The sequence below is a fragment of the Ruegeria sp. CE12 genome, from assembly GCF_056537525.1.
In genome coordinates, this window is the sequence record NZ_JBQFRS010000003.1 from 1 (window position 1) to 57,671 (window position 57,671).

The window sequence follows — 57,671 nt, forward strand, 5'->3', positions numbered from 1 at the left end:
GCAAAATCAACTATCTTACCACCCAACTCAACGTGCAAGTCATACAACGGCGTGCGGTTCAAACCAGGCATCTCATAAACCTCTCTTTTAGCGAGACTGGTCACGAACGACCATGACGGTGCAATGCGCGTTGCGCACGACACGGGCGAGGTTCGGACCAATCTCATAGTTCGGGAAATCGCCTTTGGTCGATGCCATGACGATCAGATCGAAGCCGTCCTTATGGGCGAGCTTCAGGATTTCGCGGTAAACACTGCCCTCTTCGACATGCACCGGTACGTCGGAGGCATTGTTCTGGTCCAGAATGGCCTGAACCGCCTGGCGCACATGATCTTTGGCGCCTGCGCCATAGTTGGCGGGCAGGTTTGGCAGCTGGATGATCTCGGGGATAACGGACACCACATGCAGCTCGGCGCCGTAAAACTTCGCTTGTTCCAATGCGACCGGCAGGGCTTGCTTCCAGGAACGGTCCTCGGTGTGGTCAATGGGCAAAAGAATCTTGTTGGCCATCACGTCTCTCCTCGAGAAATGGAATTCGGTTTCAGGAAGCCGGGGGGCCAGATCAGTCCCCCGGCAGTTTCAATTCCGTCGATTACTCGGCTGCGGTACCGCCCGGCTCTTCGGACTGTCCGTTGCTGGCAAAGAACTCTTTCGTCAGTTTGAAAACGACAGGGCTCAGCAGAACCAGAGCAATCAGGTTCGGAAGCGCCATCATCGCGTTCAGCGTATCCGCCAGCAGCCAGATAAAGCCCAGATCCGCGGTTGCGCCGAAATAGATCATGACGATCCACAGTACTCGGTACGGCATCAGGGATTTGACACCCAGCAGGAACTCAACACATTTCTCGCCGTAGAACGACCAGCCCAGGATAGTGGTGAAGGCAAAGATCGACAGAGCGATCGCGATCAGATAGCCACCGATACCCGGCAGGGACAGTTCGAACGCCGCCGAGGTCAGCGCTGCACCGGACTCACCCGATGTCCAGGCACCCGACGAGATGATCGCCAGGCCAGTGATCGAGCAGACGATGATGGTGTCGATGAACGTACCCAGCATCGCGATCAGGCCCTGGTTGACCGGACCTTTGGTCTCAGCCGCAGCGTGAGCGATCGGAGCAGAGCCCAGACCGGCTTCGTTCGAGAAGACACCGCGCGCCACACCAAAGCGGATTGCGGCCCACACAGCTGCGCCTGCAAAACCACCTTCGGCAGCGGATGGAGTGAATGCGTGAGTGAAGACCAGCGACAGCGCGTTGCCGATTTCGCCGATGTTGATCAGCAGCACCAGCAGACCTGCGATGATGTAAGCAACCGCCATGAACGGAACCAGCTTACCGGCAACCGCACCGATACGGGTGATGCCACCCAGGATGACGGCTGCGGTGAGAACCATAAGCACGACGCCAGTGACCGAAGTGTTCAGGCCAAAGTTTGATTCCAGAACCTGTGCCACACCGTTTGCCTGCACACCGTTGCCAATGCCGAAGGCCGCAATTGCGCCAAACAACGCGAACGCAACGCCCAACCAGGCCCATTTCGCACCCAGACCGTTCTTGATGTAATACATCGGGCCACCGACAAAGTTGCCCAGCTCATCCTGCTCGCGATACTTCACGGCACAGACGGCTTCGGCATATTTGGTGGCCATGCCCACCAGGGCGGTCATCCACATCCAGAACAAAGCGCCCGGACCGCCCAGGAAGACAGCAGTGGCCACACCGGCAATGTTACCCGTACCGATGGTCGCCGACAGCGAAGTCATCAGCGCATTGAATGGGCTGATTTGCCCTTCACCCTGACCTTCGCGGCCTTTGAACAGCAGGCTGAAGCCCGTGCCAATGCGCATGATCGGCATGAATTTCAGGCCGACCTGCAAGAAGAAGCCAGCGCCCAGGATAAGCACCAGCATTGGCACCCCCCATACGACGCCATTTATGGCCCCTACGATTGAATTTAACGCTTCCATGGTATCCCTCCCATTTGCGTTAGGTTATGCCCCGTTTGCGAGAGCCCGCTGACGGGCCTGCTTGAGAGCGGCAAAATCTTCGTCCGCATGGAACGACGAACGGGTCAGCGGGGTCGCCGACACGTGCAAGAAGCCCTTGGAACGTGCGATCTGTTCCAGTTGGGCAAACTCCTCCGGTGTCCAAAAACGATCAATCGGGTGATGCTTCGGGGTGGGCTGCAGGTACTGACCCACCGTCAGGAAATCGACATTGGCAGCACGCAGGTCATCCATGACCTGACGCACATCATTCAGGCTTTCGCCCAATCCGACCATCAGGCCGGATTTCGTGAAAATCTCAGGGTTGGCGCGTTTTGCGTCGTCCAGCAATCTTAGCGAGGTGTAGTATCGCGCACCGGGGCGAACGGTCGGATAGAGATGTGGGACGGTTTCCAGATTGTGATTGAACACATCCGGAGCAGCATCGAAAACCACACCCGCCGCATCGCCTTTGCCCAAGAAGTCAGGTGTCAGAACCTCAACCGTTGTGCCCGGGTTCTGATGACGCACGGCGCGGATCGTCTGCGCCATATGTTCTGCGCCGCCGTCGGCCAAATCATCGCGATCAACCGAAGTGATCACCACGTGACGCAAACCCAGTTTCTTAACAGCAGCCGCTACACGCCCCGGCTCGAATACATCCAATGCATCTGGCCGACCGGTTGCCACGTTGCAAAAAGAACAGCCCCGAGTGCAGACCTCGCCCATGATCATCATGGTGGCGTGGCGCTTGGACCAGCATTCCCCGATATTCGGACAGGCCGCCTCTTCGCAGACGGTTGCCAGATTGTGTTCGCGCATCAGGCGGCGGGTTTCGTAGTACTCAGGCCCTTCGACCTTTTTCTTTCTGATCCATTTCGGTTTGCGTGGGATGACACTGTCAGCCTTTTTGGCTTTTTCAGGGTGACGTGGACGAAGCTGAATGGTCATCTGGCTATCCTCAGTTCACGCGTGAATGGCGCGGCCCATGGCATCAAGGCAGGCTTCTTTGACCGCCTCACCCATCGCAGGATGCGCGTGGCAGGTTGCAGCAACCTCGGCGACAGTTGCACCTTTGGTCATGGTAAGGACCAGTTCGGCAATCAGGTCGCCGCCGTGGGCGCCACAGATATGGGCTCCCAGAATTTTGCCATCAGGGCCTGAAAGCACCTTAACGGCACCGTCTGTTTCTCCGGTCGAGCGCGCGCGGGAATTGGCCATGAAGGCGAATTTACCAACCGAATACTCCGCTCCCGCTTCCTTCAGAGCTTCTTCGGTCAAACCAACCGAAGCGACCTCGGGGTCGGTATAAACCACGCCCGGAACGGTGTTGTAATCGACATGGCCAGCCTCACCTGCCAGCATCTCAACACAAGCTACCCCATCTTCCTCGGCTTTGTGCGCCAGCATTGGGCCGGGCACGCAATCGCCGATGGCGTAGATACCGGGGATTGAGGTTTGGAATGTGCCATCAACCTCAATGAAACCACGCGGGTTCACAGATACGCCCAGATCTTCCAGCCCAAGCCCACGTGTTACCGGTCGGCGGCCGACTGCGATGAGAACCTTGTCGGCCTCGATCACTTCTTCCTTGTCCTTGCCAACACGATCCACCGTCAGCGACAAACCCTCATCGGTTTTATCGACCGACTTCAAAGCGCGACCCAACTGGAACTTCAGTCCACGCTTGGAAAGCGCGCGCTGCGCCAGCTTGGCGATCTCGCCATCGATACCCGGCAGGACACGGTCCAAATATTCGACAACGGTGACTTTCGCCCCCAGGCGCGCCCAGACCTGACCCAGTTCCAGACCGATCACGCCTGCCCCGATCACGACCAGATGTTCTGGCACATTTTCCAGCGCAATCGCACCGGTCGAGCTTAGGATGTCCTGTTCATCAATCTCGATCCCGTTTAGCGGAGTAGGCTCCGAGCCTGTGGCGATCAGAATGTTCTTGGCCTCGTAAACCTCATCGCCGATCTTGACCTGACCTGCCTTTGGAATGCTGGCCCAACCTTCGATCAGGTCGACACCATTCTTATTGAACAGAAATGCAATTCCCTTGGTCAGATCGCCCACGATCTTGTCCTTGCGCCCCATCATCGCGCCCAGATCGATGCTGGCCCCCTCAACCTCAATACCGTGAGAGGAGAGATGAGAAAGTTCGGCATATTTGGCCGAGGAGGTCAGCAACGCTTTGGAGGGAATACACCCCACATTCAGACATGTACCGCCGAGCGAACCGCGCCCTTCAACACAGGCCACTTTCATACCCAGTTGGGCCGCGCGGATCGCAGCGACATAACCGCCGGGACCGCCCCCGATAATGATGAGGTCGTAGGTATTCATTGGTCTTCTCTCAGTAGATCGGGTGGTTGGCACACAGGGCGTGGACTTTGGTACGGGTCTCTTTTTCAACCGCCTCGTCACCCTCGGGTGACTGTGCCAGAGCATCCAGCACGTCACCGATCAGATGACCGATCTGTTTGAATTCTTCGGGGCCAAACCCGCGGCTGCAGCCTGCCGCTGTTCCCAACCGGATACCGCTGGTGACGGTGGGCTTTTCCGGATCACCGGGTACGCTGTTCTTGTTGCACGTAAATCCGGCGCGTTCCAAAGCCGCTTCTGCGGCATTGCCTTTGACGCCAATCGGGCGCAGATCAACCAGCATCAGGTGATTGTCTGTACCACCGGATACGATGTCACATCCACGGGACATCATCACATTGGCCAATGCATCGGCACTGTCGATGACCCGTTGCATGTAGTCTTTGAACTCAGGCTGCAGAGCTTCTCCAAATGCAACCGCCTTGCCCGCGATCACATGCATCAGGGGCCCACCCTGAAGACCAGGAAAAACAGCTGAATCGATCTTTTTCGCCAGCGCCTCATCATTGGTCAGGATGATGCCACCGCGCGGTCCACGTAGGGTTTTGTGCGTGGTTGAGGTGACTACATGTGCATGACCGATCGGCGAGGGATGCAAACCTGTCGCGACCAAACCCGCAATATGAGCCATGTCCGCCAGCAACCATGCACCAACTTCGTCCGCAATTTCGCGGAAGCGGGCAAAGTCGATCTTGCGCGAATAGGCCGATGCCCCCGCAATGATCAGCTTGGGCTTTTCAGCGCGCGCAAGCTCGGCGACTTGTTCATAGTCAATCAGACCGGCTTCGGTCAGGCCATACTGGACCGGACGAAACCACTTACCGGATTGCGCTGGCTTCGCACCATGAGTCAGGTGCCCTCCTGCGTCCAGCGACATGCCAAGGATCGTGTCGCCCGGGCTGAGCAGCGCCAGCTTGACCGCGCCATTTGCCTGAGCACCAGAATGCGACTGGACATTGGCGAAGCTGCAACCAAACAGTTTCTTGAGCCGATCAATGGCTTCGGCCTCAACCTCATCTACGTATTCGCATCCGCCATAGTAACGGCGACCCGGATAGCCTTCGGCATATTTGTTCGTCAGAACCGAGCCCTGAGCATCAATGACAGCCTGCGAAACAATGTTCTCAGACGCAATCAATTCGATCTGTTCGGCCTGACGCGTGGCTTCCCGCGAGATCGATGCCGCGATGATCGGATCTGCCTCTGTAAGCGACGTTTTGAACATGGTGTCCTCCTCCAATACCGAATCCTCAGTACGAAATTTTGTTTCCTATAGTGGAAATGATTCCCTTAAGGCAACATATTTCTCCTATTTGTGAAGTTGTGTGCGCATGGGGAAATTAGTAAACTGCGATAAAGTGGAGGAATTTTCTGATGGGTGAAGGTGGCCGTAGCGAGGTTTCCGGGCACGAAGAACTGGATGACGGCGCCGCACTTGGCCGTTCGATCCGCGATGCACGGCGCGCGAAAGGTTGGACGCTGGAGGAAGCGGGGCGGGTAGCTGGTATCGGCCGGTCAACGCTCTCGAAGATCGAGAACAACCAGACACGCCCGAGCTTTGACATCGTGCGACGACTGACGCAGGCGTTGGATATGAACACGCCGCAGTTGTTTCTGCAGTCTGGCCAGACCGGCATTGCGGGGCGACGCGACTTCACACCCAAAGGACAAGGCGAAGTTCGCGAGACATCAACTTATCTGCATGAACTTTTGTGTTCGGAACTCACAAGCAAGCGAATGCTGCCCTACGTCGCGACTATTACGGCTCGTGATATCTCAGAATTCGAAACCTGGATCCGGCACGCCGGTGAAGAATTCATGTATGTACTGAGCGGTGAACTGACCTTTATCTCGGAACACTACCGTCCGCTGCCAATGAAGGCCGGGGATTCCTTGTACTACGATAGCGGTATGGGCCACGGCTGCATCTCGACAAGTGAAGAAGACGCGCAGGTTCTTTGGGTATCGCTAGAGTGACGATCGGCACACCAAACAGCTTGGACTGTCCATTTGCCAATACTGTCCATAGGGGCCTCCCAATGCCGCCCATCACGTCGACCTGTTAGCTACGGGCGATAAGCAGGATGCTACCGGAGCGACTGCACGCCAGGCATTGGTAGATGCGTAAATCAAAGCGTAACTAAAGTGCTACCATCGAAAATTTGCTGACAGAATGTACTTTCCCACTACCACGAAATGAGCCAATGTCCTGCTCGGCCAAACCCCCGTATGTGGTTGTTGTGCTAGTGGAAATTTTTGGGATTGTTCGAGAACGAAATGGTAAACTTCAGCATCGCAAACGGGAATTCCACGACGTTCGTCGACACCACCCCCGATGGTGGACTGGTTATCGATTTTGCCACCCTCGACAACAGCTTTAGCATTCAGGTCAACGGCGTAGACCTGTTTGTTGGCGGACCTCCCGGAGCGCCGAACGAACTTCAGTTTCAGACGCCAGGCACCGCAGGTCAGACGGTCCGGTTTGCTGACGGTGACAGGTATGAGGTCAATACACCTGCCGTCTGGCAGCTTGGGAATACAAACGGCAATCCCGTTGTCCGCCTCGAGATAAATCCCGACGGGACCATCGCACTGTACGGCGTGAAAGCGAACAATGGGCCGCTCGTGCCGTTGGAGTTATTCAATGGGTTGACGGTAAACACCGCTGCAATCGCAGCGGCCTGGAACGACAGCGGTTCAAATACCATTGTTTTGGACCAATCAGTGACCGGTCCGACAAACGCTGCCGGCGAGTTTGTGGACGTGCTTTGTTTTGCATCGGGGACACTGATCGAGACATTGCGCGGCCCGGTGCGGGTTGAGGACATGAAAGTTTCGGATGAGGTTTTGACCTATGATCATGGCTATAAGCCGATCAGATGGGTCGGGTCTCGTCACCTGAGTGATGCTGAACTTGACGCTCAGCCGCGACTTAAGCCGATTATGATCCGCGCTGACGCTTTGGGGGTGGGATATCCCAAACAAGACCTGATCATCTCGCCGCAACATCGCGTTCTTGTGTCTTCAACCGTCGCCATGCGCATGTTCGATCGAAAAGATGTCCTGATCCCGGCAAACAAGCTTCTTTCGCTTGAGGGCGTAGAGGTGGTGGAAGACATGCCGGGCGGCGTCACGTATTTCCACTTTCTGTTTGATACACATGAAATCGTCTGGTCCAACGGCACGCCAACGGAAAGCCTCTTTACCGGTCCCGAAGCTCTTAAATCGGTCTCGGAAGAGGCCCAGCAAGAGATCAAAGATCTGTTTCCAGACTGCTGTGACCCACAGTTCGAGGCCCTTTCCGCGCGTTATATACCCAAAAAGGGCAAGCTCATGCGTAAGCTAGTTGAGCGGCATCAGGCCAACCAAAAACCTCTTTTCAGCGGATCAGCGGCTGCGAGTTCCACTGCTTGATTTCGGTTCTTCCCGCCTACGACCTGATACCTCCTCGAAAGCTCTGCTTGGTGAGCTGCTCATTTTATGCGGTCCTCCAGATACAAGTTGCTTTGGAAGCAACGATTTGACCGCAAGCATCATGCGTCGCGCGTGAAACGGCATACGGCTTTGACTTGAACCACCGCATTATCTGACACATCCGCGTTCTCGAGCCCAAGTATCTGACGCTCGTGAAGCTTCCGAACATGTTCAGAGTTTGAAGTTCTGCACATGCTCGGGCATCGCCACCTCAGGCAAATTTCGATCATCTGGAATTGGTGTCCCTACTTCTGTTCGAACAGGGATGACACCCGCCCATATCGGCAATGCGTAGTCTGGTTCCTCGTCGCTTGGACCACCTGTGCGGATCTTGGCGCTACCTTCGCTGATTTGCATCCCAAGAACCGTGGTCGCCTTGAGATCCTGAGCATGGTCCGGGCGCAAATTTTCGTAACGACCCGGGAAAAGGCCATCGACAAAGCGCGCCAGTTTACGCAGTTTTTCTTCCGGATCCTCGACCTTTACAGCAGTTCCGAACAAGGTGACCGACCGCGAGTTCACTGAATGATGCATGCCGGATCGCGCCAAAACAAAGCCATCCAGAATAGCGACGCTGAGACAAACATCCGTATCCCGCGAATGGCGTAGCGCGCGACTGGCGGAAGATCCATGCCAATAGACATGATTGCCCTCACGCCATTGAAGCGTCGGTGTCACGACGGGTTTACCATCAATCACGTATCCTACTGTGCACATGGGTTGCGCATCAAGAATGGTGTTGATGGTTTCTCGGTCGAAATGCCCGCGCTGATGCGACCGGCGCAGACGTGACCGTTCGGTGATGGTGAGCATATCTGTCATATCGATAATCCACTGTAAGTCTTGCGACTCCCGGTTTGCAGCTATATTGGCAATCTGTGAATGGCCAATTCTGTGAAAAAATATCAGTCCAATTTAGACAGCGAACTCTTTGCGCTTTCGCTTGACCCGGATGAGAAAACAGCCCTGCAAATGCAATTGCTTGAGGGATTGCGCAGTATCATCGTGTCTTCACCGAAGTACGCAGGGGCACGGCTGCCCGCCAGCCGTATGCTTTCGGCAGAATTGTCAGTCTCGCGAACAACAGTTCAGGCGGCTTACGATCAACTGATCAGCGAGGGATATCTGATCACGCACCAGGGAAGTGGCACCTTTATTGCTGAGAATGTGAGCCACCTTGCTCCACCACGCCCCCGGGCCAAGATCAGCCAATACAAAGTTGACAGCTGGTTGCCATTTCAGACTGGCTTACCCGACACCTCGCTGATGCCACATGCCCTATGGGCGAGACACCTTGATCGTGCCTGGCGCAGACCAGATCCAGAGTTGCTGGCGCGCGCCGATCCCCTTGGCTGGTATCCCTTACGCGCGGCCATTTCTGATCACCTGGCCACATGGCGTAATCTGAACTGCAATCCAGAGCAAATCATCATCACCTCCGGCGCATGGGAGTCTCTTGAACTGATCTGCCGAACCCTGATCGGAGAGGGAAATACCGTAACCGTCGAAGACCCCTGTTGGCACAAGACCCGTGACGTGCTGAGCTTAACGGGGCTGAAAGAGCATTCTGCTCGCATAGATCACGACGGGCTCAATCCGGCCAAAATCTCGCACAATTCTGCAGCAGTGATCGTCACACCTTCCAGGCATTACCCAACAGGTAGAAGTCTTCCGATGCCACGCCGCATCTCATTATTGGATTGGGCCGACCGGGTCGGAGGATTGATCATTGAAGACGACTATGACAGCGAATTTCGTTACCAGGGATATCCATTGCCATCCCTATCCGGTCTCGATGGACTGCAACACACTCTGTATCTAGGGAGTTTTTCAAAGCTCATCAGTACTGCTCTACGGATCGGATACATGGTTGTGCCGAAACGCCTTGTAGACAAAGCGCGCGCCTATCTTGAGCAGGTTGGACCTCGCGCTTCGCTTATCCCGCAACCTGCGTTGGCCACGTTCATGCAGAGCGGCGACTTTGCCATTCATCTGCGGCGAATGCGCCGTATCTATGCACAGCGCCAATCCCACTTGATTTCGGAACTCAGGGCAGTCGATGATCTGCTCGAAGTTCATCCGGATGTCGCCGGCATGCATTTGTGCTTACCGCTGAAGCCCGGTTTAGCCGCCAGAACCACCGATCAGGACATCAGCCGCTTGGCTCGCCAGCAGGGACTATCGGTGGGTGCGCTGTCCGCTCATTGCGTCTTACCCACAAAGCAACAGGCGCTGTTGCTGGGATACGCGGCATTCGACAATGAGGTTCTGACCAAAGCGGCCAGCAAGTTATGTCACGTTTTGCGCAGTTAACTCGGCCGCTCGAAAGCCGATGTTCATCGGCAACAAACTGTTTTCAAGAGCCGCCGGGTTCTGTTTCAATCAACGGCGGCTCCGGGCAACTCGTCAGTCGGTCACTGATCGGCCATTACTTGGTGCTTTTTGCCTCCGCCTTTCAGACTGATCGTGTTTCCGACCGGTCATAGCAAACAACGCAGGCGTTAGTCGCGGATGCACAAAGGCGAAACCATGCTGCTGCAGTCGCATGGGCACTACGCGCTGTCCGCTCAACATGGTCTCGCGCCCCATTTCACCAAGCCCACACGAGATAAGCCATCCAGGGAACCTCAGCAGGGCTGGCCGTTGTAGAGCCCGGGAAAGCGACTGTGTGAAATCAACGTTCCGGACTGGTTCCGGCGCCGTCGCATTGATGACGCCATCAATATCCTGTCGCGCAAGCGAGAACGCGATCACACGGATCATGTCATCAAGCGCAATCCAGGGCATCCACTGCTGACCGGTTCCAAGAACACCACCGCCGCAGAACTCGAATGGTGTCAGAAGTCGAGCCAGCATTCCGCCATCGACACCCAAAACCAACCCGATGCGCAAAACAACTACACGCACCCCGCTCTGCGCGATCTTGTCAGCTGCTTGTTCCCAAGCCTGACACACATCGTGCACGAAGGCCGGTTCGGCTCCGGATGTTTCAGTCAGCGTTTCGTCACCCCGCAATCCATACCAACCGATTGCAGAACCGTTGATCAGGCACTCGGGTTTTTGCTGAAGACGCTGAATTAGGATGCGCAACCCTTCTGTGGCAGCAACCCGGGATTCAACTATGCGAGCGCGCTTTTTGGCGGTCCAAAACCAGTTTGCAACAGGCTCTCCGGCAAGGTTGACGATCGCATCAAACCGTTCCGTGTCGTGGATCTGGTCGAGGCTGGTGATTATTCGCACAGGGTGGGATAGCGTAGCAGCTGTTTCGATATTCCGAGTAAGCACAGTCACATAATGCCCACCAGCAACAAGTGCCTGCACCAATCGCCGTCCGATAAAACCCGTCCCCCCGGTGATCAACACACGCTGCCTGGGGGGCATATCTGTCACCAGACCAGCCGGATCGCCGCGATCCAAATGATCACAGCGCACAGCAGCAACAAGATCACGAGCGCTGAACAAACCAACACCAATTGCCGAGAGAGACGCCATGACGCTCCACCATCCATAGCTGACCGGGACAAGTGCTGTGGGCAAGAAAGCCCAGGACCAAAGATAAGGAGCTGCCAACGCCAGAATAGCTCCGTAGTTCAGCGCCAGAAGCGTATGATTGATGCGTTCGCTACCGGGCAGTCTGCGCGTCAGATCTTCTTCGACAAAATCCCAAAGCGTGATGAAAACTTCCAATACCAGGATCGCAGATAGCACGATGGTGAAGACCCCGTGCGGCTCAAACCAGCCGAAACACAGAAATATGACGGCGTAAAACAGGTTGCGAACGCCATGTAGGCGAAGTTCGGTTTTTTGCGAAGCACGCCAGGCAAGGCGTTCCGTTCCTTCGTGATGAACAAGTGTGTCGAAAGCACCCATAAATACCTGAATTGAAATGAGTGTCCAAAGGATTGGGTTATCCATAACGTACCTCCTGTATGTCGTGAAAGACCGCATCCTGCTGAATCAAATTGCCAAGAAAGCGGCTCTGCAATTTCAGGGAAAAAAGAAAGCGCGATTGCCCCAGATCGATATGCGCGATGGTCAGCGCTCCTGGTTGCAGCCAAGCCGGCAACCTGAGTTTTCTACGGCCCAACTGCAGAAAAAAGTGGTCACTTTTGAAATAGATGCCCGCACGATCGGCACTTACACGCAGAGCCATTCCGATCCCTGCACCGATATACTCTTCAATGCCGGTAGGGCCCGCGAAGCGCTTTGAACTGCGGATAACCTGCGGAAAGCCTGCAGCCCGACCATACTGGCGCACCCAGAATTGACCTTTACCTAGGCAATCCTCGGTTACGGTTACTACCGCGGGTTGGTTCAGGCAGGACGTATCGTAAGGCAATGGCCCCCCGAGCAGCCGGGTAATTTGGGCTATCAGGCGACCCACCATGTTCATGCGCATGGCAGCTACTTTGCCCTGATAAACAACACTTGCCCCATTTCGCAGGCGATAGCCAAACCGCTTTCGAACCTCATCGGGAAGCGCGCGCCAAGCGCTCTTGCCAACAAGATCTCTGAACCGGTTGTCCCTAAGAATTTGATGGTGAGGCGAAAAGTTAATCTGCTTCATTCTACTTCCTACTGTTTAGTCTGTTATTTCTGCATAAAGAGAAATCATGTTCCAAAAAATTTTAGACTACTTGCTGTTGATCTTGAGCAGCGACAAAACCTTGTCCCCCATTTTCATCAGCAAAGAGAGTTTTGACTTGGGTACATTGAGCATCTGCTCCGACCAGCGATCGGCTGTGTTCAGGAAATCCTGCATCTCCTGCATCCGACTGAAAACGGCCGGATGCAAATCCGGTTCCGTGGCGGCCTGAGCGACACAAACGTTAATTGCGCGCATGGCCGGATCAATCTCGCGCTCTTTTCGCCCCTTTGCGATCAGCAGAGCCATCTCCCAAACATCGGTTTCGGCGGCGAAGTGCTCTCTGCGATCACCGGGAACCGGAATTCGGTGGATCAACCGCCAGCCAACGAGTTCTTTCAGCGAATTCGAAACATTTGACCGAGCAATTCCCAATTTCTCGGATATCTGCTCGGCATTAAGCGGAGTTTCACTGAGAAACAACAGCGCGTGGATCTGGGCCACAGATCTGTTGACCCCCCATTGGCTGCCCATATCACCCCAATACAGAATGAACTTAGACTTGGAAGAGGAGTCAGATATGTCGTCTATTTCTGTCATGACAGAAATAAATGATATTCCCTAGAGAATGTCAAGCCGATGCCACGAGGCGCAATGCCAATCGACATAACGGCATTTTTCTAAGGGCTTCCGATAACACCCACGCTCGCGGTATCGGGTCCAGCTACAGCTAAGACAATGGGCCGATGTGCGGGAGGAACCGCAGCTCAAGGCTACCGCCGTTTCGGGACGGCACTCCCGCCCTTGGCCGCTTTTACAGCAGCTCGAGCGCGGTTTTTCTTGCTGTTGGGCTTTCCTTTGGGGGGAGGAGGACCTTTAGCACCGTTTTTGCGAGATTTGGAATGCGCGTCTTTGCCAGCCTTGGCCTCAGCCTTTGGCTGACTCTTAGGGCTCGCCGCCGCTGGCTTTCGTTTTTTCAAGGGCGCTTGCGCTATCTTTTCCGCGTCTTTCGCCCTGGGCTTTTGATCTTCTGATTTGCGGGGTTTGCGATCCTCGGATTTCGGCTTGCTGCGCCGAAGTTCCGGCGCTGCGTCCCGTTCCGCTGGGTGGCCATCCATTTTTCGCCGACGCGGTTTGCCGGTGGGCGCGCGATCAAATTTCGGGCGTTTGAACGCTGGAAGATCTGGTGCGGCGTCCAGACGAACAATGTCTTTTGACCCCTCTATCTTCATATCTGGGCCTATGGCCGTCAGAAAACCCTCAACGGCAGCTTCACGGATTTCGACATAAGACAAGTCATCCGCGATACGTATCGCGCCGATATCGTCTTTTGTAATCTTGCCCGCCTTGCAGACCATCGGCAGCAAATGACGTGGGGATGCGCTTTGATTTCGCCCCTCCGACAGCGAGAACCATACGCTTGGGCCAAACTCTGCCCGAGGTTTTGGCTTTTCAATCTGTACAGCACCCAGTTCTTCCGGGGCAGAATACCGCTTCTTGTACTGGCGCAGATAGGCTGCTGCGATTTGCTGAGGTGTGAATTTTTCAACCAGTTGGTCGACCGTCGCGCTCTCACTCTCAGTAATGTCGGTCTGCCAATCTTCGGCCGACAGCATACGCACTTGATCGCGTTCGTTTACATCATCGGCAGAAGGCGCAGATACCCAATCGGCGCTTAGCTTGGCGAACTTCAAAATGCGCTCCGCCTTCTTTCGGGAAGACGGAACGACAACCAAAGCACTGACACCTTTTCTCCCTGCCCGACCTGTGCGGCCGGAACGGTGCAAAAGGGTTTCGTGACTGTTAGGCAGTTCAGCATGCACCACCAGATCGAGATTGGGCAAATCAATGCCTCGAGCAGCGACATCGGTTGCAACACATACCCGGGCACGCCCATCACGCATCGCCTGCAATGCATTGGATCGTTCACTTTGAGTGAGTTCACCTGATAGCGCTACGACCGAAAAACCACGGTTCGACAGTCGCGTCGTCAAACGCGAGACCATCGCACGGGTGTTACAAAACACGATTGCGTTGGGCGCTTCGTAATAGCGAAGGACATTGATGATCGCGTTTTCACCATCGCGTGCGGCCACCATCATGGCGCGGTAGTCGATATCGGCATGCTGGGTCCGCTCGCTTACCGTCGAGACACGCTCCGCATCGCGCTGATAGCTTTGGGCAAGCTTGGCGATCGCGCCGGGAACCGTGGCAGAAAACAACAGTGTCTGACGGTCTGAAGGGGTTTCATCCAGTATGAATTCCAGATCCTCGCGAAAGCCCAGGTCCAGCATTTCATCAGCTTCGTCCAAAACCACCGCACGCACTTGGGTCAGATCAATGGATCCTCGCATGATATGATCGCGCAACCGTCCCGGAGTAGCGACGACAATATGCGAACCGCGTGCCAAAGCACGACGTTCATCGCGCATATCCATGCCACCCACGCAAGACGCCAGAAACGCGCCCGCATCGGCATAAAGCCACCCAAGCTCACGCTTCACCTGCATCGCCAGTTCCCGGGTCGGTGCGATAACCAGAGCCAATGGCGCACCGGAAGCACCGAATGTGTCATCGTCTCCCAGCAAGGTGGGGGCTATCGCCAATCCAAAGCCGATGGTTTTCCCCGACCCCGTTTGCGCAGACACCAACAGATCCCGGCCTTCCAGTTCTGGCTGAGTGACCGCTTGCTGAACTGGTGTCAAAGCCTCATAGCCCTTACGGGCAAGCGCGTCTGCGATGGTTTTTTTCACGGCTGAGATTCTCTGTGTAAGGCAGGCTGTGCGACTGAGCAGCATTGCAAGCAGCGCATCATCCGAGATTAAAGACCGCCCTCTATCGGGTAGAATTCGGTTTGTATAGCCACTGTATCCTACTTGTTGCGGAAAACGGCGCGTTTTGTGCAAATAGTCCCCGCCGCAACGCTATCAAAGCGGCCAGCCTCAGGGTGATTGGCAAGAAGCAGCACCTACAGCGCCTCACATCTCAGGCGTTACGGAACCGCAATCGGCATTTTAATTGTCAATTTGAACTGCGTTCTTAGATGGTGGCACAGGTTCAGAAACAGAGAATAAAGTCCGAGCGAACCTCTCCGGCCTCGGTCGTGTTACCATGATGCGCATGGTGAAACTGGTGCGCGCGTCCTTCAGCTTCGGTTTCAGGTGTCGGGTGCAACGGGCCAACATAGCCGAACTGGGAGGTAACATCCGCGCGGATTACTCTGGATTGGTCACTTTTCAATGCGCCACCTTTTTTGAGGATCGGCGCGCAGCCCTTTCTAGGTATTCCGGCACAGCGATCTTCTCCAATATATTGGCGTCATCGCCGAAGCCAGTCACTGCCTTAAGCCGATAAACTTAGTCATAGATTTCTATGGGTGCTTGCGCCCCGTCACAATCGATCTCCGCGATCTATGTCTGACCAAGATTTTTGAGGATCGGACAGTCGGGGCGGTGGTCGCCAGCACATTCGTCGATGAGATGAGACAGCGTGTCATGCATCGCTTTCAGATCGGCAATCTTATCGTCTATCTCTTTGAGATTCTGTTTGGCGATTTCTTTCACGTCAGCGCTGGCGCGTTCTTTGTCCTCGTACAGCGCCAGTAACGAACGACAATCCTCAATGGTGAAGCCCAAAGAACGGGCTCGTCCGATGAAGGCCAGTTTGTGCAGTTCCTTTTCATCGAAATGGCGATACCCATTCAAACTGCGCTTTGGCTTGATGAAACCGATATCCTCGTAATAGCGGATCGTTTTAGCCGGCAGACCCGAACGTTCTGCTACATCTCCAATATTCATAGCAGTTCTCCTGTACTATTCAGCAGGCACTGAACGCAGCGTCCGTTTGGCATTTTCCGCTGCCTGATCCTGCACAACCTTGTTTGATTTAACCCAACGCAACCGTAGCGCGTTGGTCAGAACGAATACGCTGGACAACGCCATGGCACCTGCGGCCAATACCGGCGAGAGCAACGGGCCGCCAAACGGGTACAGTACCCCCGCCGCAACCGGTATGAGTAGTGTGTTGTAACTGAACGCCCAGAACAGGTTCTGGCGGATGTTGCGCATAGTTCGCTGGCTGATATTGAAGGCGTTGACCACGCCGGTCAGATCGCCTGACATCAAAACGACATCGGCTGCTTCGATCGCGATGTCCGTGCCTGTGCCGATTGCAATACCCACATCAGCCGCCGCCAAAGCAGGTGCATCATTAATGCCGTCACCTACAAAGGCCAGTTTTCCACCATTCAAACGCAAATCTTCCAACGCGGACACTTTACCCTCGGGCAAAACCTCGGCCACAACATGATCAATACCCAGTTGCGCCGCGATAGATTTGGCAGTAGCGGTATTGTCACCGGTAATCATCGCAACTTTCAGCCCCAGTTCGTGCAAAGCTTCAATTGCGGCAGGCGTGGTGGTTTTGATCGGGTCAGCCACAGCGATAACGGCCGCGATGACCCCATCTATGGCGGCATAAAGTGGAGTCTTTCCGTTGACTGCCAGTTCAGCGCCCTGATCAGACAACGCGCCTATTTCAACGCCTTCGCGGACCATCAGTCGGTCAGCCCCGATCAGGATTGTATGGCCTTCAACTTCAGCACGCACGCCGTAGCCAGTGATCGAAGTGAAGTCTTCAGGCTGCGGAAGATTCAACCCTCGGGTTTCAGCCGCGCGCGCGATAGCCGTGGCGATAGGATGTTCAGATGTGACCTCAACTGCAGCAACAAGGCGCAGAACCTGATCTTCGGTCATTTCTTCGGCCACTATCAGGTCGGTCAGTTCCGGACGCCCTTTGGTCAGGGTGCCGGTCTTGTCCACCGCCACAACGGTTGTTTCCTGCAGCATTTGCAAGGCGTCGCCCTTACGGAACAGCACACCCATCTCGGCCGCGCGTCCGGTGCCAACCATGATCGAGGTTGGAGTAGCCAACCCCATGGCGCAAGGGCATGCTATGATCAGCACCGCAACCCCGGCCACTAGCGCCAGGCTGAGCGCGGGATCGGGACCGAACAACAGCCAAACCAGAACCGTCATCACGGCCACAGTGATCACTACCGGCACAAACCATAGCGTGATGCGGTCGACCAGGCCTTGAATCGGCAGTTTGGCCCCCTGGGCTTGTTCGACCATCTGGATTATCTGGGCCAACATAGTGTCGGCACCGATCTTTTCGGCCTGGTAAGTCAACGCACCAGTGCCATTTACGGTTCCCCCAACCACAGTAGCGCCTTCGGTTTTTTCGACTGGAACCGGCTCACCAGTAATCATGCTTTCATCGACATATGACGCCCCAGTCACTACGGCACCATCCACCGCGATCTTTTCGCCCGGTCGAACGTGAACAAGATCCCCTACAGCGATCTGCTCAATCGGGAGCTCAACAACCGATCCGTCGCGTTCAACCCGCGCTGTTTTTGCCTGTAAACCAACCAGTTTGCGAATTGCTTCACCAGTTCTGCCCTTAGCGCGAGCCTCAAGGAAACGCCCCAGCAAAATCAGAACCACGATCACCGCGGCAGCCTCGTAGTAGACGTTTGCAGTTCCCGCAGGCAGGATACCGGGCGCAAAGGTCGAGATAAGCGAGAAGCCATAAGCCGCCGAGGTGCCCAGCGCCACCAGAGAGTTCATGTCCGGCGCGCCTTTGAACAAGGACGGGAAACCCTTGGTATAGAACTGCAAACCTGGCCCCAAAAGAACGATCGTGGTCAGAAGGAACTGCATATAATAGCTGTTTTGGATGCCGATCGTACTCGCTACCAGGTGGTGCATGCCCGGAATAACATGCGAACCCATTTCAAGGATGAACACCGGCAAAGCGAGCAAGGCAGCAAAGCCCGTTCGCCGGGCCAGCTGGAGGATCTCTGCTGCTTTGCGGTCTTGTGGTTCGGTTTGCGAAGCGGATCGCAGGGTTGCCGGATAACCTGCAGTTGCGGCAAGCGCCGCGATGGCTTCGGGCGTGGTGACACCCTCAGCATAGCGCACTGTGGCACTTTCGGTGGCCAGATTGACTGACGCAGACAACACGCCATCATCAGCTTCCAAGGCTCGTTCAACGCGCCCTACGCACGATGCACAGGACATGTTTTGAATATCCAGCGTGACCTCATTGGTCAGGGCCGGGTATCCGGCGCTGCTTAGCGCATCTGCAATCGCCGCTTTATCAGCTGGATCGCGAAAATCGACCTGAACACTTTCGCTGGCAAGATTAACCGAAGCGGCATCAACACCTGGAATAGCTTTCAGCGCGCGCTCAACCCGCCCTACGCAGGACGCACAGCTCATCCCCTGAACCTGAAACCGCGCATGTGAATTTTCAGTCATTTTGTCACCACAAGTACTCTGCTGACGTGCAACATAAGGGTTCCAGCAAGTGGAAGGTCAAGGGATGTGGGTGACTTTCTTTCCAACGAATTTTGGTGATCCATTCGTCATAAGCTGACCTTCCTGTGCTGGAACACTTAGCCACAACAACGAAACAGATGTACGAACCTCTTTGACGACCCTGAGTATCCTGAGGACGCGAAGCTATGGTCGCATGATAAGTTGAGGCGCGCGTAATCCCGCCCCATTGGCTCTATCTTAAGTCTCTAACAAACTCGATGAGACGGGTCATTTCACCTTCGGCGCTCGCCACACGAACACCGATCAACATGGCTGCCGCGATTTGACCTGTGCGTAATCTCATCACATCAGTTTCCGTCCGTTTGTTCTGCCTCAGTGCGCTGCTCTTGCAGTTTACGCTCCCGATCCGGCCAACTGTCCTTGATAAATGCAAGGATGTTCCAGATGTCCTGATCCGACAGGGTGTCCCCGAAACCTGGCATGCCACTTTTGACGTCGGTGACACCCATCTGTTTCAAAGTCTGTTCCCCACCAAGCTTTGTATAGTCGAACAACAGCTTGTCGCCGTGATGCCATGTGTGGCCTGTTCGGTCATGTGGGGGCGCCCGCAAAACGCCATCTGGATCAGGTGTCTGCCAATCCGGCTGACCCTCCAGATTCGCCCCATGGCATGACGCGCAGTTTTCGGCGTACAAATCTGCACCGCGTGCCGTATCCGGGGACGAGCTGTTCTGTGCACGCCCGCTAAGACCCCAGCCTGTGACAGTGACAATGATCACTACCGCAGCCAGTGACACCCATTTCGCAACGCTTTTATTCATCACACCACGCTCAACCAAGTCTTCATACCAGCGGCCTGATGCGACAGCATGTGGCAATGAAACAGCCAATCCCCCGGGTTATCCGCAACGAACGCGATTTCCCGTGTTTCGATCCGGTCGACCAGGATTGTGTCCCTCAGCGGCCCAAGACTCCCGTCCGCCAGAACTTCCTGAAAGTGCGTCCCATGCAGGTGCATGGCGTGGGGAAAGACGGTGTCGTTTTTGATCTGTATCCGAACGACGTCACCACGAGAGACAGAGGCCAACGGGTTCTCTGGCAAACCAGCAATACCGTTGAAAGTCCAGATCTGACCCTGCCGAACCAATTCATCGCTACTCATGATCTGGCCTTTGTACGAGCCTTGGCGCAGCCCACCCATTGCTCCTCCTTCCATTACCAAAGGAACGGTCAGAGCGTCCGAAACATCCTTGAGCACAGAAACGGGATTGGGTGGCAGAGCCTCTATCGCGCCGCGGGCGACAGTTGTACCGCGCCTCGAAACCGGAAGCTCAGCAATGACAAATGCTTCATCACGTTCGTGAAGAATGATTTGAACGGCTTCACCCACGTCAGATGTGACATCTACAACTAGATCCACTCGTTGCGCAGGCCCGAAAACAAGGGTTTCAAAATCCTCTGGCTGCGTTACTGGCATGCCGTCATAAGCGATCAGTTTTCCGTTTGCGCCACGAACTGAGACATACATGATCCGATCAGTCGCGACATTGACCAAGCGAAGCCGCAATCGCTGGTTCGTTAAAACTTCGGTTATGGGCGATACATGCGCGTGAACGTAATTCCCCATTCGACCTGCATGCGTCCAATCATGTATTGAGCCAAAATCATCGACAATTTGGGCATCCTGCCCCAACCGCCAGTCATCCAGCAGAACCGTAATGTCATGATCCTTGTCCGGCGGGTTCGTTTCATCAACGATGAACGCGCCGTAAAGGCCCCGGGCGACTTGTTCCGTCGACTGGTTATGTGAGTGATACCAAAAGGTTCCCGCGTCCTTGAGCGGCAATTCATACTGAAATTTATTGCCCATTTGCACCACCTCCTGTGTGAGACCCGGCACCCCATCCATGTTGTTTGGAACCCGCAATCCATGCCAATGAATAGCCGTTGGTTGGGGGAGCGAGTTCAGGAGCGTCCGGCGAACCGTTTCGCCCTGACGGGCACGAATTTCGGGGCCCGGAACACCGCCGTCATATCCCCAAATCTCGGTTTCCGGATAGCTGTAGGGCGCTATACGCGCCAACCCTGAACGCGCCTCAATTGTTTTAGGAGGCGTAGCCGCCCTCCCGATACCAGGCACCGCGAACAGTGCCGATGTCCCGGCAACGAATTGCCTGCGATTGAGCGTCATGATGACTTCCTTCCCAAGAATACTTGATCTCTCACTGGATTATCCGCCGTCGTGCACATCCAGCAGATAGATCGCCATCGCCTTGCGGTCATCCTCTGTCAGAAAGCTGGTGCCATAGTTTACGACCTCTCCCATTGCGCCTCCGAACACATCGCCATCAGGCATGACACCTGTGCGCAACGCATAGGCCAAATCATCAACTGTCCAGCCGCGCTGTTGCAGCGTCTCAAAGTCGATGGCTGGCGCCTTGTCACCGCCCGGCAGAGAGTCACTTCCCTTGAAGTGTTCGGTGTCTGATTTTCTCGCGCCAACCAAGTTCCTCCCGGTGTGGCAGGCCGCACAATGCGTGGCGCCTTCGACCAGTAAACGGCCCCGGTTCCAAACATCATCATTACCCGGCATAGGATCGGTGCGGGGCGGTTCCAGAAAAGCTGCGCGCCACAGTTTCAGGCCCCAACGCTGATTGAAGGGGAACGCCATATCCTGCTCTTTTGACGGTTCCGCGACCGGTGGAACCGTTTGCCAGGCAGCCCAGAGATCGGCGATGTCCTGATCCGTAAAGTTGGCATAGAACGGATAAGGAAAAGCCGGGTAGTAGGGTTGTCCGTCGGGCGACACACCCTGTCGTACGGCACGGGCAAACTCCTCGACAGTCCAACCACCGATCCCGTGATCAGGATCGGTGGTCAGATTCGGTGAATAGAGCGTGCCGAACGGTGTATCTAACTCTACCCCGCCGGCCAGCGGCGCACCCCCTTTGGCAAAATCTGTGTGGCAGGCGATACAGCCACTTGCCCTTGCCAGATATGCCCCACGGTTAACGTCACCCTCGATGTGAAAAGACTGTAGGGGCCGGCCAATCGGCCAAGCAATTATTGCAACAAGTCCCGCTGACGCCATGACGGCAGCAGCAAGGCCCAATCGGACTAGTGGACTCATGACGCATTCCTATTCCGACCGAAATCGCGTGTGGCATGCCGAGCAGGTCTGGCTCAGCATCATGAACACGCCATCTGCTGGCATTTCAGAAAGTTGTGCCTGTTCCGGGCCCCCGCCCATCATGTCGGCATCCATCATAGAACTATCACCCATCATGGTTGCATTGCCCATCATACCGGAACCTTGGTCCGATCCGGACGCCATCAACCCATTGTCCGCCGCAAGCATGAGCCCTTCAGAGTAGGTTTCCAACTGTCTGGCCAATTCTGCAAAGGAACCCCAGTCCTGCCAGATTTCCGGTTTCGCCTCCGAGGGTTTGCCATCAGTTCCCTCTGGAAACAGCTTAGTCATGCTCTCACCGGCATGGAGCCCTATTTTCTTCGCTTCGCTTCGCACCGTTTGCGCGTTGTACGGCGTTTTCCCCTGCATCATCGGCGTGAGGACTTTCATACTGTCCTTCATCGCGGACATACCGTCCATGCGCTCTTTGACGATGCCGGTTGCACCACCATGAGCCAGAGCGGCTGCGGCAAACAGAGAAACCAGGGCGACGCCTGTGGTCATTTTTAGAATGTTCATTGCTTTGTCCTTATCGTCTGCTTCGACGCGCTCGTGCTGAGGGCAATTCGACTGGTCAGATCAGGACGCGCGGCGGCGGCGGGTCAAACGCCATGATGCTCAGAACCCGGTATTGGGCGCGTGGTATCGAGTATCTTTGTTCCGTGTCTTTGGGGGCAGGCAGCGGCGGACCTATCGAGAATAGCCCGACAGCGTTGCAAATCGATCCGCCATGACAATGCCCCGGATGACCTTGTTGGACATGCTCCACGTCCGCAGTGTCCGTATGGTCAACAACATGTTGCGAGCTGCTACCATGCGCATGAGCAGAGTCGGCAGTCACAAGTAATCCGCCAATGGTCAGCACCATTGACAGGATCATGTAGCGAATTGCATTGCCAATCCGGCTCGTCACTTTCAGAAAATCCCGTTTTCCTGCTGCAACTCTCTGATGTACGCAACGATGCCTTTCACATCGGCACGGGTCAAGCCATCGACCGGCGGCATATTGCCAAACCTCCAATGGTGTGCCCGAACTCCATTCTGGACTGCGACATAAAATGACTCGTTCGAATGGTGGCTTGGTTCATAGATCTTATGCACCAATGGCGGCGCAAGCCCCTCCAGACCAGTTGCATTCACACCATGGCAGGCCGCACATTTTGCGTCGAATGCCACCTTTCCGACTGCCGCAAACTCGCTCAACTGCTCCGGCAGATAGACGTTTTGGATTGGTTCTCCCGGCTCCAGCGCCGCCGTATCAGGTGACGCCAACGAGTGACCAGTTGGTTGCTGATTGAGATTGTAGACGAGTACGGCGGCACCTGCGACCGCTACGCCGCCGATCAAGAGTGTAAGTTTATCCATCTCAGTATTTCACTTGATTGTCAGTTATCGGACAGTTTTGCACGCCCGGTGAAATCGACCTGGACGAGGTCAGATCAGTTTTACCTGCGTGCCCACTGCCGCCAATTTGAACAGTTCCGCAATCTGCTCGTTGTACAAGCCAATGCAGCCGTTGGAGGATCGTCTCCCGATCTTGCGGGTGTCGTTGGTGCCGTGGATACGATAGTACTGCCAGCTTAAGTATAGCGCATGTGTCCCCAGAGGATTCTCGGGGCCCGGGCCTACAAAGTCAGGCCACGCCGGATTGCGCTTTTTCATTGCCGGTGTCGGTCGCCAAGATGGCCCTTCGACCTTGCGAGTAATTGTAGTGTAGCCCAGCCTTGTAAGGTCTTCCGTGAGCGGAACGCTGGTGGGAAACATACGATAGACGCTTTCGTCCTCCGACCAGTATTGCAACACTTTTGACTGTGTATCAGAGAGGATCACACCGTTCCTGAGTGTATCAAAATGGTCCTGCCATTTGGCAACGCGGAACGACGATACGTTTCGGCGCGTACCTTCGATTGCTGCGGGTTGGGCCAAAACGGCCGGTGCGGGAAAAAGCGTCGTTGCAGCGAAAGCGGCTATCACTTCGCGTCGCGATATACCCTTTCTATCTTCGCTCGGTTTCATGCCTGCCATCCTGATCGGTTATCCTTGTTTCTCGATTCAGGTAGCTCGTATGCCCTATTCCTGCGCTGGAAGGTCAACATGAAAAAGACTTCGCACAAAGCAGCCCCAATACCTTTCGTGCAGCCGATCCTCTGCGAGCGAGGGGACATTGTAGGGGCAGATAGGCACAGAGGCAGGCAAGTTTTACAATAGTCGGCGCCACTGAATGACCGGTGTGGTGAAAATCCATGCAATGCAAAGCTTAGCTCGCCACACGTCTGATCCAGCAATCAAGACTGGGTCAGATTTCGTCAGCTATTGTTTTGTATTGACTTGCTGCCTCTCAAACTGACGGTGCTGATAACGGTCACATTTCCGTTCCAAACGATGAAACCTCATTAAAAATCTGTGGACCACCCTCGTGAGCGGCTAAAGGTGGTCCACAGAAATAGCAGCTTGATGAGTTGTTATCTCAGAGCCACGCACGAGAAGGTCGGCGTGGCCAATACGATTTTTCTGCTTTGGCTAACAAAAACGCTGACGCATTCCCGGTTCAGAAGCTCCATTCATAGGATGCCCACAAAGCTTGCGTAGACACATCAGCGCCTAGGGTTGATCTTGCCTCCAAGCGCAGGTTTCCACCGTGCACAAAGGCTCTCTCATAGCTCAGACCGACTTCGCCGAAAGTATCGGTTCCACTACCGCCCGAGGCCAGAGCAAGCGTATTGCCGAAGACTGCCACATCTATGATCGATGGCGCATCTGCGTCACGGTGGATCGCAGCCAATGATGCAGATAGGTTTCCTCCTCCCAATGACGCTGTATAGGCAGCCCCGATGCGGGTTTCATTGAACGTGATGTCTCTTGCGCCCACAGTCGCATTCGCGCTGCTGCCCATCTCGGTGTAAGCATCCAAATTCTGCTCGCCATATAGAAAACTGGCTCTGGGTGTCAGGACCGCGCCGTGCTCCAACACAAAATCACGTTCAGCAGCAACGAAAGCTGTGATCATATCGCTCGAGTAGTCAGCCGCCGACCTTGTGTTTCCACTGACGCGGGTTTCGTTGTGATCCAAATCACCATAACCCAACCCGAAACTCACATCAGCAACTCCGAAGTTTTGCGCAACGATCCCGCTGACAAACACGCCGGACGTATCGAAAGACGTCGCGCCAAAGGTTCCGTCATTCTTGAAATAGCTGGCCCCGAACCCGTATCGCAGCCCGGCTCCAAGATCGCGGGTCAATCCAGCGCTGGCGCTCCACATATTTGATGAAAGCGCCAAAGAGCTGCCGTTCGAAGTACCGTCGCTTCTGCTGCCGCTGACAAGGAAATATGGTCTAAACCCTTCGATTGCACCGCTTCCGCTCGTGCTGAGCACAGCTCTGTCCCGACTGACATCGGTGCTGTCTAATTTGTCCAACTGACCTTTAAGGACATAGGACAGCCCTGCGACCTCGAAAGCCTGGTTGGTATTGGGCTGAAACTCGCGCGCATCGATGGAAGCATAGACAGGCGCCGCGCCACCTTCGTCGTCAACAAACCATCCCTGAGACGGTGAGGACACCGAGGTCGTAAACACCCCGTTTGACGTATCGTCGTCCCGGAAACGGTAGATCACTTTGCCTCCGACATGGGTCAGGTTTACATCGTGGTCACTCACCCGCATCAACCCATCGATGTTTGCCGTGGATTCCAGATTTAGTGTGCCCCCACCATCACCCAAGTAAATGGCGTAACCCTTACCGGTGGACTTCACTGCGATGTCGCCCGTGACATTGATCGTTCCCTCTGCGGTACCGACATACAATCCGTAGGCTTCAACATCCGACCCGTTGGCCGTCACCGCAATTGACCCGCTGTGCGATAGAACTCCGTTCTCGTTCAGCGCACGCGCTTTGACGCCATATGCACGCACCTGATTGGATCCGTCCGCAGCCACAGCTATGGCACCTGAATTGTCAAGAACCCCGGAGATGCCCCCATCGATCGAAATGCCGGACGCAATCAGTTCAGCTGTGTTTCTGGCCTTTGCATCAACCGCAATGGTTCCACTATTTTTCAGTATACCACTGGTGTCGATTGAGTTTGTCGACGCTCCGACAGCAGTGCCGCTTACGCCATCGTTCAGGTCGAGCGATACACCAATACGACCCGAGTTATGAAGCTCACCCAGGAAGCTGATGATACGGACGCCAGAAGCTTCCGCATTAAAAACTCCATCCCCTTTGGCCGAGACGTTAATAGAACCGGAATTCGATAAGTCGGTAGACTCGAACAGAAATCCAAGGCCTACGCCAACAGCCTCGACGGAACCGCCTTGTGTGCTTTCTGCTGTTACCGTGAGTTCGCCGCTGTTGGAAATATGACCATCGGCCAATATGTTCGCGCTGACCCCGTTTGCACTCACGAAGGTTCCGTTATCACCTTGGGCCGCAACCACGATTTTCCCTGAATTCGAAATCGAGCCTCCCAACTCCAACAGTGATGCTGAAGCACCCGTTGCGAGTACCTCGCTGGCACCGCGACCAACTGCCGTTGCAGCAATAGTGCCCGAGTTAGAAATGCTGTCGGAAATGGTGTCGGTTTCAAACCCCCTTGCATATACCGATTGCGTGCCGGCTGCTTTCGCCAGGACGATGCCTGAGTTGACAACCTGTCCACTAGTGCCGCCCAGCCTGATCCCCATGGCTGAGGCGGTACCACCTTCCGCTACTACAGTCAGGTTCCCGCTGTTGCTCAGCGTACCCTCAATCGTGCCTGCTGAAATTCCATAGGCATATGCGCTTGAGCCATTGCTCTGGGCTTTGACGGAAATCGTACCTGTGTTGTTGAAGTCGGCATCGCCAACAACATTGCCAATCCGTATTCCTCCGGCCGAAACGTAAGAACCCTGCGCAGCGACCGAGATTTGACCGCTGTTGGAGAATGTACCCGCCACGGTAGAAGTCCGGATACCGATTGCTTCGACACTCGAACCATTGATCACATCGACGGTAATCGCGCCCGAGTTGTTCATCGCGCCGTTGATCTGGCCCAAGCTTATACCATACGCCGAGGCATGGCTTGAGGCATCAATCTGAACGGTCACATTGCCCGAGTTCGAAAGCGTGCCATCCACTGTATTTGTTGAAATACCCGAGGCGTCACCGGTACCCGTGCCAATCGCTGTGGCAATAATGGAGTTTGTGTTGTTCAAAGTGCCAACAATATGCCCGGCTTCAATTCCAATGGCATTGGCGGTTCTTCCCCGACCCGTTGCGAAAATAGGCCCATTGTTCGTCAACGTGCCTGTAACAGTCTCGGCGAGTATACCGGTTGCGGTTACGGTACCCGAACCGGTTGCAGCCGCGATCAGAGGCCCGGCATTGGTAAGTTGACCGGAAATATCTCCAACCTCGATTCCATATGCGAAGGCCAGTTGGTTCCCAGCGCGAGCATCCACAAATATCTGGCCACTATTGTCGAGCGTACCTGCCAGATCCTCCGCCTGGATCCCCCGGGCCCGTGCGCGATCACCGTTTGAGGTAACGATGAGTTGCCCACTGTTCGTGACGCTGCCATCCACATCTGCAAAATCCAGCCCGTCCGCAACAGCACCCGAACCCAGCGCAATCGCTCGGATCGTCACGAGACCCGAATTGCCGAAACGGGCGGCTGTGCTAAGACCGCCAATGTCAATGCCGTCCGCACCGGCTGAGCCGCCGATAGCCTGCCCATCGATGGAACCGGAATTGGTCAGGCTGCCGGTAAGATTGGAAACTTCAATAGCATCAAAATTTGCCGCACCGGTGCTGCCGGCGGTCATTGAAACGGTCAGGGCACCGCTGTTGTGCAAATTGCCGGATACGGTGGAAATCTCAATTGCATCCCCATTTGCATTGGCTCCCCCGTTCCCAGTGACGGAAATGACGCCGGTATTGTTCAAATCACCGGACAAGTCGCCGATGCCAATGCCATCGACGCTGGCAGTTGTTCTGGCAGTTGCAGAAGCCGTAACGGGTCCTGAATTCTCAACTGTCCCAGCGACGGTTGTCAGTTCAATGCCATCCGCAAACACATTCCCGCCGGAACTGACGGCGTCGACAGCAATGCCGCCACTGTTGCGGAAGGTCCCATTCACGGTCTGCACAACTACCCCAGAAGCAAACACGCGGGAGCTGAGATCAGCACCAACACTGATCGTTCCGCTGTTGGCCAAGGTGCCATCAACTTGGTTAACGTTAATACCGGCAGCGGTGCCAAAGGTCAGCGCCGAATTTGCGATGTCGATGGTGCCAGTATTCTGAGTGGCGCCTGTCACATTCCCCGACACATCAATACCGTGCAACACTGCACTGTCGCCAAACGCCGCTCCCATCGAAATTGTGCCGGAATTCACAACGGCACCGGACAAATCGCCGTTGATGTCGATCGCGGCTCGGGTTCTCTGAATGCCTTCGGGCGCTGTCAGCCGCCCGTCATTTGTCAGCGTGCTGAAATAGTCCGCCACATTAACTTGAACCAGGCCCCGTCCCGGCAACGGGTCTACGTTAATCGACCCGGTCGCCGTAATGGTATGATCTTCGTCAACACTACTGATCAGAGAAGCGGTCCGCGCCCCATCAACGACCTCACCAAAAACAGATCCTGTTGAAATTGCCAAAACCGAAGCTGAACACAAAAAAACGGAAGGGGCGACACTCGCCACTCTTCCTTTCCATTTGGTCAACCGTCCCCCACGTGCGAAAGCACGAACTCTTTGCTGGATCTGCATATAACTTTGCCCCATCTGGCTAAATTTCCGTTCCCTGGGTCCGGAGGGTTGTTTCCCCTGCGTCACCCGTTCCATGCGCCATTTGTTTGCACACTCAAAACTGGCGTTAAATGTGCGCTGGAGGCGGAAATATGGCCAAATAGGCAGATTAGAACTTTAGTTTATGCATTTTCCACAAGGGTTTATGCCAACATGAGACTTTATGCGGCAGATGTGGACAGGGGTGTCACTCTGAGTGCGACGCCCCTACCAATAGTTGGCGTCAAGCAACCGATCCGCCATCTGTCAGATCTTCCAAAAAAGCACTGAGCAGCTGAGTTTTGCCTGCATAGCCGGACTTTTTGTAGATCGAATTGGTTTGCGCTTTGATGGTGCCTTCCTTGGCGTTGCGAATTTCCGCCATTTCAGCGATCGAGCACCCTTTGATCAACAGGCGGGTAACCGCACGCTCGGCCTCTGAGAAAGACCATTGTTCGAAATATGCGTTCAGCAGATCTTCGAAGGCACTAGAGGCCCTGGCCACCTTATCTTCAAGTGTCTCTTGATATCGGCGCATTTTCAGAACTTCGAACCCAAGCACCATGATTGAACCAAACAGTGAAAACATGATCAGGACTTCCCAGACATGAATTTCATCCCATTCATCAATCCAGGCCACGCCCATAGCCTCGCCAATGTCTTCGAACAACATAATGCAGGCGCAAAATAGCGATGCGAAGAACGAAAAAGTCAGGCGTTTTTTTGATGGCATAGAGGCCTCCCCACAGGCAGTAGATTTGATCGCGGGTTCTTACGCGAAGTAAGCATACTACCTCAAGCGACAACCGCCGTCCTCTGCAGCAAAAGTCCACAGTTCGAAAAGCCCTAAGCTGCGCAACTTGGCCAGATGATTACATCGGTTTTCAGAGACCGTTAGCCCTGCCCCAAACTCTTGAGCCTCGTCCGCCCACGCCCGCGATGTTCCAGGAACATGAACGACAGCAGCACTGCTATCAATGACACCAGAAGGATCGCAAAAATTACATCAGACAAGAAATGCCGGCCAAAAACAGTGCGAAGCAGCGCACCAAGAACTGATACCGTGAGAGCAAAGCCAAAAACAATTCGGCGCAATGCCTTGTTTCGAAGAAAGCGGGTCAGGACATAGGCAGATATCGCAAAGGCTGCTGCTCCGGCGGCCTCACCTGAGACAAAAGAGCAATTTGCCTGACATTGGGCGGCGATCTCAAAGGGTGGGGAAAACGAAAGATTACCGCCAAACTCCATAATATCAGCTGGTCTGGCACGACCCCAGAACGACTTTAACAATCCATTGACCAGAAGCGCGGGCCCGATCAAGTACAGGCAGAAAATGAACCCCCACACGCGCCTCGGCACTCCGGTGTACGTGCTGGAGATAGAACCTGCGAGAACGCCGCATAGCGCGAGTACTGCCATATAGAAGTAGGTTTTCTGCGCTGCCTCGCGAAACACTGACAAAACAGGTGAGCTCGCTGCAGCGAAACCTTTGACCGGCTCCCAGAACAGTGATGAAATCCAAACATCAATCCATGGAGCTGAAGCAAACAATGCCTGAAAAGCAGCGACCAAAAAGAACAACCAGATCATGATCCGGGTTCGATTGCTTTGATATCTCGCCAGATAGTGTAACGGTTTTTGACCTCGGTTTGGTGCGGCAGGATGGATTGGTACGAACTTCTGCATGAGTTTCACTGGGTTGCTGCGCACGATGTGCTATCGACAAATCAAGGCGCGAGTTAGCAGGTACAGCCCATCTGGGCGCCTCTCGCGAGAGAGGCGCAGATTGCACTGCAATTTACTGGATCGACGTTTGGCCCGCTCTAAGGCCAAGGTGTTCTAAAGGGAGATATTCAAGAGCTTCTCAGCATTCTTGTACCCGATTTTCTCCTTGACCGGCCTGGGTAAATCCACGCCACGGAACCATTCGGCCCCTTCAATCCCACTGACAAACGGATAGTCGGTCGAAAACATAACTCGATCCTCACCCATCACAGTCAATGCCAGTTCAAGCAGTTCGGTCCGGAAGAACGCGCTGGTGGTGATGTGGAAATTGTCGGTGACATAGCTTTGAAGAGGCTTTTGCAGCTTGCCTTTTGTTACCTTCGCCAGATCATCCCCGATGCGCCAGTAATAGAAGGGTAATGCCTCGCCCATATGGCCGATGATAATCTGCAGGTTCGGGTGGCGGTCAAACACGCCGCTGACGATCATGCGCAGGCACTGCAGGGCAACTTCCTGGTGCCACCCATAACCCGCACCGCTGAGAACCCTGCTGACAATCGGGTCACCCAGATCATCGTAATACAGATCCATCGCCTCTTTCGAGGCCCATCCCGGATGGATGTAGATCGGTACGCCTAATGTCTCGGCCATAGTCAGAACCGGTTCGAAATCCGGATGATCCAGAAACATTCCATTCACAGCGCCATAGGTCATCGTGCCAACGAACCCCAATTCGTTGACACATCGCTCAAGCTCGATTGCGGCTGCCTCAGGCGAGGTAAGCGGTAGCGCGGCGAAACCGCGAAACCGATCCGGATGGGCATCGATGTAGTCAGTCTTGATCTGGTCGTTCAGCCTTGTCGCATAGTCGATGCCCTGCTGACCAGGCACGAGTTGCGCACCCGGTGTCAGAGCCGACAGAACCATGATATTCAGCCCGGCCTCATCCATATGGGCCACGCGCCCCACGCCCACATCCATGATGTCAAAGGACGGAACACCCGGTGGGAATTTGATGTTGTTGAGTTGCATCATTTCCGGAGTGGCAAAATGCTCTTCAAGCCCGATCAGAGGCATGTCTTTGTCACGCTCGGCGACTTCCGCTGAGCCGATGGACCAGAGATCACTGTTTGCAAACGACACACCCGGCAGGGTCATAGCGCCCATTGCTGAAGCAGATAGCAAAAACTCACGTCGCTTGATCATTTGAATGTCATCCTTCCCAGCACGTCATGGCCTTCGATGCGATGCTTCACGACGGCTGCAACATGGCCCGCGACAACGGCTAGCATCGCGTAGGCGAGCCACCTGTGAAGGGTCGCCGTGGTCGTTTCGAGATTGTAGCCCCATAGCGCTTCTTTCGTCGGAAATATTTTTGGCATGCTGAGGCCGAACATAGTTGTGCCATGTCCACCAAAATCCGTTTCAGCCCATCCGATCAAGATAACCATCATTGGCAGAACGTAGAGCGCCAGATGGCCCAAGTGCGAGAGCAGTTTTTCCCAGTTCGCCAAAGCCGCCAACGGAGCGGGGGCCGGTGTGACAAACCGAAGAGCAATGCGCAGCACGATAAGGAACAGCAGCAAGACGCCCATGGAGATGTGAATTGAGAATAAGGCTTCCTGTATCGCGGAGTCATCCGGTACCAGCTTGGTCATCGTGTACCCACAAGCCCACATGAAGGCGAAACAAATCGCTATAAGCCAGTGTAGAACCCGAGTGGAAAAACTGTAGCGTTCCATATTAGCCACCCTTTCTTTGAAGCTGCTCAGCGAGATGCTGCAGACCGGGTGAGCATTCAAGAACGGACGCTGGAGCGGTCGCCGACCTGCGCTAAAGGTATGGGTTCATTCGCGAACGGTCGGGGCTCGACCATTCGCGATGGGAGCGCTAGATACTCAACATGAAGTTGGATCAAGTTGCTGTCTCTGCTGGGCTTATCAGAAAGGTTCTGCTTGCCGCTCTAATCGGGGCGGGCTTCATATTGGTTCTCGAACCAACCCATACGGAAAACGTGCCCATACTGGCGGCTTTTGCGCTATGGTTTACCCATCTGTTCTTGGCTGCTGCGCTCTTTTTGACGGGCGTTTTGGTGCTGCAACGATTCAGATGTCCCGACCCGATCCCGGCAATCGCCTCTGGACTTGTTTTGCCAATACCTTTCGCTGTGGGATCTCTCGTCCTGGACTATGGTTTCGGCAATGCCGATGATGACCTGCAAGCGGCTGGAACACCCATTTCTGTTTTCCTGAATGAAATCGTCACAATTACTCCGCTCGCTTTGGCGGTAGCGGTGGCAATGACATTTCTTCTTCGCCGAAGTCCATCAGATGAAAGCGCTCTTCAGACCGAAGGGCAACCAAAGGAATTTTCCCCATCATTGAAGCAACTCATACACAACGTACCGAGCGCTCTTGGAGATGACATCATTCACCTTCACGCGCAGGACCACTACGTGGAAATCGTTACCACCGAAGGACGCGCATTGCTTTCAGAGCAGTTCGGCGATTGTTTGGAAAAGCTGGAAAACCTGAACGGAATTCAATGCCACAGATCTCACTGGATCAGCTTGGCGCATGTCGACAGTGTTTCGCGAAAAGGTAGCGCATACACCTGCAAAATGAGCAATGGCGATCAGGTTCCTGTCAGTCGGAGGCGATACGCAGAACTGCGCGACAAAGTCGATGCTGCTTTCACCAATGCCCGAAGGCAGTGATGTACAACTGGAAACGAACGGCTCTTCTTGAATCTCTCAACGCCGGTCGGCGGTGGCAAATGAAGATGAGCGCAACCGAACCACTCTCGCATTATGAGTGTTGAAATATCGGCTCTCGCTGCTTGTTCAATCGTGCTTTTTGGAAGATGCTGGCATGATGCCAAAAACTAACAAATAGCTGTCTCGGTATCTTAACTTGCCAGGATTGAGAGGAACTTATGTACACTCGACGGAGCGCTTTAAAACTCGGGATTGCATCTTTTCTGGCATCACTTGGCTCTGGCGTCCATTCGCAGGACCTCGATGATACTACAGTCATCGTCATAGGTGCCGGCATCTCTGGTCTCGCTGCGGGTCAGGAACTCTTGAGACACGGCGCAAAAGTGATCGTATTGGAAGCTGGGGACTATGCTGGTGGACGTATTCGAACCGATATGTCCATGGGTGTTCCATTTGAATACGGGGCAGGCTGGATACATGGGCCAAGTTCTGCAAACCCTATTCAGAAGCTTGCGGCGCAGATCAAAGCACCGACCTTTCTAACCGATGACAACAGTCTTGAAGTTTTCGGACCGGATGGCACCCCACTGACGGACGCAGAGTATCAGCACATCGATGACACATACGAACGTCTGTTGCGCAAGCTGTATCTGCGCGTTTGGAACAGGGACACAAAAAGCATCAAGGAGGCCATCGCCGACTTGGAACCCGAGGTGCTGAATGACCCTCTGGGCCGGTGGTTGCTCTCTGCCTTTGTTGAATTTGATATTGGCGCGGGGATCGAGGATATCTCTGCCGCCAATGCCTTTGCAGATACGGCCTTTGAAGGCGACGATGTCATTTTCACCGAAGGGTATGACACGATCTTGGCTCCGCTGATGAGCGGACTGGACATTCGACTAAGTACCCCGGTCAACCGCATTGCATACGGCGATGACGGTGTGACCGTGAACGGCATCCCGGCTGACTATGCCATTTGTTCGGTTCCTCTGGGTGTGTTGAAAACCAACGCTATTGAGTTTGACCCACCTCTTCCGACTGACCTGCAAGTGGCAATTGACAAGCTTGGCTTTGGCTCGGTGACGAAGATTGCCCTGAGATTTGACAAGGCCTTCTGGGACGAAAAGACCCAGTATTTTGGGATCGTAACTGAGCCAAAGGGACGGTGGAACTATTGGCTAAACTACCGGACGTTCAGTGAAGAAAACGTTTTGCTTGGTTTGTCTTTTGGCAGTTACGCCCCCATTGCGGATCGAATGAGTCAATCGGAGATGACTGAAGACGCCTTGGCGGTTCTGCGGTCGGTTTGGGGAGAGCATGTAGTCGAACCGAATACCGTTCTGAGCACACATTGGTCTGAGTACCCCAATTTTCGAGGGGCTTATTCTTATCCGCAAACCGGCGGGTCAACCGAACAATTTGAAGTCTTTGGTGAACCTGTAGCTGAACGGCTTTTCTTTGCTGGTGAGCACACGATATTTGATTATCACAGCACAACGCATGGAGCGTTATTGTCAGGCCGGCACGTTGCGACCCGTATCATTGAAAACTAAAATGCAGACCTTCAGATGCAGTGCGGCATTCGGCAAAAAAGGGTTCACTGCCGCAATTCGTTGCCGTTGCGTCAACTGGTCGGACGAGCCAAGAATTATCGTTGGTTCCACTTCAGTCTTTCTCTCGTAGAGCAGGTTACGGACCACACACCCCAGACGTTCAGCATCAGGTGGAAAATGATAAGTGAGCGGACAAAACGAACATTAGAAAGTTAGGAGCAAAACCTTCTCCACTCTGTAGCAAAGCCAATGGATGTTTCGTTGCTCTTGGCTCTACGTGCGTGGTGCGTTTTGGCGTAGATCGGAACGCTTAAAAAATCCGCTGTTCACTATGGGCACCAAGAATATGTGGCTTGCCAGCAGTCCACGTCCGCATTCGCAACCCTTTGGCTATCGGATGATTTCCTCTGCCTTGAACGGGACCAAGCTTTCACGGAACTGTTCGATGAATTCAAGCGTCACAAGTGACGGTTGCTTCAAGATCGGGCGCACAAGCGAGAGTGTATGTGACAAGATTGGCTTGAACGGCCGATAGCTCAACCCGCGTGCCGCATACTGGATGGCGTCCAACTCACTTACCACAGACACCCCCACACCTTTAACCGCCAACTCGCAGGCCGCTGTGAACTGCCTGACCTCGATGTGGGAGTTCAATTTGACATTGGCGTTTTGAAACGCTTTTGAGAGGCGCCCAAAAAAGTCGCTGTCGCGACGTGTGTGAATAATCTTGGCATTTGCAAGATCATGCGGTGTGATCTCGCAGAGGTTTTCCAACTCATGCCCAGTAGGAAACACGCATACTGTGCGAACATCGATGTTTCTGCTTTCAACAGCCGGATGACCGTTAAAGCTGTCAGTGATACCGAAATCATACTGCTCACCGATCATCCACTCGAGAATACGCTCTGGTCTGTCTGGCTCGATTGTCATGGTGACACCGGGTCGATCCTCCAAAAACTCGGCGACGACGTTGGGAAGATGGCTGGTAGCGAACCCAGGCAAGCAAGCGACTCGGATGTGCCCGGCCTTGCGCTGTGTGATGTCCTGACTGACATCAGAGATCTGTTTCATGAGTTCCAGAACTCGCTCTACGCTGGGCTGTAGATAGCGGACCTCCTGTGTTGGCACCAAACGACCCTTGCTCCGGTCAAAAAGTTGAAACCCAAGCGATTTTTCCAAATCTGATAGCAGTCTGCTGACAGCAGGTTGACTGACCCCAAGTTCTGCCGCCGCCCCGGTCACCGAACCACTGGTGGTCACAGCCATAAGCGCTTCTAGTTGTCTAATTCTCAAGATTTGGCTCATGATTGGTTCCGATTTCCGGTGCGTCCCGCCACTATATAATATAATGTTATGTTTTTTGCCAATAATAAGGTCTTGAATTATATTCTGCCATCAGTAACGTCGATGGGATAATAAGCCCACCAGATGCGCCATGCACTTGGTGTTAGTGAACGCATCAATTTGATGCATGGGAGGAATCATGAATAAGCAATTTCTCGGCGCTCTCGCCGTAACTACTGCGTTGTCCCCCGTGGCGGCGATGGCGCAGACCGAAGTTCAGTTCTGGCATGCGTTTACCGGTCGACTGGGTGATCTTGTGAAAGCCCAGGTTGAAGAGTTCAACGCCAGCCAGGATGAGTTCGTCATAGTCGAGAGCCACAAGGGCAACTACTCGGAAACTCTGAACGCAGGCATCGCGGCATTTCGCGCAGGTGAGCAGCCGCATATCCTGATGGTTTTCGAGGTTGGCACTGCAACGATGATGTCGGCGGAAGGTGCGATCAAACCAGTTCACGAAGTGATGGCCGAAAGCGGTGCGTCCTTTGATCCTGACGCCTATATCGGCGCCGTCAAAGGGTATTATACGACCACAGATGGCGACATGCTGTCCCTGCCCTTCAACTCTTCGACGCCGGTTTTGTGGGTCAACCGCAACGCCATGGAAGCGGCGGGTGTCGATCCTGATACAGACCTGTCCACTTGGGAAAAAGTCGGTGACGTACTTGAACAGCTGAAAGCCGGTGGTGAAGACTGTCCGCTGGTGACCGCATGGCAAAGCTGGATCCACCTTGAGAACCTGTCAGCCTACCACGATGTTCCATTTGCGTCGCAAGACAACGGCTTTGCCGGACTGGATACCGAGTTGATGCTGAACGGTCCGACCCAAGTTGCACACCTGACTGCAATGGGTGACTGGGCCAAAGACGGAAAGTTCATCTACACAGGTCGCAGAAACGAAGGTGGCGCGAACTTCCGCGCTGGCGAATGCGCCTTGTTCACCGAAAGCTCGGCAGGGTATGCCGGGATCAGCTCAGAAGCGGAGTTCGACTTTGATGTACGCCCGCTGCCCTATTGGGAATCGGCCGTGAGCGAGCCACAGAACACCATCATTGGTGGCGCTTCGCTGTGGGTGATGGAAGGTCATGACCCCGAAGAGTACAAGGGCGTCGGAGAGTTCCTGAGCTTCCTGTCATCACCTGATGTACAAGCGGCCTGGCACCAGAACACCGGTTATCTTCCGATCACCTCAGAAGCTGGTGAGGTTACTCGTGCCGCAGGTTTTTACGATGAAAACCCGGGCACCGACATCGCAGTCATTCAAATGACAGCGAAAGAACCAACCGCAAACTCGAAAGGCCTGCGTCTGGGATCGTTCGATCAGATTCGTGGCATCATTGACGAAGAACTTGAGGCCGTCTGGTCCGGTGAGAAGACCGCTCAGGAAGCGATGGACAGCGCGAAAGAGCGCGGTGACGCGCTGCTGCGCCGTTTCGAATCCGCCAATCAATAAGTCGTAATTCGATGCGGGCCTTTTCAGGGCCCGCATTTTCTTTTTTCAGTGGACTATCAGGATGGAAAAACGCGTTACCTTTCGCGGCTGGCTTTTGCCATTGGCGCTGATCGCCCCGCAGGTCATCATTTCCGCTGTATTCTTTTTCTATCCGGCTGGGCAGGCTGTTTGGCAATCTCTGTTCATACCTGACCCTTTTGGGCTGTCGTCCCAATTCGTGGGGCTCGGCAACTTTGAGTTCCTGCTGAGCGATAAGTTTTACCGCGCATCGTTTGTGACAACTGCAGTGTTTTCAACGCTCGTAACTCTGTGCTCAATGATCCCGGCTTTGTTTCTGGCGGTCATTGCGGATCGCCTGATCAAGGGATCGGGGGTCTATCGGACGCTGCTGATCTGGCCCTATGCCGTTGCCCCCGCCGTGGCCGGTGTCCTGTGGCTGTTCATGTTCAACACGCGTGTTGGTGTCGTTTCATGGTACCTCGGCCAGCTTGGCTATGACTGGAACCACGTGCTGAACGGCACCGAAGCCATGGGTCTGGTGGTTGTTGCATCGGCCTGGGGGCGTATTAGCTATAACTTCCTGTTCTTTTTCGCGGCACTGCAATCGGTCCCAAGGTCGGTAATCGAGGCTGCGGCGATTGACGGTGCGCGCTTCTGGCGCCGGTTCTTCACGATCGTGCTGCCGCTTTTGTCACCAACCGCGTTCTTCCTGTTGGTGGTCAATGTCGTCTATGCCTTCTTTGAAACTTTCGGAGTGATACACACGATTACCGGCGGTGGGCCACAACAGGCGACGACCATTCTGGTCTACAAGGTCTTCTCGGATGGGTTCGTCGGACAGGACCTCGGTTCATCTTCGGCACAATCAGTCATCCTTCTGATCGTTGTCGGCCTGCTGACCGTCATTCAATTCAAATACGTGGAAAAAAGGGTGCACTACTGATGGCAGCCCAACAACACGGAATGGTCGAAAAACGCGGTATGGGGATCTGGCTGACCCATGCCATGATGATCCTTGGTGTATTAGTGATCTTTTTCCCGATCTGGCTGGCGTTCGTGGCATCGACGGTGACCCAGCCGGAAATCGTATCGCCACCCATGCCAATTCTTCCCGGCGATCAGTTTTGGGAAAACTACAAGGCCGCGCTGTTTTCTGGTGTGAACGTCCCTGTCGCCACGATGCTGTTCAACAGCCTCGTAATGGCGATTGGGATTGCGGTGGGCAAAATCGTGATCTCACTGCTTTCTGCCTTTGCGATTGTCTACTTTCGCTTTCCCGGGCGAACAACGTTCTTTTGGCTGATCTTCCTGACGCTCATGTTGCCGGTTGAAGTTCGTATCGTTCCGACGTTCGAGGTCGTTGCCGGGTTCGGCATGCTCAACAGCTACTATGGGCTTATCTTCCCCTTGATCGCCTCTGCCACGGCGACGTTTCTGTTCCGTCAGTTCTTTCTAACGATCCCAGATGAACTGGCCGAAGCTGCTCGAGTAGATGGAGCCCGTCCGATGCGGTTCTTCATTGATATCGTGGTGCCCATGAGCCGGACCAACATCGCGGCGTTGTTCGTGATCCTGTTCATCTATGGGTGGAACCAATATCTCTGGCCGCTTTTGATCACCACCGACCCCGAAATGAACACCATCGTGATGGGTATCAAACAGATGTTCCCCTCCGGTGATGATGTGGCCGAATGGCCTGTCATTATGGCGACGTCCATTCTGGCAATGATCCCGCCGGTCATCGTGGTTGTGTCGATGCAAAAGCTCTTTGTCCGCGGCCTTGTCGATAGCGAGAAGTAAGAAATGGCAACAGTAACCCTTGAGAATGTCAAAAAGAGCTTCGGCCCAACCGACGTCATCCATGGCATCGACATAGATATCGCGGACGGTGAGTTCATCGTAATTGTTGGGCCGTCGGGCTGCGGGAAATCCACGCTACTCCGGATGGTTGCAGGTCTGGAAACCGTAACTGCGGGAGAAATCCGGATCGGAGAGGAACGGGCTAACGACAAGGAACCGATGGATCGCGATATCGCGATGGTGTTTCAGAACTATGCGCTCTACCCACATATGTCCGTGCGCCAGAACATGGGATATGGCCTCAAAATCGCCAAGTTACCCAAGGCTGAGATCGATCAAAAAGTGACCGAAGCTGCCAAGCTGTTGCAGCTGGAACCCTTACTGGATCGTAAGCCCAGACAGCTGTCAGGTGGCCAGCGTCAGCGCGTGGCGATGGGCCGGGCTATTGTACGTGAGCCAGCGGTCTTCCTGTTTGATGAGCCGCTTTCGAACCTCGACGCCAAATTACGGGTTCAAATGCGTCTGGAAATCCGTGAACTTCAGGAAAAGCTGGGGATCACTGCGCTATATGTCACCCATGATCAGGTCGAGGCCATGACAATGGCTGACAGAATGATCGTCATGAACGGCGGTATCGCCGAACAGATTGGCACACCGCTTGAGGTTTATGAAACACCGAGAACTCTGTTCGCTGCGCAGTTCATCGGCAGCCCCGCGATGAACGTGTTTGACGCCCAGCGTGAAAACGGGACGATCAAAATCGGCGACATTAAGGTTGGTCCATCTGCGGGTCCTGATACCAAGTTAAAACTGGGGATACGACCAGAGCATCTGTTGTTGGATGATAACGGTCCGCTAGAAGCGGCGATTCAGATGGCAGAACCGTTGGGAGCAAACACTCTGCTGCACGGTCAACTTGCGGGCGTCGGCGGAGCGATCACGATAAGCCTTCCGGGCGTCCATCCGATCGAAGGCCGACATCCGAACATACGATTTTCGGTCGCCTCAGAGCACATGCATCTGTTTGACCAATCAACCGGCGAAAGATTGGAAAGTTGATGGCGTTTCCTCAGGTCGAGGCCTTTCGTGGCGGTAACAACCTTATCCGGGTTGTGGGTCATCGAGGGGCGCGAGGCGTTTTGCCGGAAAACAGCATGATTGGCTTTGACTTTTCGCTTTCCATCGGCGTTCCGCTTCTTGAATTTGATGTCGTCCTGACGGCTGATGACGTACCGGTCATAACCCACAACCATCGGCTACACGCACCGAGCTTTCGCGACGCAGATGGCCTGTTTCTCATCGGCGAGGAGCCGAAGGTTTCGTCACTGACCTTCGAGCAAATCCGGCAATTCGATATCGGGCGGTTGGATGGGCATTCGGCGTACGGTCGTCGTTTTCCGGATCAGGCTCAACTGGACGGCGTTCATGTGCCAAGGCTGCTGGATCTGCTCAATTTGATCGATGATCCCAAATACGGCGATGCCTATCTGATGCTCGAACTGAAATCGGATCCTGACCTGGCTCACGATGCGCCTTACAGAGAGAACTTTGTCGGACGAGTTCTTCAGGAAGTTCGTGACAAGGGTCTGTCATCGCGCGCGGTATTGCACAGTTTCGACTGGAATCTGTTGGAGGAATGCCAGCGACAAGCCCCTGACATGCCGTCTTCTTATCTTACCCAGCTTCCGGAAAATGCGGACGATGTTGGCGAAGATTCCTCGAAAGCTGTCTGTCCGGACTTTCGCGGCCGTCGCGATGAAATTCCATCGCTGGTCAAACAAGCCGGCGGTTCGCTTTGGTGCCCATACTATGCGGATGTAACAGCAGAAAATGTGGCACTTGCAAAAGAGCTGGGCCTGTGTGTTGCCGTGTGGACGGTCAATGAGTACGAAGAGATAGGTAGGATGATCGACCTTCGCGTGGACGCAATCGTATCTGACTATCCTGGACGGGTTCAAAGGCAACTGTCGGATTTAGGCATAGGTTGGCACGTCACTCACCAGTGATTTTTACGTCATAATTATCCGACGCCAATCATGTTTCTTCCAGTCTCGGCCAGAAAGGAACAACCGCGTCACTACTTCGATCTGCCTTGTTAGAGGAAATGCATAGAGACTCGTCGGAGTTCGCCACGTGGAAGATCGGCAGAAACGGGCGGACTTCCCATCTGATCTCTAATTCCGTGACGCAACTCCAGACCGTGCCCAAATTTTCAGAAGTGTGACCCGCGTCACTGACACACGCGTTGGAACCGGCAATACTGAGGGCATTAGTTGATTGCGCTTGAATATATTACAAAGCGCAGATTTTCATTATCCTCCCTGTGGACTGGGGCGCGCTGTTGAAAGGCGCGCCCTTTTTTAGTTCGGCGGCTCGTTTTCGATTTCGCGGATTTGGCCCGCACACCGACGATAGCAATCAGCCCAATCTGTGGGGCGCGCAAATACTGGGCCAGTTGTTTTGATGAATTGACCGTGCAGCAACGTATGCCGCCAACGGGCCTAACTTGGTGTCTTTTCTCAAAACCTTGACGTGCCAGCGCAATAAATCTGAGCCGCAGGTTGCCAAATTGAGTGCACACACAGCGTGTCAAACACACTCAACTGAAAGGAGCCAAACGATGAAAAAGATAATGATAGCAACCGCTACGATGTTCGCCCTTGTTACAAGTGCTGGAATGTCCATGGCGCATCCATCATTTGGCCACGCAGCATTGGGCGGAGGTGAGTTGTCCCGTCCGAACCTGAGCGCCCACCTGGAATCGAACGAAACATTCGGGACCGAATTGCCGGTTGCGGGGCTGGGCGGGGCCGACTGGAGTGCAGTTAATGGAGACTCCGAGGCAGCCATCAACAGAGAATTTGAACCGGGTCTTAGTGCGGTGCCACTGGGTTCCATATGCAGCGAGATTCCTCCCCACCAAAAACACCATAGCAAATATTCGCCATGCTATTGATCCAAGGAGGGCTTTTCGTTGCAGTCTTGGTGAAGTCCCCCGGAATTGTGACGAAAGCTCCACGGCTTCTTACCTGATCTCGGTTTCCATGACGAAACGCCAGAACATGCTCAAACTCACCGTCTCAGACGAATTGGAGCAACCTGAGATCGCTCTAAGCCGTGCGAACACTGCCTGGAGAGTGGCCCGTCCAAGTCTTGTAGGCATTGGTAAAGGCTGCCTGATCAGAATAGCCCAGCGCAAAAGCAATCTCGGAAAGACTTAGCTTGGGGTCATCAAGATACTGCTCTGCCAGCCTTGCACGAATGTCCTTTAGCAGCTGCTTGTAGGTTGTGCCTTCTTTGGCAAGTTTACGACCAAGTGTACTGATACTCATCCCAAGCGTCTTGGCAATTTCATCTTGTGTCGGAGCATTGAATGACAGTCGCGAAGTTATCTCACCCTGAACCATCGAACTTGTTTCACCGATGACTGGCGTTAACTCCTTCATCAGGTTTTGCACATGCGTTTCAAGATGCATAAGCAATGCGGGGTCCGTATCCTTGATCGGAACAGCCATCACCGCCTTGTCAAACAGGATACCTGGAACGCGTTGGCCCTGTTTGACATTAACCGATAGTGCACTGGAAATCTGTATTTGCTTTTCTTCGGTCAATTTATGCGGAAACCGTATCTCAAGCACAGGCAATGCTGTCTCAGCTGCGATTTGAAGACTGGTCAAGAAAGCGGAAACTCGAAACTCATTGTGAGCACCATCCGCGTGCAAAAGCTGGGCAACGGAATCTATTTCCAGAAACATGCCGCGATCGTCTTCATAGAATGACAGTTTGGCAAAACCCCGAGCCAAGCGAGCGTAGTTCACGGCCTTCTCGATTGCCTCGCCAACGGTCGGAGAATTCAGAACGACATAGCTGAGAAGTGTTGTTTTTCTCGGGTTGAAGGTTGTCCCTGCAGAGATGGGAAACAGGGGGTCTCCGGTCTCAGCGATAGCGAGTTCCAGGAGGCGGAGTTCATTCCGAACGTCGACAAAATTCGGGGGAGTTTCGTGAATATCAACGGGTAGGTTGGACGATTTCAGCAGCGCAACAATATCTAAACCACGGTTGTCCAGAAGCTTGGCTATGTGATGTACACCAAAACCTGGAACATTCCAGGATTGGCTATCAGAACTAGTTTGGTTTTCATTCACGTTGACATACCGCCCGAAATTGATGCGCCCTGTGAAACCGGGGCGTTTGTGTTTTGGGCAATAATAGACAGGGTGCAAAAGCTATGCCAAGCAATCGTTTGGCTGCTACCAAGGGGCTAGCCGCAGAGAACGGAAGCGGTGAGCCCCAAACTGACGCGCGCCGCGCGACCCACAAATGATCGCGAAGCGCATACTGCGACCGCAGGCTATCGTGGTTACGGATGTTGTCTGACCTGCAAAATCACAGCGTCATGCCCCACTGCAGCCCTACTTTCCAGACATCCGCAACATCAAATCGATAAAGGCACGTTCAATTGGCTAGGGCTCTACCGTCCCGATAGTCGCAGTTTTTTGCCGCAGTTATCTGGTAGTAAAATGTGGGGCCAACGTTACCATTTGGCCCCACAAGCATGCCTCATACCCAGCCCATCTTGTAGTGATGATGGTCAAACGTCAGGTGTTGCCCACAACCTGCCAGACCGGGGCGGTAATGGCGGTAGAGCGCCCGCCAATAGGGCTGAATGGCAACGCCTTCATCCTGAATCAGTTTTTGGATTTTTGCCATGACTTCACGGCGCTGATCCGCATCAGCAATCGCCAGCGCCTGATCTAGCAAAGCGTCGAACTCCTTGTTTTCCCAACCGAACTCGTTCCAAGCCTCGCCTGAACGATAGGCCACGTTCAGAATTTGTACGGCAAGAGCCCTGTGGTTCCAGTTTGTGGCCGAGAACGGGTACTTGGTCCAGTCGTTCCAGAAAGTGGAGCCCGGAAGCACTGTCCGCTTTACTTTGATGCCGGCATCACGCAACTGGGCCGCTACCGCGTCGCAGGTGTTTTTACGCCAGTCATCGTCAATTGAGATCAGCTCGTGCTCGAAATCAGCAATCCCGGCTTCGTTCATTAGCTGCAGGGCTTTGGCCGGGTTGAATTCCGGTGGTGGCAGTTCGGCATAGGCCGGATGCACAGGCGCGACGTGGTGATTTTCAGCAGGTGCCCCAAAATTGTTGTAGCCCAGCTCGAGGCAAACAGCATTGTCTACCGCCAATGCCAGCGCGCGCCGCACCCGGACATCTTCATAGGGACGTTCGCCGTCAACCTCGGCCAGTTGGTTAGGTCGAACCACTAGGGTCGAGGCGGTGACCACCTCAGATTTCTCCAGCCCCAGATCGTCTAGGATGGAGATATACTCGCCCACTGACTCATGGAGCATGTCAACTTCTTCAGCGTCGATTGCTGCAAGCCAAGCCGAAGGGTCCGTGCCAAAATCCAGATATTCGATGCGATCCAGGTATGGGCCACCATAAACTTCTGTCCCCCACCAGACATGATCCGGGACGCGCTCCAGAACACATTTCTCACCTACCGCGAGCTCGGCAATTTTGTATGGGCCCGTACCTATATTGTTCAACAGATCGTTGGTGTTGAACCCCGAGTGGATAATCTGCGCTGGATAATCCGCCATGGCCGGGATCAGTGAAATGTCGGGACGCGGCAAGATCAGTTTGAGGGTCAGATCATCGACCACTTGAATGCTGTTCTGAACGGCCTTTTCGGTTTCCTTGTCCACCAGCGTTGCCATGCGACCGGCCATCGAATTGCCCTCTACCGTCTTGTCGCACCAGCCTTCGATATTGCGAGCCACATCAGTGGCAGTAAAAGGGTCGCCGTTATGCCATGTCACGCCGGGACGAACCTTGAGCGTGTATTCCGTTGCGGTGTCATTCACCTCCCAACTGTCCAGCAACATTCCCCGGAACGACCCGTCATTGTTGTATTCGACAAGATACTCAAATGTTCCACGGGTCATGTTCCCGATCTGGGACCAGTCGTAAACGCGAGGCTCTTTCAGCCCTTTGACATCCATTTGTATCCGCAAAGTACCGCCCTGTTGAGGCGTTGCCTCTTGTGCATATGCCGGGCTGGCTTCGCCCAACAGGCCATAGGCAGCACCAACGCTGAGACCAAGTGCGGTGGAACGGGCAAGAAATTCGCGCCTTGTGATTTTTCCGTCGCGCAATTCGCAAGCGTGCATTTCCGCGGCGGGGTGCACATCTCGCTTTGTTTGATTTGAGTTCATAGGAAGCTCCCTGTGTTGGTTGAGCAGGCACGTTTCAGTAAGTGGCAAGAGATGGTCCACCTGCCTGCGCGGCAGCTGGGAATTCACGCGCCATTCGCTCAATAAAGTTCTGTTTTCTTGCGCTATATTTCGGATCGAAGAACAGGTTGATATGTTCACCCGGGTCGTTGAGCAGGTGGAACAACTCTCCCCACTCCGGGTTCTCGGGATAGATCGTGATACGCCAATCACCTGTCATGAGGGTCTGGTTGTAGGTGTCCATGCGGGTACGTGGATGATATTCGGCAAACAGCTCCGACCGGGCGGGCGCATCTCGATCCGACAGCAGGGGCTGAAACGAGTGCCCGTCCGTCGGCTGTGACCGAAGCCCGATGTAGTCCTGCAGTGTCGCGCGCAAATCCAGATGGCTGGTAATGGTGTTCCGTTCACCTGGCGCAATACCGGGGCCCGCCATGATCAGTGGAACATGGAGAAGCGATCTGTAAGGGCTCGGGCCTTTGCGGATCAGACCGTGATCGCCCAGCAGCTCTCCGTGATCTGACGTGAATATTATCAGCGTGTCTTCTGCCAGCCCACTTGCCTCGAGTTGGGCCATCAAACGACCAATGCAGTTGTCAATCATCGACACCATTCCATAGGTGTGGGCGATAGCTTGACGCAGCGAGGTTTCGGAAAACCGCTGCGTTGTCTGCATGAACCCCTGCTCGCGTGGCGGGCCTGGGTTGCGCAGGAACTCCACATAACTCTTGCCTGTTTCCTCGCGGTCACCATCCAGTATGTAGGACGGCATGTCAGACAGTTCGTTCGGCCTCAGTGCCGGGGCGGGCACGTCGTTCGGGTCGTACATGTCACACCAAGGCGCAGGCGGTGAGAACGGATGATGCGGGTCGGGATAAGAGACAAACAGGAAAAAGGGCTGCTCTTTGTCCTGATCCCGCACGAAATCGCACGTCCGATCGGTGATCCAGGTATTGTAATGAAGCTCGGATGGGATCGCGGATTTCCAGACCTCATCCATATCTCCGGCTTGCGGTTCCAGCGCGTTTTCCGGCAGATATAGCGCCGCGGCGTCCGGTGCGGTCTCGTTCAGCCATTGCGCATAGTGGCCGCCTTCGGTGGCGCTTACGGATTCACCGATCAGGATATCCACCGTATCGAACCCGTAGAACGGGCCATTCCAACCGTCGCTTTCCGGCAGTTTCCAAAACGCGTTCGAATCTGGCATAGCGTGTTCGAGCCCGGCCAGGATGGGTTGGAAGTGAAATTTACCGACCCCATGCGTCCGATAGCTCGATTCTTTCAGGTCATGGGTGATCAGAGGTAAGTCACCGGGCAAGGCCACTCCGTTGCGGGTCAGACCATGATTGCGGGCGTAGAGGCCGGAAAACAATGTCGAACGGCTTGGCGAACAGATCTGGTGCGGGGTGAAATGCTGACGAAACACCGCCCCGCGCGCGGCCAGAGCATCGATGTTCGGAGTATTGACGACAGGGTTTCCAGTGCAGCCTAAGCTGTCGGCTCTCTGCTGATCGGTCATGATCAGGATGATATTTTTTGGCATCGATATCGCCCGCGTTAGATAGTCAAAAAAAGCGTAGCGACGTTACTGCATTCAGAAAAATACTATTAATTGCCTCTGATATTTGCAAAACAAATACCATGTTTACGCAGAAGCAGTTAGCCGTGTTCAGGGCGGTCATGCAGACCGGATCCGTCTCAGCAGCCGGGCGAAGAATGAACCTGTCCCAGCCCAGTGTCAGCCGAATCCTCGGCGACTTGGAGAGGCAGTTTGGCGTGCCCTTGTTCCAGAGGAAAAGCAAAGGCGTTTCTCCGACACCAGAAGCTGAAGCCTTCCTCGAAGAAGTCGAACGAAATTACCTCGTTTTGACAAATCTGGAAGAGGCTGCCGCACAGATCGCCCGAAAGGAACGAGGGACCTTGTCGATCGCGACCATAACGGCGGCATCGCTGGAAATTGTGCCCAGCGCCCTTGCCCGGCTTCAGGTCGCCGAGAAAAACATCAAAGTGGTATGGCAGGTGAAGTCCTCGAAATGGGTGCTGGATTTCGCTCGTTCTGGAACACTCAGAACCGGCTTTGCGAATGTCTTGCATATGCCATCCGGTATGAAGGTTCTTCACGAAGGCACACTACCCCACATGTGCCTTGTGCCTGCTGACCATCCGCTTGGTGCGCAACGAACCCCTTTGTCGCTACGCGATCTGCGCCCTTATCCGATCATTGGATTGTTGGGGCAAGTCGCGGATGAGTTAGCGGTGCGCAACGTGGGTGCAAATATCCACTCACCCTTGACCGCCGAGACATCGCTGGCCGCAATTTCCATCAGCCAGCACTGCGGCGGCCTCCCAATAGTAGATGCGTTTACAGCCCATTACTGGCATCAGAACCATGACGGGCAACCCCGTATTGTCGAAGATTTGCCGGACTACAGGTTTGCGGTATTCGAGCCTTTGGGCACTAGCGCGTCGCTGATAGATCGCGAATTCCAAATCTACCTAATTGAAGAGGTCGAAAAAATCCAAGCATGGCTCAGTAGCTTCAACTGTCAGCATCGGACTCGTTGAAAAAAAAACGAAAGCTAGCCAGACCAAATCACAAAATTCTTGGAACAACCGCAACAAGTGAACGCTTTTGGAGAGGATGCAACAAACTTGCTCGGATGGTTTCTGGGATTCAAGTCTACCCGCCTGAAATCTCAACGGTGAGAAAGGCGTTGATAAGTTGGTTTAGAAACAACTGGCGATCAGCTCGAAAACAAATTCTGCTCACAAAGGCTTCGCGGCGTTGATCGCAATCCGGTTTCCTTCGCTGTCTTCGATTTCAGCTACATAATCGCCGTCCCCAATGTCTGTCTTTGGGTACAGTAACTTTGCACCTTCGGATTCGGATCGTCGCAAGGCTTCGTCGATATCGTCCACAGCGAAATAGAGAATGCAGCCCGTTTGCGATGGTTTGTAAACATCACCTTTCGCCAAGGCTCCACTTACTCCAGCCTGATCGTCCGAACGGGGAAAGAACGCCATCTCATATCCGTCGACCATTTGACGATTGAGCTCAAGTCCGAAAACGCGCTGGTAGAATTCGATTGCTCGATCCATGTCCGCAACCGGTATTTCGAAATGGCATACCGGATTGGTCATATGCTGTTCCCCTCGAAAAGTAGGGCAAGACTACCCCCAATGGCCGGACAAAGTCACGCAACCGAATGCGTAGCGAATGAGCCGTATGCATGATCGAAGCATGCCTGAAAGGGAAGCATTCTTGAAACCAGCGAAACCCAAAGACTGGTTTGCTAAGCATAACAGATCTTGTCCATTGACCAGGCCGCTAACCGCAAATTGGACCAAGCGGCCGATCAACCGCCGACCGGGGTCAGCGGTTGAAGTGTTTTACGCAGTTCCTAAGCGGCGACCTGTGCCACGGGTAATTTACGTGGGTATGGGTCGCCTTGCTTGTACGATCCCGCCGCGGTGAACAGAACGTCGGTCGATGAGTTCAAACCGGTTTCTGCAGAGTCTTGCAGAACACCGATGATGAAGCCGATGCTAACCACCTGCATGGCCGTGGCGTTGTCGATGCCAAACAAGCTGGTAGCCATTGGGATCAACAGCAGTGACCCCCCTGCTACGCCCGAAGCCCCAGTAGCGGCAATCGAGGCAATGATGCTCAGGAACAGAGCCGAGAGGAAATCAACCTGAATGCCCATTGTATTAACGGTTGCCAGCGTCATGACTGTGATGGTTATTGCGGCGCCGGCCATGTTGATCGTCGCGCCGATTGGGATAGTGACCGAATAGGTCTCTTCATCCAGATTCATGCGGCGGCAAAGTTCCATGTTTACCGGAATATTGGCAGCTGAACTGCGCATGAAAAAAGCGGTAATTCCGGATTCCTTCAGGCAAGTGAAAACCAGCGGATAGGGGTTCTTGCGAATGCGGAGGAACACAATCAGAGGATTCACAACCAACGCCATGAAGATCATGCAGCCAATCAACAAAGCCAACAGTTGGCCGTAACTCGCAAGTGTCGCAAAGCCGGTATCAGCTATCGTCGAAGCCACGATACCGAAGATACCAATTGGGGCCACCCGGATTATTGCTGCAACGATCTTGGTGATTGCGCCATCCAGATCCGACATCAGGGTCTTGGTCGAGGCGCTGGCGTGGCGGAAGACCAGCCCAAGGCCAACAGCCCAGGCGAGAATGCCAATATAGTTAGCCGTTGCCAGCGCATTCACCGGATTATCCACAATTTTCAGCAGGATGTTCTTGACCACCTCAGCCAAACCGTCCGGGGCATCCAAAAGCTCCGGCGCACCCGTCAGATGCAATGTGACCGGAAACATGTAGCTGGCTGCAACAGCGACCAGTGCGGCTGCGAAGGTCCCGAGTATGTACAAAAGTACCACGGGGCCCATGCGCGCCTCGCTGTCCTTTTTGTGGTTTGTGATCGCAGCACAAACAAGGATCAGCACCAGTACTGGCGCAACGGCCTTCAATGCGTCGACGAAGAAGTCGCCAAGCAGGCCAGCGGCGGAACCGGCAGCAGGCCAAAGAGTGGCGAGAAGTGCACCGGCTACAAGACCGATGCAAATTTGAGTAACCAGGCTACCGCGCAGAATAAAATTCATGGGAACCATCCAGTTTGAATAGGGGCCTGGCGGGTGAAACTCACTCCCGAACAGGCACGATTAAAGTTGAAAGGCTGGTGGCTATTTGGGCGCTATGGAGTTGATTTAAACGTCTGAAGAAGGCTGAAGCTTTTGCAAGTCTTGGCTGAAGTAATTGTTTTTTGGATGAAAAAGCGTAATTTATGCTGTCCTTACAAAGTCTTACCCTACGTCAACTTGGTTGTACCACTAAATGACATCTAAATAATTCTTAATAACTTTCCCCAAGCGAAGGCTCTGTCTAACCACTCCTATCCGGCCATTGCGATCCAGTCACAAACACATAAAGCCATCGGCCACAATGGTCGGATGAGTTTCCGCATCGAAGATGTGTAAACCCTGCGGTCGAAACTCAGGTATCTGCCTGAATGCAACAGGCCAGATCGGCTCGATCTTCCAGTTTTCGAACTGCTCAATAACCCCAGCGGGCGGATCATGTTCAGGTTTTAGAACGGTGTGGTCTGTTTGGGCGATGCTGTCATTTTCCTTGTCTAGCCACCGGCCAAACTTCTGGAATAGAGGTACTTTCGCTTCACTAACGCGCACTATCGTAGCCAAAGGATGCAAGCTGGAAATGAATACCTGGCAACGCCCAACCAACCAGCCCGACTCGTTCAAACAGGTACCTTCAATACAAATCAAACCGCTTGATGGACCTCGATAATATTTCCCTCTGGGTCGTGAAAGAACACTTGGTGCCACTCTTTTGCGAAGGCGGTACCGTAGTCCGAGTAAGGAATTCGGTTGTCGTCCAGCAATTTTTTGAACGCCACGATGTCATCGGTACGAAATGCGATATGGCCACGTTCGACGGGGTTAATCGTCTCACCGTTCTTGAACGCAACTTCCAGGTTTTTTTCAGCCAGATGCATCTGCATTCCGCCATCGGTCGCGAAACGAATCTTGCCACTGTAGCCACTATCGTCAGTCTCATCTGGCCTAGGGAAGTTCTCAATCGGAATATCGGCCAGCCCCAAAACCTGCGTATAAAACCGGTGCATCCGATCGACGTCTTCTGAGACAAAGTTGATGTGGTGAAATTCAAGTTTCATGAAGGCCCGGTCTTTTGATTGGTCAGTCTGCTCAGAAAATCTCAAAGGCAGACGACAGGCAAGCCCTGTATCAAAGAGTTTGGATAGGGAGGGAACGGCGCAGATTTTCGGCAGGGCTGATTGCAAGGTTTTACTGTATCGACTGCGCTCGACCAATCTGAGCGACCCGTTTTTTTGTCAGACTTACCACTACTGTTGAAGTGAGTTCAGGTGCGCGGCTTCATCAAGGGGTACGAAGCAGGAAACGTCACAAGCACTGCTAGATTCTATCTCGACTGGAATGACTTTGGATGCCAAATGGCAAAACTCTGTGCGGACTTATTAGAAATTTGGGACAACACATAATCTTACCATATGCGGCACGAAGCTCTTCCATCTCGCATGAGATCGCGAAGGATGCTTAGAGGCTGCTAGCTGACATTCTTGATGGCAGCATAAAGCCGGCGAAATTGGGCCAACCGCTCGAACAGCAGCGCCATTTCGGCTGGCTCGAACCTATCTGTTTTTGGTGGCTGAAACGCGAGATCGGATATAGCAACGGCACCGTCGCCACAAGCCGCCAGCCGTGCCGCACCATAGGCCGGGCCAGTTTCGGCTTCTTCCGAACGTACTATCGGTTTATCAGTCGCAGTAGCGATCAGCTTCAGCAACAGATCTGATTGAGCACCCCCACCGATGGCCGCCAGTTCCGACAGACTGCCCATCGTGTCACCAAAACTCTGCGCTGCATCAGCAAAGCAAAATGCAATTGACTCCAATACGGAACAACAGATGTCAGCGCGTGTCGTTGAGTCCTCCAAGCCAAAGAAACAGGCCCGGACATGTGGATCTCCGAGGGGGCTGCGCTCACCGGTAAGGTAAGGCAGAAAAATCGGTACGCGATCACCTCTTGCGGTTTCGGCAAGGGCAACAACTTCACTCGCGGAAAGCCCCAGCTGACCGCCGATCCATGAAATCGGCCTTGCGCCGTTCAGCATCGCCGCCATTTGATACCAACGCTCGGGCAGCGTATGCGCAAATGCGTGTACATAACGTTCAGGGTTGGGCTCGTATTCGCGATCTGCCACGAACAGTTGGCCGGAGGTCCCAAGCGAGATGAAACCACGCCCCGGTTCCGTCGCGCCCAAAGATATCGCCCCTGTTGCTGCGTCTCCCCCTCCGGCCACCACGGGAACGCCGGATTTCAACCCGCTCTCGGTGGCAGCTTGTGCTGTCACAGCCCCCACCACCCTGTGGCCGTCAAAAACCTGTGGCAACCAATCGGGCGAAACCCCTGTGTCCTCAGCGATACCTACATGCCAGTTGCGCGCAGCCTGATCGAGCCACATTGTTCCGGCAGCATCTGACGTATCAGTTGCCAACTCTCCGTGCAGGCGAAGACCGATGTAGTCTTTGGGCAACAGGATATGGGCAAGTCGGGCATAGTTTGCTGGTTCATGTTCTTTAAGCCATGCAATCTTCGGCGCGGTAAATCCCGGCAAGGGAAGAACACCCGCGATCTGCCCAATCTGCGGCTGGGTCATGCGCAATTCATCGCACTCACTTGTTGCCCTGCTGTCGTTCCACAATATTGCCGGGCGGATCGGGCGAAGGTCGCGATCGAGAATAACCGCTCCATGCATTTGACCGGACAACCCGATGGCTTTCACTTCTGATAGTTTGATTTTGTCTGCAAGCAGCCTCAAGGCATCACGCGTCGCCTGCCACCAAAGATCCGGGTGTTGCTCTGACCAGCCGGGCTGCGGCGAAGACGTCTTGATCCCCACTGAAGAAGTCGCAAGAATGCAGTCGGTATCCGCGCAAACAAGCTTAACCGCTGACGTTCCGATATCGATCCCGAGATACATTCAAACCCCTTACCTGCACAAACGCCCGGAACTTGTCTGGCTATTGATTTTTTAGCGCGCGCAAAGAATATGTAAAAACATGATAAGATCAAGGCGACTAAGATCCGCAGGCAAGCTGGCATGACTAAAATTAAGAATATGGAAGAATTCGCGACCCTGAGCGGGATCTCGCGGCCCACTGTGTCCAAGTACTTCCACGATCCCGACAGTGTTCGCCCGACAACAAGGGCTCGCATCGAAGAAGCGCTCGAACGGTTCGATTATCGTCCCAATATTTATGCGGTGAACCAGAACCGAAAGCTGACCAAGAATATCGGAATCGTCGTACCTTATCTGGCTGACCCATTTTTTGCAGAAATCGCACGATATCTGGAACAATCCTGCTTTGCTGCAGGCTATCGCCCGTCCCTGTTTAGCTCACATGGCGAACAAAGGCTGGAAAATGAAATTCTGGACGGGTTGCAATCCATGAAACCCGCAGGAGTTCTGCTGGCACCTCTGGGGCGCATGTCTGACCGATCTGCGATCGAGAAGTTCTGTGCCAACGTGCCGACTGTTCTGTTTGACAGCAACCTTGATGGTCTGGGTGCAGCCTTTGTTGGTTCGGATAACTTTAGTTTTGTCTCGCAGACCGTGGAATACATGACACGGACGGGTGAGCCCCCCTCTTTCTTTGAAATGCGCACACCTGCGAACCCAAATGCCAACAAGCGAAGGAAGGCCTATGTCGAAGTGATGGAGCGCCTGGGGTTCGAACCGCATATCATTAAAGTAGATGGCAAAGGTTGGGCCTTTGAAGAGATCGGGCACAGGGGTGCACTTAAAATTCTGGAAGAGCGCGGACTAAAGACGGACTCGGTTTTGTGCAGCAACGACCGGCTCGCCATTGGCTTTCTTGCAGCCTGTTTCGAGCAGGGGATTCGGGTCGGTCGGAAAGAAGGCTGCACCCTGCGGGTGGCCTCAAATGATGATCACCCGTTCGCAAAATTTACGTGCCCATCTCTGACTACGGCAGCGCATGACTACGACAATGTGGCCGGACGAAGTGTCGAAACTCTGTTCGAACTCATTGAAAGTGGTGGAGAATTTGCAAGCCGCACTGAAACTCTTTTCCCTGCACGACTCGTTTTGAGGGACTCTGCGTAACTCAAGCTTTTTAACGCGCGTAAAGTTTTTATTGACGTCGCGATAATTTACACTCTAGGCTCTCTGCACGACATCCAAGCTCAGGGAGGACAGGGATGTATCTGAAGCACGCACTTCGTGCGGCGACTGCGTTGACTTTCGTCGCCACGGCAGCGGCCCATGCGCAATCCATCACCATCGCCACTGTGAACAACGGCGACATGATCCGGATGCAGGGCTATACAGACAAATTCACCGAAGCGACCGGCATTGATGTTGAGTGGGTGACACTGGAGGAAAACGTGCTGCGTCAGCGCGTGACCACCGACATCACCACCAAGGGCGGTCAGTTCGATATCATGACCATCGGCATGTACGAGACCCCGATCTGGGGCGCGAATGGCTGGCTGGTGCCGCTGGACGGCATGTCGGCTGAATACGACGTCGCCGATATTCTACCTGCAATGTCTGGCGGCCTGAGCCATGATGGAACGCTGTATGCAGCGCCGTTCTATGGCGAAAGCTCAATGATCATGTACCGCACCGACCTGATGGAAAAAGCCGGAATGGAGATGCCTGAGGCACCCTCCTGGCAGTTCATCAAAGAAGCGGCAGCCGCGATGACCGATCGTGACTCCGACATCAACGGCATCTGCCTGCGTGGTAAGGCCGGTTGGGGCGAAGGCGGCGCGTTTATCACCGCGATGTCAAACTCGTTCGGCGCCCGCTGGTTCGACGAAGACTGGAAGCCTCAGTTCGATCAGCCTGAATGGGCCGACACCTTGAACTTCTACGTTGAAATGATGGCAGAATCCGGCCCGGCCGGCTATGCTACCAACGGGTTTAACGAAAACTTGTCGCTGTTCCAGCAGGGCAAATGCGGCATGTGGATCGACGCCACTGTTGCGGCTTCGTTTGTGACCAACCCCGATGACTCGACTGTCGCGGACCATGTTGGATTTGCGCTGGCACCCGATACCGGATTGGGCAAGCGCTCCAATTGGCTTTGGGCATGGGCGCTGGCCATTCCCGCCGGTACACAGCAGGAAGACGCAGCCAAGCAGTTCATCGAGTGGGCGACATCAAAAGACTACATTGAGCTTGTCGCTGAAAACGAAGGCTGGGCAAACGTTCCACCAGGAGCACGTACATCTCTGTACGAGAATCCGGAATACCAGAAAGTCCCGTTTGCCAAGATGACACTGGACTCGATCCTGACAGCTGATCCGAACAATCCGACGGTCAAGCCCGTACCTTACGTTGGCATCCAGTTTGCAGCGATCCCGGAATTCGCAGGTATAGCGACCCAGGTCAGCCAAGAGTTCTCGGCAGTCTATGCCGGACAGCAAACGGTTGAGGAAGCACTTGCCAAAGCGCAGGCCTTCACCGCTGAAGAAATGGAAGCCGCAGGCTACTGAGATCTTCTCCCCAGCGGGTGGGCAGAGATCTGTCCCCCGCTCTCGACTTCCACAAATCACGTTTTTCTCGCAGGCTAGCGTTACGCCTGAACAGAGAGGTCTTGCATCATGGCAACCCAACATTCCCGATCCGTTGCTCGCCTGATGATGGCGCCCGCAGTTGTCCTGCTGCTTGGCTGGATGCTCGTCCCTCTGACCATGACCCTGTATTTCTCGTTCAAGAAGTATCTGCCACTGCGTGGCGGAGATCTGGGCTGGGTTGGGTTCGACAACTATGTTCGCTTCGTCTCGTCCAGTTCTTTCTGGCCTGCCGTACAAGCGACGCTGGTGATCGTGGGCGGAGTGCTGGTGATCACGGTTATTCTGGGTGTTTTGTTAGCCATGCTGCTGGATCAGCCGATGTGGGGCCAAGGTGTTGTACGCATCCTCGTCATCGCGCCGTTCTTCGTCATGCCGACAGTTTCCGCGCTGGTCTGGAAGAACATGTTCATGGATCCGGTGAACGGTTTGCTGGCCCATCTATGGCGTTTCTTTGGAGCCGAACCGATCTCATGGTTGTCAGAAGCTTCGATGACGTCGATCATTATCATCGTATCCTGGCAGTGGCTGCCCTTTGCGACCTTGATCCTGCTGACCGCGATCCAGTCTTTGGATAGTGAACAGTTGGAAGCCGCTGAAATGGACGGTGCGCCACCGCTGAAGCGCTTCTACCACATCATTCTGCCGCATCTCAGCCGCGCGATCACCATCGTGATCCTGATCCAGACGATCTTCCTTCTGTCGATCTTCGCCGAGATCTTTGTGACCACCGGCGGCGCATTCGGCACCCGTACACTCACCTATCTGATCTTCCAGCGCGTGCTGGAAAGCCAGAATGTCGGCCTTGGATCGGCCGGAGGTGTCTACGCAATCATCCTTGCCAATATCGTTGCCATCTTCCTGATGCGCATCGTCGGCAAGAATCTGGACGCGTGAGGAGGTAAGACCATGGCCCGCGCTGTCACAACCCGCCGCAAATCGCTGAACACCGTCCTTGCCTGGGCCGTTGGTCTGCTGATCTTTTTCCCGATCCTCTGGACCATCCTGACCAGCTTCAAGACCGAGGCGCAGGCGATCGCAAGCCCGCCGTTGTTCCTGAATTTTAACTGGACGCTTGAGAATTATGCCATCGTACAGGAGCGCTCGGACTATATGCGCTTCTTGTGGAATTCGGTTATCATTGCGGGTGGTTCAACTATACTTGGTGTGATTATCGCGGTGCCGGCCGCATGGGCGATGGCATTCGTGCCATCCAAACGCACCAAGGACATCCTGCTGTGGATGCTCTCGACAAAGATGCTTCCTGCTGTAGGTGTTCTCTACCCGATCTACCTGCTGTTCATCCGGCTAGGTCTGTTGGACACCCGTGGGGGATTGGTCGTGGTGCTGATGCTGATCAACCTGCCGATCATCGTCTGGATGCTCTACACGTACTTTCGCGAAATTCCGGGGGAGATTCTGGAAGCCGCGCGTATGGATGGGGCATCGCTGAAAGAAGAAATCCTATACGTGCTGACGCCGATGGCCGTTCCTGGCATTGCCTCGACCGTCCTGCTGAACTTCATCCTGGCGTGGAACGAGGCGTTCTGGACTCTCAACCTGACCGCAGTCGACGCGGCACCGCTAACCGCCTTTATCGCCAGCTATTCCAGCCCCGAGGGCCTGTTCTTTGCCAAGCTCAGCGCAGCATCGACAATGGCGATCGCTCCAATTCTGATCCTTGGCTGGTTCAGCCAGAAACAACTTGTCCGCGGCCTGACCTTCGGCGCTGTGAAATAAGGAAGACACTTCATGGGACGCATTCAACTCAAGTCCGTGACTAAAAGCTTCGGCGATGTAGAAGTCATTCCACCACTGGACCTAACAATTCAGGATGGCGAGTTCACCGTCTTTGTCGGCCCGTCAGGTTGTGGGAAATCTACGCTATTGCGCCTGATCGCAGGGCTGGAGGATATCAC

General features: G+C 54.3%; 51 protein-coding genes (1 of these 51 running past the window's edge). 17 read left to right on the plus strand and 34 right to left on the minus strand.

Going from position 1 to position 57,671, the window contains the following annotated elements:
- Positions 1-87: 87 nt before the first annotated feature.
- From ACR0IO_RS08715 to glyA, 5 genes are all read right to left on the minus strand, one after another.
- Positions 88-510, minus strand: a complete 423-nt coding sequence (locus tag ACR0IO_RS08715; RefSeq protein ID WP_480740873.1) for a universal stress protein — start codon at positions 508-510, stop codon at positions 88-90.
- Between the two features lie 82 nt (positions 511-592).
- Positions 593-1,966, minus strand: coding sequence for an alanine/glycine:cation symporter family protein (locus ACR0IO_RS08720; protein WP_170331851.1), 1,374 nt, complete (start codon positions 1,964-1,966; stop codon positions 593-595).
- 24 nt (positions 1,967-1,990) lie between these two features.
- Positions 1,991-2,935: a lipoyl synthase gene (lipA, locus tag ACR0IO_RS08725; RefSeq protein ID WP_480740874.1), complete on the minus strand. Its 945-nt coding sequence runs from the start codon at positions 2,933-2,935 to the stop codon at positions 1,991-1,993.
- A 15-nt stretch (positions 2,936-2,950) separates the two neighbouring features.
- A complete protein-coding gene (gene lpdA / locus ACR0IO_RS08730; RefSeq protein ID WP_480740876.1) occupies positions 2,951-4,333 on the minus strand; it encodes a dihydrolipoyl dehydrogenase in 1,383 nt (460 codons plus the stop codon).
- A gap of 10 nt (positions 4,334-4,343) precedes the next feature.
- On the minus strand, positions 4,344-5,597 hold the full coding sequence (gene glyA / locus ACR0IO_RS08735) for a serine hydroxymethyltransferase (protein WP_480740878.1): 1,254 nt from the start codon (positions 5,595-5,597) through the stop codon (positions 4,344-4,346).
- 149 nt (positions 5,598-5,746) lie between these two features.
- Between glyA and ACR0IO_RS08740 the strand changes: the two genes are divergently transcribed.
- Positions 5,747-6,349, plus strand: a complete 603-nt coding sequence (locus tag ACR0IO_RS08740; protein WP_480740880.1) for a helix-turn-helix domain-containing protein — start codon at positions 5,747-5,749, stop codon at positions 6,347-6,349.
- A 300-nt stretch (positions 6,350-6,649) separates the two neighbouring features.
- Entirely contained in the window at positions 6,650-7,786 is a 1,137-nt protein-coding gene (locus ACR0IO_RS08745) for a Hint domain-containing protein (RefSeq protein ID WP_480740882.1), read from the plus strand.
- 231 nt (positions 7,787-8,017) lie between these two features.
- Here the strand turns inward: ACR0IO_RS08745 and ACR0IO_RS08750 are convergent, their stop codons facing one another.
- A complete protein-coding gene (locus tag ACR0IO_RS08750; RefSeq protein WP_480740885.1) occupies positions 8,018-8,668 on the minus strand; it encodes a pyridoxamine 5'-phosphate oxidase family protein in 651 nt (216 codons plus the stop codon).
- Between the two features lie 72 nt (positions 8,669-8,740).
- Between ACR0IO_RS08750 and pdxR the strand changes: the two genes are divergently transcribed.
- The gene (pdxR, locus tag ACR0IO_RS08755; RefSeq protein WP_480740886.1) at positions 8,741-10,159 is read left to right on the plus strand and encodes a MocR-like pyridoxine biosynthesis transcription factor PdxR; all 1,419 of its coding nucleotides are present in this window, start codon (positions 8,741-8,743) and stop codon (positions 10,157-10,159) included.
- 93 nt (positions 10,160-10,252) lie between these two features.
- Here pdxR and ACR0IO_RS08760 read toward each other — a convergent pair whose 3' ends face one another.
- The 19 genes from ACR0IO_RS08760 to ACR0IO_RS08850 form a co-directional block, all read right to left on the minus strand.
- Complete coding sequence (locus ACR0IO_RS08760) at positions 10,253-11,761, minus strand: TIGR01777 family oxidoreductase (RefSeq protein ID WP_480740887.1); 1,509 nt, start codon at positions 11,759-11,761, stop codon at positions 10,253-10,255.
- The gene (locus ACR0IO_RS08765; protein ID WP_480740889.1) at positions 11,754-12,413 is read right to left on the minus strand and encodes a DUF4166 domain-containing protein; all 660 of its coding nucleotides are present in this window, start codon (positions 12,411-12,413) and stop codon (positions 11,754-11,756) included. The genes ACR0IO_RS08760 and ACR0IO_RS08765 overlap by 8 nt, the downstream gene beginning before the upstream one ends.
- 66 nt (positions 12,414-12,479) lie before the next feature.
- Positions 12,480-13,031 carry a GbsR/MarR family transcriptional regulator gene (locus ACR0IO_RS08770; protein ID WP_480740890.1) on the minus strand — a complete coding sequence of 184 codons (552 nt, stop codon included), beginning with the start codon at positions 13,029-13,031 and terminating at the stop codon, positions 12,480-12,482.
- 173 nt (positions 13,032-13,204) lie between these two features.
- Positions 13,205-15,184 carry a DEAD/DEAH box helicase gene (locus ACR0IO_RS08775; RefSeq protein WP_480740893.1) on the minus strand — a complete coding sequence of 660 codons (1,980 nt, stop codon included), beginning with the start codon at positions 15,182-15,184 and terminating at the stop codon, positions 13,205-13,207.
- Positions 15,185-15,488: 304 nt separating this feature from the next.
- Complete coding sequence (locus tag ACR0IO_RS08780) at positions 15,489-15,671, minus strand: hypothetical protein (RefSeq protein WP_480740894.1); 183 nt, start codon at positions 15,669-15,671, stop codon at positions 15,489-15,491.
- A 170-nt stretch (positions 15,672-15,841) separates the two neighbouring features.
- On the minus strand, positions 15,842-16,228 hold the full coding sequence (gene cueR, locus ACR0IO_RS08785; protein WP_170331875.1) for a Cu(I)-responsive transcriptional regulator: 387 nt from the start codon (positions 16,226-16,228) through the stop codon (positions 15,842-15,844).
- 15 nt (positions 16,229-16,243) lie between these two features.
- A complete protein-coding gene (locus ACR0IO_RS08790) occupies positions 16,244-18,754 on the minus strand; it encodes a heavy metal translocating P-type ATPase (RefSeq protein ID WP_480740896.1) in 2,511 nt (836 codons plus the stop codon).
- A 368-nt stretch (positions 18,755-19,122) separates the two neighbouring features.
- Complete coding sequence (locus tag ACR0IO_RS08795; RefSeq protein WP_480740900.1) at positions 19,123-19,596, minus strand: c-type cytochrome; 474 nt, start codon at positions 19,594-19,596, stop codon at positions 19,123-19,125.
- Positions 19,596-20,966: a multicopper oxidase family protein gene (locus ACR0IO_RS08800; RefSeq protein ID WP_480740904.1), complete on the minus strand. Its 1,371-nt coding sequence runs from the start codon at positions 20,964-20,966 to the stop codon at positions 19,596-19,598. The genes ACR0IO_RS08795 and ACR0IO_RS08800 overlap by 1 nt, the downstream gene beginning before the upstream one ends.
- 39 nt (positions 20,967-21,005) lie before the next feature.
- A complete protein-coding gene (locus tag ACR0IO_RS08805) occupies positions 21,006-21,905 on the minus strand; it encodes a c-type cytochrome (protein WP_480740905.1) in 900 nt (299 codons plus the stop codon).
- Between the two features lie 9 nt (positions 21,906-21,914).
- The gene (locus tag ACR0IO_RS08810) at positions 21,915-22,484 is read right to left on the minus strand and encodes a c-type cytochrome (RefSeq protein WP_480740907.1); all 570 of its coding nucleotides are present in this window, start codon (positions 22,482-22,484) and stop codon (positions 21,915-21,917) included.
- Between the two features lie 55 nt (positions 22,485-22,539).
- Positions 22,540-22,878 (minus strand): hypothetical protein, encoded by a 339-nt coding sequence (locus tag ACR0IO_RS08815; RefSeq protein WP_480740909.1) that lies wholly within the window; start codon positions 22,876-22,878, stop codon positions 22,540-22,542.
- 2 nt (positions 22,879-22,880) lie between these two features.
- Positions 22,881-23,330 (minus strand): c-type cytochrome, encoded by a 450-nt coding sequence (locus tag ACR0IO_RS08820; protein WP_480740911.1) that lies wholly within the window; start codon positions 23,328-23,330, stop codon positions 22,881-22,883.
- 69 nt (positions 23,331-23,399) lie between these two features.
- Entirely contained in the window at positions 23,400-23,990 is a 591-nt protein-coding gene (locus tag ACR0IO_RS08825) for a L,D-transpeptidase (RefSeq protein ID WP_480740913.1), read from the minus strand.
- A 523-nt stretch (positions 23,991-24,513) separates the two neighbouring features.
- Positions 24,514-28,605 carry a beta strand repeat-containing protein gene (locus ACR0IO_RS08830; protein ID WP_480740915.1) on the minus strand — a complete coding sequence of 1,364 codons (4,092 nt, stop codon included), beginning with the start codon at positions 28,603-28,605 and terminating at the stop codon, positions 24,514-24,516.
- Positions 28,606-28,978: 373 nt separating this feature from the next.
- Positions 28,979-29,467: a helix-turn-helix transcriptional regulator gene (locus ACR0IO_RS08835; protein WP_480740917.1), complete on the minus strand. Its 489-nt coding sequence runs from the start codon at positions 29,465-29,467 to the stop codon at positions 28,979-28,981.
- Positions 29,468-29,628: 161 nt separating this feature from the next.
- Positions 29,629-30,324 carry a phosphatase PAP2 family protein gene (locus ACR0IO_RS08840; protein ID WP_480740919.1) on the minus strand — a complete coding sequence of 232 codons (696 nt, stop codon included), beginning with the start codon at positions 30,322-30,324 and terminating at the stop codon, positions 29,629-29,631.
- 249 nt (positions 30,325-30,573) lie between these two features.
- Positions 30,574-31,665 (minus strand): amidohydrolase family protein, encoded by a 1,092-nt coding sequence (locus tag ACR0IO_RS08845; protein WP_480740921.1) that lies wholly within the window; start codon positions 31,663-31,665, stop codon positions 30,574-30,576.
- Entirely contained in the window at positions 31,662-32,201 is a 540-nt protein-coding gene (locus tag ACR0IO_RS08850) for a cytochrome b (RefSeq protein ID WP_480740923.1), read from the minus strand. The genes ACR0IO_RS08845 and ACR0IO_RS08850 overlap by 4 nt, the downstream gene beginning before the upstream one ends.
- Positions 32,202-32,362: 161 nt before the next feature.
- Between ACR0IO_RS08850 and ACR0IO_RS08855 the strand changes: the two genes are divergently transcribed.
- Entirely contained in the window at positions 32,363-33,175 is an 813-nt protein-coding gene (locus ACR0IO_RS08855) for a LytTR family DNA-binding domain-containing protein (protein ID WP_480740924.1), read from the plus strand.
- Between the two features lie 218 nt (positions 33,176-33,393).
- Entirely contained in the window at positions 33,394-34,728 is a 1,335-nt protein-coding gene (locus tag ACR0IO_RS08860) for a flavin monoamine oxidase family protein (protein WP_480740925.1), read from the plus strand.
- 390 nt (positions 34,729-35,118) lie between these two features.
- On the opposite strand, the gene ACR0IO_RS08865 is transcribed toward ACR0IO_RS08860, so the two are convergent.
- Positions 35,119-36,033, minus strand: coding sequence for a LysR substrate-binding domain-containing protein (locus ACR0IO_RS08865; RefSeq protein ID WP_170332576.1), 915 nt, complete (start codon positions 36,031-36,033; stop codon positions 35,119-35,121).
- Positions 36,034-36,211: 178 nt separating this feature from the next.
- Here ACR0IO_RS08865 and ugpB point away from each other — a divergent pair, with 178 nt between their 5' ends.
- From ugpB to ACR0IO_RS08895, 6 genes are all read left to right on the plus strand, one after another.
- Positions 36,212-37,522: a sn-glycerol-3-phosphate ABC transporter substrate-binding protein UgpB gene (gene ugpB, locus ACR0IO_RS08870; protein WP_155150417.1), complete on the plus strand. Its 1,311-nt coding sequence runs from the start codon at positions 36,212-36,214 to the stop codon at positions 37,520-37,522.
- 61 nt (positions 37,523-37,583) lie between these two features.
- Positions 37,584-38,465: a sn-glycerol-3-phosphate ABC transporter permease UgpA gene (ugpA, locus tag ACR0IO_RS08875; protein WP_155150415.1), complete on the plus strand. Its 882-nt coding sequence runs from the start codon at positions 37,584-37,586 to the stop codon at positions 38,463-38,465.
- Between the two features lie 20 nt (positions 38,466-38,485).
- Positions 38,486-39,322 (plus strand): sn-glycerol-3-phosphate ABC transporter permease UgpE, encoded by an 837-nt coding sequence (ugpE, locus tag ACR0IO_RS08880; protein WP_480741637.1) that lies wholly within the window; start codon positions 38,486-38,488, stop codon positions 39,320-39,322.
- Positions 39,323-39,325: 3 nt separating this feature from the next.
- Entirely contained in the window at positions 39,326-40,381 is a 1,056-nt protein-coding gene (locus ACR0IO_RS08885; RefSeq protein ID WP_480740928.1) for a sn-glycerol-3-phosphate import ATP-binding protein UgpC, read from the plus strand.
- Positions 40,381-41,328 carry a glycerophosphodiester phosphodiesterase family protein gene (locus ACR0IO_RS08890; RefSeq protein ID WP_480740929.1) on the plus strand — a complete coding sequence of 316 codons (948 nt, stop codon included), beginning with the start codon at positions 40,381-40,383 and terminating at the stop codon, positions 41,326-41,328. The genes ACR0IO_RS08885 and ACR0IO_RS08890 overlap by 1 nt, the downstream gene beginning before the upstream one ends.
- Before the next feature lie 614 nt (positions 41,329-41,942).
- A complete protein-coding gene (locus ACR0IO_RS08895; protein ID WP_480740931.1) occupies positions 41,943-42,278 on the plus strand; it encodes a hypothetical protein in 336 nt (111 codons plus the stop codon).
- A gap of 154 nt (positions 42,279-42,432) precedes the next feature.
- Here ACR0IO_RS08895 and ACR0IO_RS08900 read toward each other — a convergent pair whose 3' ends face one another.
- The 3 genes from ACR0IO_RS08900 to ACR0IO_RS08910 all read right to left on the minus strand — a co-directional run bounded on the left by ACR0IO_RS08900 (position 42,433) and on the right by ACR0IO_RS08910 (position 47,105).
- A complete protein-coding gene (locus tag ACR0IO_RS08900) occupies positions 42,433-43,467 on the minus strand; it encodes an AraC family transcriptional regulator (RefSeq protein ID WP_480740935.1) in 1,035 nt (344 codons plus the stop codon).
- A 415-nt stretch (positions 43,468-43,882) separates the two neighbouring features.
- Positions 43,883-45,544 carry an ABC transporter substrate-binding protein gene (locus ACR0IO_RS08905; protein ID WP_480740938.1) on the minus strand — a complete coding sequence of 554 codons (1,662 nt, stop codon included), beginning with the start codon at positions 45,542-45,544 and terminating at the stop codon, positions 43,883-43,885.
- Positions 45,545-45,578: 34 nt separating this feature from the next.
- Complete coding sequence (locus ACR0IO_RS08910) at positions 45,579-47,105, minus strand: sulfatase family protein (RefSeq protein WP_480740943.1); 1,527 nt, start codon at positions 47,103-47,105, stop codon at positions 45,579-45,581.
- On the opposite strand from ACR0IO_RS08910, the gene ACR0IO_RS08915 reads away from it, so the two are divergent.
- Positions 47,099-48,127 carry a LysR family transcriptional regulator gene (locus ACR0IO_RS08915; RefSeq protein ID WP_480740946.1) on the plus strand — a complete coding sequence of 343 codons (1,029 nt, stop codon included), beginning with the start codon at positions 47,099-47,101 and terminating at the stop codon, positions 48,125-48,127. The genes ACR0IO_RS08910 and ACR0IO_RS08915 overlap by 7 nt on opposite strands.
- A 201-nt stretch (positions 48,128-48,328) precedes the next feature.
- Here ACR0IO_RS08915 and ACR0IO_RS08920 read toward each other — a convergent pair whose 3' ends face one another.
- The 5 genes from ACR0IO_RS08920 to xylB form a co-directional block, all read right to left on the minus strand.
- Positions 48,329-48,703, minus strand: coding sequence for a VOC family protein (locus tag ACR0IO_RS08920; RefSeq protein WP_480740948.1), 375 nt, complete (start codon positions 48,701-48,703; stop codon positions 48,329-48,331).
- Positions 48,704-48,963: 260 nt separating this feature from the next.
- The gene (gene sstT / locus ACR0IO_RS08925; protein WP_480740951.1) at positions 48,964-50,193 is read right to left on the minus strand and encodes a serine/threonine transporter SstT; all 1,230 of its coding nucleotides are present in this window, start codon (positions 50,191-50,193) and stop codon (positions 48,964-48,966) included.
- A gap of 312 nt (positions 50,194-50,505) precedes the next feature.
- The gene (locus ACR0IO_RS08930) at positions 50,506-50,850 is read right to left on the minus strand and encodes a hypothetical protein (RefSeq protein ID WP_480740954.1); all 345 of its coding nucleotides are present in this window, start codon (positions 50,848-50,850) and stop codon (positions 50,506-50,508) included.
- 20 nt (positions 50,851-50,870) lie between these two features.
- Entirely contained in the window at positions 50,871-51,284 is a 414-nt protein-coding gene (locus ACR0IO_RS08935; RefSeq protein ID WP_480740957.1) for a VOC family protein, read from the minus strand.
- 410 nt (positions 51,285-51,694) lie between these two features.
- Positions 51,695-53,131: a xylulokinase gene (gene xylB / locus ACR0IO_RS08940; protein ID WP_480740959.1), complete on the minus strand. Its 1,437-nt coding sequence runs from the start codon at positions 53,129-53,131 to the stop codon at positions 51,695-51,697.
- 120 nt (positions 53,132-53,251) lie between these two features.
- Between xylB and ACR0IO_RS08945 the strand changes: the two genes are divergently transcribed.
- From ACR0IO_RS08945 to ACR0IO_RS08965, 5 genes are all read left to right on the plus strand, one after another.
- A complete protein-coding gene (locus tag ACR0IO_RS08945; RefSeq protein WP_480740961.1) occupies positions 53,252-54,277 on the plus strand; it encodes a LacI family DNA-binding transcriptional regulator in 1,026 nt (341 codons plus the stop codon).
- Between the two features lie 95 nt (positions 54,278-54,372).
- Positions 54,373-55,674, plus strand: a complete 1,302-nt coding sequence (locus ACR0IO_RS08950) for an ABC transporter substrate-binding protein (RefSeq protein WP_480740963.1) — start codon at positions 54,373-54,375, stop codon at positions 55,672-55,674.
- Between the two features lie 108 nt (positions 55,675-55,782).
- Positions 55,783-56,649 carry a carbohydrate ABC transporter permease gene (locus tag ACR0IO_RS08955; RefSeq protein ID WP_170331925.1) on the plus strand — a complete coding sequence of 289 codons (867 nt, stop codon included), beginning with the start codon at positions 55,783-55,785 and terminating at the stop codon, positions 56,647-56,649.
- Between the two features lie 12 nt (positions 56,650-56,661).
- On the plus strand, positions 56,662-57,492 hold the full coding sequence (locus ACR0IO_RS08960) for a carbohydrate ABC transporter permease (RefSeq protein WP_170331927.1): 831 nt from the start codon (positions 56,662-56,664) through the stop codon (positions 57,490-57,492).
- A 12-nt stretch (positions 57,493-57,504) separates the two neighbouring features.
- On the plus strand, positions 57,505-57,671 hold the start of the coding sequence (locus ACR0IO_RS08965; protein ID WP_480740967.1) for an ABC transporter ATP-binding protein. Its footprint extends 838 nt past the window's final position; 167 of the gene's 1,005 nt are visible here — the first part of the coding sequence; it begins with the start codon at positions 57,505-57,507; its stop codon lies off the right edge, out of view.

Coding starts and splice junctions, on each gene's coding strand:
- ACR0IO_RS08905 (WP_480740938.1), bottom strand. CDS start 45,544: ATGAACTCAAATCAAACAAAGCGAGATGTGCACCCCGCCGCGGAAATG.
- cueR (WP_170331875.1), bottom strand. CDS start 16,228: ATGAATATTGGAGATGTAGCAGAACGTTCGGGTCTGCCGGCTAAAACG.
- lipA (WP_480740874.1), bottom strand. CDS start 2,935: ATGACCATTCAGCTTCGTCCACGTCACCCTGAAAAAGCCAAAAAGGCT.
- ACR0IO_RS08750 (WP_480740885.1), bottom strand. CDS start 8,668: ATGACAGATATGCTCACCATCACCGAACGGTCACGTCTGCGCCGGTCG.
- ACR0IO_RS08960 (WP_170331927.1), top strand. CDS start 56,662: ATGGCCCGCGCTGTCACAACCCGCCGCAAATCGCTGAACACCGTCCTT.
- ACR0IO_RS08745 (WP_480740882.1), top strand. CDS start 6,650: ATGGTAAACTTCAGCATCGCAAACGGGAATTCCACGACGTTCGTCGAC.
- ugpA (WP_155150415.1), top strand. CDS start 37,584: ATGGAAAAACGCGTTACCTTTCGCGGCTGGCTTTTGCCATTGGCGCTG.
- ACR0IO_RS08955 (WP_170331925.1), top strand. CDS start 55,783: ATGGCAACCCAACATTCCCGATCCGTTGCTCGCCTGATGATGGCGCCC.
- glyA (WP_480740878.1), bottom strand. CDS start 5,597: ATGTTCAAAACGTCGCTTACAGAGGCAGATCCGATCATCGCGGCATCG.
- ACR0IO_RS08810 (WP_480740907.1), bottom strand. CDS start 22,484: ATGAACATTCTAAAAATGACCACAGGCGTCGCCCTGGTTTCTCTGTTT.
- ACR0IO_RS08805 (WP_480740905.1), bottom strand. CDS start 21,905: ATGAGTCCACTAGTCCGATTGGGCCTTGCTGCTGCCGTCATGGCGTCA.
- ACR0IO_RS08920 (WP_480740948.1), bottom strand. CDS start 48,703: ATGACCAATCCGGTATGCCATTTCGAAATACCGGTTGCGGACATGGAT.
- ACR0IO_RS08820 (WP_480740911.1), bottom strand. CDS start 23,330: ATGGATAAACTTACACTCTTGATCGGCGGCGTAGCGGTCGCAGGTGCC.
- ACR0IO_RS08950 (WP_480740963.1), top strand. CDS start 54,373: ATGTATCTGAAGCACGCACTTCGTGCGGCGACTGCGTTGACTTTCGTC.
- ACR0IO_RS08765 (WP_480740889.1), bottom strand. CDS start 12,413: ATGAAGCAGATTAACTTTTCGCCTCACCATCAAATTCTTAGGGACAAC.
- ACR0IO_RS08790 (WP_480740896.1), bottom strand. CDS start 18,754: ATGACTGAAAATTCACATGCGCGGTTTCAGGTTCAGGGGATGAGCTGT.
- ACR0IO_RS08885 (WP_480740928.1), top strand. CDS start 39,326: ATGGCAACAGTAACCCTTGAGAATGTCAAAAAGAGCTTCGGCCCAACC.
- ugpE (WP_480741637.1), top strand. CDS start 38,486: ATGGTCGAAAAACGCGGTATGGGGATCTGGCTGACCCATGCCATGATG.
- ACR0IO_RS08910 (WP_480740943.1), bottom strand. CDS start 47,105: ATGCCAAAAAATATCATCCTGATCATGACCGATCAGCAGAGAGCCGAC.
- ACR0IO_RS08850 (WP_480740923.1), bottom strand. CDS start 32,201: ATGGAACGCTACAGTTTTTCCACTCGGGTTCTACACTGGCTTATAGCG.
- ACR0IO_RS08835 (WP_480740917.1), bottom strand. CDS start 29,467: ATGCCATCAAAAAAACGCCTGACTTTTTCGTTCTTCGCATCGCTATTT.
- ACR0IO_RS08720 (WP_170331851.1), bottom strand. CDS start 1,966: ATGGAAGCGTTAAATTCAATCGTAGGGGCCATAAATGGCGTCGTATGG.
- ACR0IO_RS08895 (WP_480740931.1), top strand. CDS start 41,943: ATGAAAAAGATAATGATAGCAACCGCTACGATGTTCGCCCTTGTTACA.
- ACR0IO_RS08715 (WP_480740873.1), bottom strand. CDS start 510: ATGGCCAACAAGATTCTTTTGCCCATTGACCACACCGAGGACCGTTCC.
- ACR0IO_RS08890 (WP_480740929.1), top strand. CDS start 40,381: ATGGCGTTTCCTCAGGTCGAGGCCTTTCGTGGCGGTAACAACCTTATC.
- sstT (WP_480740951.1), bottom strand. CDS start 50,193: ATGAATTTTATTCTGCGCGGTAGCCTGGTTACTCAAATTTGCATCGGT.
- ugpB (WP_155150417.1), top strand. CDS start 36,212: ATGAATAAGCAATTTCTCGGCGCTCTCGCCGTAACTACTGCGTTGTCC.
- xylB (WP_480740959.1), bottom strand. CDS start 53,131: ATGTATCTCGGGATCGATATCGGAACGTCAGCGGTTAAGCTTGTTTGC.
- ACR0IO_RS08935 (WP_480740957.1), bottom strand. CDS start 51,284: ATGAAACTTGAATTTCACCACATCAACTTTGTCTCAGAAGACGTCGAT.
- ACR0IO_RS08760 (WP_480740887.1), bottom strand. CDS start 11,761: ATGGATAACCCAATCCTTTGGACACTCATTTCAATTCAGGTATTTATG.
- ACR0IO_RS08800 (WP_480740904.1), bottom strand. CDS start 20,966: ATGACGCTCAATCGCAGGCAATTCGTTGCCGGGACATCGGCACTGTTC.
- ACR0IO_RS08865 (WP_170332576.1), bottom strand. CDS start 36,033: ATGAGCCAAATCTTGAGAATTAGACAACTAGAAGCGCTTATGGCTGTG.
- ACR0IO_RS08825 (WP_480740913.1), bottom strand. CDS start 23,990: ATGGCAGGCATGAAACCGAGCGAAGATAGAAAGGGTATATCGCGACGC.
- ACR0IO_RS08855 (WP_480740924.1), top strand. CDS start 32,363: ATGAAGTTGGATCAAGTTGCTGTCTCTGCTGGGCTTATCAGAAAGGTT.
- lpdA (WP_480740876.1), bottom strand. CDS start 4,333: ATGAATACCTACGACCTCATCATTATCGGGGGCGGTCCCGGCGGTTAT.
- ACR0IO_RS08795 (WP_480740900.1), bottom strand. CDS start 19,596: ATGAATAAAAGCGTTGCGAAATGGGTGTCACTGGCTGCGGTAGTGATC.
- ACR0IO_RS08945 (WP_480740961.1), top strand. CDS start 53,252: ATGACTAAAATTAAGAATATGGAAGAATTCGCGACCCTGAGCGGGATC.
- ACR0IO_RS08845 (WP_480740921.1), bottom strand. CDS start 31,665: ATGATCAAGCGACGTGAGTTTTTGCTATCTGCTTCAGCAATGGGCGCT.
- ACR0IO_RS08740 (WP_480740880.1), top strand. CDS start 5,747: ATGGGTGAAGGTGGCCGTAGCGAGGTTTCCGGGCACGAAGAACTGGAT.
- ACR0IO_RS08860 (WP_480740925.1), top strand. CDS start 33,394: ATGTACACTCGACGGAGCGCTTTAAAACTCGGGATTGCATCTTTTCTG.
- ACR0IO_RS08840 (WP_480740919.1), bottom strand. CDS start 30,324: ATGATCTGGTTGTTCTTTTTGGTCGCTGCTTTTCAGGCATTGTTTGCT.
- ACR0IO_RS08770 (WP_480740890.1), bottom strand. CDS start 13,031: ATGACAGAAATAGACGACATATCTGACTCCTCTTCCAAGTCTAAGTTC.